This is a genomic window from Prolixibacter sp. SD074 (assembly GCF_009617895.1).
Lineage (GTDB): Bacteria > Bacteroidota > Bacteroidia > Bacteroidales > Prolixibacteraceae > Prolixibacter.
This window is the reverse complement of sequence record NZ_BLAW01000001.1, coordinates 3,748,300-3,805,970: the sequence shown is the minus strand read 5'-3', so window position 1 is coordinate 3,805,970 and position 57,671 is coordinate 3,748,300. Positions and strand designations below refer to the sequence as shown.

53 protein-coding genes, 1 tRNA gene and 1 riboswitch (2 of these 55 only partly in view) are annotated in these 57,671 nt (G+C 44.0%); of the genes, 24 read left to right on the top strand and 30 right to left on the bottom strand.

Translation table 11 applies throughout. The annotated features are described in order from the left end of the window. The 4 genes in view from GJU82_RS16355 to GJU82_RS16340 are tightly spaced (at most 42 nt apart) and all read left to right on the top strand, a layout consistent with a single transcriptional unit that may run on beyond the window. Positions 1 to 160, top strand: the 3' portion of a protein-coding gene (locus GJU82_RS16355) for a DUF2007 domain-containing protein (protein ID WP_106540358.1). 56 nt of this gene lie to the left of the window's left edge; 160 of the gene's 216 nt are visible here — the last part of the coding sequence; its start codon lies off the left edge, out of view; the stop codon is at positions 158 to 160. Beyond that, positions 157 to 981 carry a phosphatidate cytidylyltransferase gene (locus GJU82_RS16350; protein ID WP_106540359.1) on the top strand — a complete coding sequence of 275 codons (825 nt, stop codon included), beginning with the start codon at positions 157 to 159 and terminating at the stop codon, positions 979 to 981. The genes GJU82_RS16355 and GJU82_RS16350 overlap by 4 nt, the downstream gene beginning before the upstream one ends. A 42-nt stretch (positions 982 to 1,023) precedes the next feature. Then, the gene (locus tag GJU82_RS16345) at positions 1,024 to 1,677 is read left to right on the top strand and encodes a phosphatidylserine decarboxylase family protein (protein WP_106540360.1); all 654 of its coding nucleotides are present in this window, start codon (positions 1,024 to 1,026) and stop codon (positions 1,675 to 1,677) included. 23 nt (positions 1,678 to 1,700) lie between these two features. Further along, positions 1,701 to 2,435: a phosphatidylcholine/phosphatidylserine synthase gene (locus tag GJU82_RS16340; protein ID WP_106540361.1), complete on the top strand. Its 735-nt coding sequence runs from the start codon at positions 1,701 to 1,703 to the stop codon at positions 2,433 to 2,435. 325 nt (positions 2,436 to 2,760) lie between these two features. Here GJU82_RS16340 and GJU82_RS16335 read toward each other — a convergent pair whose 3' ends face one another. The 9 genes from GJU82_RS16335 to GJU82_RS16295 all read right to left on the bottom strand — a co-directional run bounded on the left by GJU82_RS16335 (position 2,761) and on the right by GJU82_RS16295 (position 13,920). Next, positions 2,761 to 3,885 (bottom strand): cytochrome d ubiquinol oxidase subunit II, encoded by a 1,125-nt coding sequence (locus GJU82_RS16335; protein WP_228488744.1) that lies wholly within the window; start codon positions 3,883 to 3,885, stop codon positions 2,761 to 2,763. 14 nt (positions 3,886 to 3,899) lie between these two features. Then, a complete protein-coding gene (locus tag GJU82_RS16330) occupies positions 3,900 to 5,465 on the bottom strand; it encodes a cytochrome ubiquinol oxidase subunit I (protein WP_153633128.1) in 1,566 nt (521 codons plus the stop codon). A gap of 25 nt (positions 5,466 to 5,490) precedes the next feature. Beyond that, entirely contained in the window at positions 5,491 to 5,703 is a 213-nt protein-coding gene (locus GJU82_RS16325; protein WP_106540364.1) for a DUF4492 domain-containing protein, read from the bottom strand. 523 nt (positions 5,704 to 6,226) lie between these two features. Continuing rightward, positions 6,227 to 7,339, bottom strand: a complete 1,113-nt coding sequence (locus GJU82_RS16320; RefSeq protein WP_153633127.1) for an AI-2E family transporter — start codon at positions 7,337 to 7,339, stop codon at positions 6,227 to 6,229. A gap of 199 nt (positions 7,340 to 7,538) precedes the next feature. Next, a complete protein-coding gene (gene lon / locus GJU82_RS16315) occupies positions 7,539 to 10,010 on the bottom strand; it encodes an endopeptidase La (RefSeq protein ID WP_228488743.1) in 2,472 nt (823 codons plus the stop codon). A gap of 153 nt (positions 10,011 to 10,163) precedes the next feature. Beyond that, positions 10,164 to 10,427: a type B 50S ribosomal protein L31 gene (locus tag GJU82_RS16310; protein ID WP_153633125.1), complete on the bottom strand. Its 264-nt coding sequence runs from the start codon at positions 10,425 to 10,427 to the stop codon at positions 10,164 to 10,166. Positions 10,428 to 10,561: 134 nt separating this feature from the next. Beyond that, positions 10,562 to 11,797, bottom strand: coding sequence for a GNAT family N-acetyltransferase (locus tag GJU82_RS16305; protein WP_153633124.1), 1,236 nt, complete (start codon positions 11,795 to 11,797; stop codon positions 10,562 to 10,564). Between the two features lie 97 nt (positions 11,798 to 11,894). After that, positions 11,895 to 12,605: a hypothetical protein gene (locus GJU82_RS16300; RefSeq protein ID WP_153633123.1), complete on the bottom strand. Its 711-nt coding sequence runs from the start codon at positions 12,603 to 12,605 to the stop codon at positions 11,895 to 11,897. 4 nt (positions 12,606 to 12,609) lie between these two features. Then, entirely contained in the window at positions 12,610 to 13,920 is a 1,311-nt protein-coding gene (locus tag GJU82_RS16295) for a polysaccharide biosynthesis C-terminal domain-containing protein (protein WP_153633122.1), read from the bottom strand. 237 nt (positions 13,921 to 14,157) lie between these two features. On the opposite strand from GJU82_RS16295, the gene GJU82_RS16290 reads away from it, so the two are divergent. The 14 genes from GJU82_RS16290 (at position 14,158) to GJU82_RS16225 (ending at position 29,577) form a co-directional block, all read left to right on the top strand. After that, positions 14,158 to 14,234, top strand: a tRNA-His gene (locus GJU82_RS16290). Between the two features lie 285 nt (positions 14,235 to 14,519). Further along, a complete protein-coding gene (locus GJU82_RS16285; protein ID WP_153633121.1) occupies positions 14,520 to 14,702 on the top strand; it encodes a hypothetical protein in 183 nt (60 codons plus the stop codon). Positions 14,703 to 14,959: 257 nt separating this feature from the next. Continuing rightward, complete coding sequence (locus tag GJU82_RS16280) at positions 14,960 to 15,874, top strand: DMT family transporter (protein WP_194831086.1); 915 nt, start codon at positions 14,960 to 14,962, stop codon at positions 15,872 to 15,874. Then, a complete protein-coding gene (locus GJU82_RS16275; RefSeq protein ID WP_153633119.1) occupies positions 15,861 to 16,013 on the top strand; it encodes a hypothetical protein in 153 nt (50 codons plus the stop codon). Before GJU82_RS16280 ends, GJU82_RS16275 begins: the two co-directional genes overlap by 14 nt. A 91-nt stretch (positions 16,014 to 16,104) precedes the next feature. Next, entirely contained in the window at positions 16,105 to 17,133 is a 1,029-nt protein-coding gene (gene porQ, locus GJU82_RS16270; RefSeq protein WP_153633118.1) for a type IX secretion system protein PorQ, read from the top strand. A gap of 67 nt (positions 17,134 to 17,200) precedes the next feature. Next, positions 17,201 to 17,908: a (d)CMP kinase gene (gene cmk / locus GJU82_RS16265; protein ID WP_153633117.1), complete on the top strand. Its 708-nt coding sequence runs from the start codon at positions 17,201 to 17,203 to the stop codon at positions 17,906 to 17,908. Continuing rightward, positions 17,898 to 18,752 carry a 4-hydroxy-3-methylbut-2-enyl diphosphate reductase gene (locus GJU82_RS16260; protein ID WP_153633116.1) on the top strand — a complete coding sequence of 285 codons (855 nt, stop codon included), beginning with the start codon at positions 17,898 to 17,900 and terminating at the stop codon, positions 18,750 to 18,752. Before cmk ends, GJU82_RS16260 begins: the two co-directional genes overlap by 11 nt. Positions 18,753 to 18,840: 88 nt before the next feature. Beyond that, positions 18,841 to 19,866, top strand: coding sequence for a 6-phosphofructokinase (gene pfkA / locus GJU82_RS16255; RefSeq protein WP_255474001.1), 1,026 nt, complete (start codon positions 18,841 to 18,843; stop codon positions 19,864 to 19,866). Positions 19,867 to 19,969: 103 nt separating this feature from the next. Continuing rightward, positions 19,970 to 22,462: a primosomal protein N' gene (priA, locus tag GJU82_RS16250; protein WP_153633115.1), complete on the top strand. Its 2,493-nt coding sequence runs from the start codon at positions 19,970 to 19,972 to the stop codon at positions 22,460 to 22,462. 269 nt (positions 22,463 to 22,731) lie between these two features. Next, a complete protein-coding gene (locus GJU82_RS16245) occupies positions 22,732 to 23,532 on the top strand; it encodes a ParA family protein (protein ID WP_153633114.1) in 801 nt (266 codons plus the stop codon). Between the two features lie 33 nt (positions 23,533 to 23,565). Further along, the gene (locus GJU82_RS16240; protein ID WP_153633113.1) at positions 23,566 to 24,441 is read left to right on the top strand and encodes a ParB/RepB/Spo0J family partition protein; all 876 of its coding nucleotides are present in this window, start codon (positions 23,566 to 23,568) and stop codon (positions 24,439 to 24,441) included. A gap of 28 nt (positions 24,442 to 24,469) precedes the next feature. Continuing rightward, positions 24,470 to 25,105: a DUF5683 domain-containing protein gene (locus tag GJU82_RS16235; protein WP_153633112.1), complete on the top strand. Its 636-nt coding sequence runs from the start codon at positions 24,470 to 24,472 to the stop codon at positions 25,103 to 25,105. Positions 25,106 to 25,113: 8 nt separating this feature from the next. Then, on the top strand, positions 25,114 to 26,748 hold the full coding sequence (locus tag GJU82_RS16230) for a lytic transglycosylase domain-containing protein (protein ID WP_153633111.1): 1,635 nt from the start codon (positions 25,114 to 25,116) through the stop codon (positions 26,746 to 26,748). A gap of 297 nt (positions 26,749 to 27,045) precedes the next feature. Beyond that, a riboswitch (TPP riboswitch) is annotated at positions 27,046 to 27,141 on the top strand. A 33-nt stretch (positions 27,142 to 27,174) separates the two neighbouring features. Then, entirely contained in the window at positions 27,175 to 29,577 is a 2,403-nt protein-coding gene (locus GJU82_RS16225; RefSeq protein WP_153633110.1) for a TonB-dependent receptor, read from the top strand. Positions 29,578 to 29,632: 55 nt separating this feature from the next. Here the strand turns inward: GJU82_RS16225 and GJU82_RS16220 are convergent, their stop codons facing one another. The 4 genes from GJU82_RS16220 to GJU82_RS16205 all read right to left on the bottom strand — a co-directional run bounded on the left by GJU82_RS16220 (position 29,633) and on the right by GJU82_RS16205 (position 33,756). Then, complete coding sequence (locus GJU82_RS16220; protein WP_153633109.1) at positions 29,633 to 30,160, bottom strand: hypothetical protein; 528 nt, start codon at positions 30,158 to 30,160, stop codon at positions 29,633 to 29,635. A gap of 265 nt (positions 30,161 to 30,425) precedes the next feature. Then, positions 30,426 to 30,629, bottom strand: coding sequence for an exodeoxyribonuclease VII small subunit (gene xseB, locus GJU82_RS16215; RefSeq protein ID WP_153633108.1), 204 nt, complete (start codon positions 30,627 to 30,629; stop codon positions 30,426 to 30,428). Further along, positions 30,626 to 32,101 (bottom strand): exodeoxyribonuclease VII large subunit, encoded by a 1,476-nt coding sequence (gene xseA / locus GJU82_RS16210; protein ID WP_153633107.1) that lies wholly within the window; start codon positions 32,099 to 32,101, stop codon positions 30,626 to 30,628. The genes xseB and xseA overlap by 4 nt, the downstream gene beginning before the upstream one ends. A gap of 8 nt (positions 32,102 to 32,109) precedes the next feature. Further along, on the bottom strand, positions 32,110 to 33,756 hold the full coding sequence (locus tag GJU82_RS16205; protein WP_153633106.1) for a S8 family serine peptidase: 1,647 nt from the start codon (positions 33,754 to 33,756) through the stop codon (positions 32,110 to 32,112). A gap of 146 nt (positions 33,757 to 33,902) precedes the next feature. Here GJU82_RS16205 and GJU82_RS16200 point away from each other — a divergent pair, with 146 nt between their 5' ends. Further along, on the top strand, positions 33,903 to 34,973 hold the full coding sequence (locus tag GJU82_RS16200) for a DUF3810 domain-containing protein (protein ID WP_194831085.1): 1,071 nt from the start codon (positions 33,903 to 33,905) through the stop codon (positions 34,971 to 34,973). Here the strand turns inward: GJU82_RS16200 and GJU82_RS16195 are convergent. From GJU82_RS16195 to GJU82_RS16165, 7 genes are all read right to left on the bottom strand, one after another. Beyond that, complete coding sequence (locus GJU82_RS16195; protein ID WP_194831084.1) at positions 34,970 to 35,767, bottom strand: toxin-antitoxin system YwqK family antitoxin; 798 nt, start codon at positions 35,765 to 35,767, stop codon at positions 34,970 to 34,972. The genes GJU82_RS16200 and GJU82_RS16195 overlap by 4 nt on opposite strands. 247 nt (positions 35,768 to 36,014) lie before the next feature. Continuing rightward, a complete protein-coding gene (nqrF, locus tag GJU82_RS16190) occupies positions 36,015 to 37,274 on the bottom strand; it encodes an NADH:ubiquinone reductase (Na(+)-transporting) subunit F (RefSeq protein WP_153633103.1) in 1,260 nt (419 codons plus the stop codon). A 43-nt stretch (positions 37,275 to 37,317) separates the two neighbouring features. Beyond that, positions 37,318 to 37,935, bottom strand: a complete 618-nt coding sequence (gene nqrE, locus GJU82_RS16185) for an NADH:ubiquinone reductase (Na(+)-transporting) subunit E (protein WP_153633102.1) — start codon at positions 37,933 to 37,935, stop codon at positions 37,318 to 37,320. 27 nt (positions 37,936 to 37,962) lie between these two features. Then, positions 37,963 to 38,613 (bottom strand): NADH:ubiquinone reductase (Na(+)-transporting) subunit D, encoded by a 651-nt coding sequence (locus tag GJU82_RS16180; RefSeq protein WP_153633101.1) that lies wholly within the window; start codon positions 38,611 to 38,613, stop codon positions 37,963 to 37,965. 1 nt (position 38,614) lies between these two features. Next, positions 38,615 to 39,319 carry an NADH:ubiquinone reductase (Na(+)-transporting) subunit C gene (gene nqrC / locus GJU82_RS16175; RefSeq protein WP_153633100.1) on the bottom strand — a complete coding sequence of 235 codons (705 nt, stop codon included), beginning with the start codon at positions 39,317 to 39,319 and terminating at the stop codon, positions 38,615 to 38,617. Positions 39,320 to 39,330: 11 nt separating this feature from the next. Beyond that, entirely contained in the window at positions 39,331 to 40,485 is a 1,155-nt protein-coding gene (locus GJU82_RS16170; RefSeq protein ID WP_153633099.1) for an NADH:ubiquinone reductase (Na(+)-transporting) subunit B, read from the bottom strand. 39 nt (positions 40,486 to 40,524) lie between these two features. Next, positions 40,525 to 41,877: a Na(+)-translocating NADH-quinone reductase subunit A gene (locus GJU82_RS16165; protein ID WP_153633098.1), complete on the bottom strand. Its 1,353-nt coding sequence runs from the start codon at positions 41,875 to 41,877 to the stop codon at positions 40,525 to 40,527. Between the two features lie 242 nt (positions 41,878 to 42,119). Between GJU82_RS16165 and GJU82_RS16160 the strand changes: the two genes are divergently transcribed. After that, complete coding sequence (locus GJU82_RS16160; protein WP_194831083.1) at positions 42,120 to 43,394, top strand: DUF5103 domain-containing protein; 1,275 nt, start codon at positions 42,120 to 42,122, stop codon at positions 43,392 to 43,394. Positions 43,395 to 43,421: 27 nt separating this feature from the next. Here the strand turns inward: GJU82_RS16160 and GJU82_RS16155 are convergent, their stop codons facing one another. Continuing rightward, positions 43,422 to 45,515, bottom strand: coding sequence for a PAS domain-containing sensor histidine kinase (locus GJU82_RS16155; RefSeq protein ID WP_153633096.1), 2,094 nt, complete (start codon positions 45,513 to 45,515; stop codon positions 43,422 to 43,424). A 228-nt stretch (positions 45,516 to 45,743) separates the two neighbouring features. Between GJU82_RS16155 and pruA the strand changes: the two genes are divergently transcribed. The 3 genes from pruA (at position 45,744) to GJU82_RS16140 (ending at position 48,504) form a co-directional block, all read left to right on the top strand. After that, positions 45,744 to 47,381, top strand: a complete 1,638-nt coding sequence (gene pruA / locus GJU82_RS16150) for an L-glutamate gamma-semialdehyde dehydrogenase (RefSeq protein ID WP_153633095.1) — start codon at positions 45,744 to 45,746, stop codon at positions 47,379 to 47,381. 103 nt (positions 47,382 to 47,484) lie between these two features. After that, positions 47,485 to 47,784, top strand: a complete 300-nt coding sequence (locus tag GJU82_RS16145) for a septum formation initiator family protein (protein ID WP_228488742.1) — start codon at positions 47,485 to 47,487, stop codon at positions 47,782 to 47,784. A gap of 141 nt (positions 47,785 to 47,925) precedes the next feature. Next, a complete protein-coding gene (locus GJU82_RS16140) occupies positions 47,926 to 48,504 on the top strand; it encodes a YqgE/AlgH family protein (protein ID WP_153633094.1) in 579 nt (192 codons plus the stop codon). A gap of 21 nt (positions 48,505 to 48,525) precedes the next feature. Here GJU82_RS16140 and GJU82_RS16135 read toward each other — a convergent pair whose 3' ends face one another. The 5 genes from GJU82_RS16135 to GJU82_RS16115 are packed head-to-tail and all read right to left on the bottom strand — an operon-like array spanning position 48,526 to position 52,311. After that, positions 48,526 to 49,383 (bottom strand): aminotransferase class IV, encoded by an 858-nt coding sequence (locus GJU82_RS16135; RefSeq protein ID WP_153633093.1) that lies wholly within the window; start codon positions 49,381 to 49,383, stop codon positions 48,526 to 48,528. A 30-nt stretch (positions 49,384 to 49,413) separates the two neighbouring features. Next, on the bottom strand, positions 49,414 to 49,923 hold the full coding sequence (locus tag GJU82_RS16130) for an HAD-IIIA family hydrolase (RefSeq protein WP_153633092.1): 510 nt from the start codon (positions 49,921 to 49,923) through the stop codon (positions 49,414 to 49,416). Then, positions 49,924 to 50,523 carry a rhomboid family intramembrane serine protease gene (locus GJU82_RS16125; protein ID WP_153633091.1) on the bottom strand — a complete coding sequence of 200 codons (600 nt, stop codon included), beginning with the start codon at positions 50,521 to 50,523 and terminating at the stop codon, positions 49,924 to 49,926. It abuts the gene before it with no gap. Positions 50,524 to 50,533: 10 nt separating this feature from the next. Then, entirely contained in the window at positions 50,534 to 51,535 is a 1,002-nt protein-coding gene (gene holA, locus GJU82_RS16120; protein ID WP_153633090.1) for a DNA polymerase III subunit delta, read from the bottom strand. A gap of 2 nt (positions 51,536 to 51,537) precedes the next feature. Next, a complete protein-coding gene (locus GJU82_RS16115) occupies positions 51,538 to 52,311 on the bottom strand; it encodes an AMP nucleosidase (protein WP_153633089.1) in 774 nt (257 codons plus the stop codon). Between the two features lie 96 nt (positions 52,312 to 52,407). On the opposite strand from GJU82_RS16115, the gene GJU82_RS16110 reads away from it, so the two are divergent. After that, positions 52,408 to 52,854: a type I restriction enzyme HsdR N-terminal domain-containing protein gene (locus GJU82_RS16110; protein ID WP_228488741.1), complete on the top strand. Its 447-nt coding sequence runs from the start codon at positions 52,408 to 52,410 to the stop codon at positions 52,852 to 52,854. Here the strand turns inward: GJU82_RS16110 and GJU82_RS16105 are convergent. The 4 genes from GJU82_RS16105 to GJU82_RS16090 all read right to left on the bottom strand — a co-directional run. Further along, positions 52,851 to 53,384, bottom strand: a complete 534-nt coding sequence (locus GJU82_RS16105; protein ID WP_153633087.1) for a GNAT family N-acetyltransferase — start codon at positions 53,382 to 53,384, stop codon at positions 52,851 to 52,853. The genes GJU82_RS16110 and GJU82_RS16105 overlap by 4 nt on opposite strands. After that, entirely contained in the window at positions 53,362 to 55,344 is a 1,983-nt protein-coding gene (locus tag GJU82_RS16100) for a glycosyltransferase (protein WP_153633086.1), read from the bottom strand. The genes GJU82_RS16105 and GJU82_RS16100 overlap by 23 nt, the downstream gene beginning before the upstream one ends. Positions 55,345 to 55,405: 61 nt before the next feature. After that, on the bottom strand, positions 55,406 to 56,032 hold the full coding sequence (gene recR / locus GJU82_RS16095) for a recombination mediator RecR (RefSeq protein WP_153633085.1): 627 nt from the start codon (positions 56,030 to 56,032) through the stop codon (positions 55,406 to 55,408). A 78-nt stretch (positions 56,033 to 56,110) separates the two neighbouring features. Continuing rightward, positions 56,111 to 57,671 carry the 3' portion of a pyruvate formate lyase family protein gene (locus tag GJU82_RS16090; protein ID WP_153633084.1) on the bottom strand. It continues 653 nt past the right edge of the window, so 1,561 of the gene's 2,214 nt are visible here — the last part of the coding sequence; its start codon lies beyond the right edge, outside the window — the gene reads right to left on this strand; the stop codon is at positions 56,111 to 56,113.

Here is a 57,671-nt window from a genome sequence, read left to right as displayed (position 1 = left end):
GGCCAAAGACCTGCTCGAAGAAAGCGGAATTGAAGCGCTTATCATGAATCATAAAGATTCAACTTTTACTACTTTTGGCGACATCGAAGTTTATGTCCGCGAAGAAGATGAAGAGCAAGCGCTGGACATCGTTAAAAATCTGAAAAGCGGGGAAAATTGAACGATCTTAAAGTCCGTACTCTTTGGGGAACTATGTTTGTAGCTGTGCTTATCGGGGCAACCTGGATAAGCCCCTATACCTTTTCCCTGTTATTTGTTTTCATTAGTAGTTTTACATTGAAAGAATTTTACGATTTGTTGGCCAAATCCGGTGCGGTCCCTCATCAGAAACTTGGAATATTTGCCGGCATTGTTCTTTTTTTGGTATCCTTTTTTGTCGCGCGGGGAGCCTTGTCGGAAGCATGGCTTTTAACGTTGATCCCTCTAATGCTTTCCCTGTTTATTGCCGAACTTTATCGCAATAAATCCATGGAAATGCCTTTCCGGAATATTGCCTATACGGCCATTGGGGTGATATACATTTCGGTTCCATTTGCCCTACTCAACTTCTTTGTATTTCCCAGAGGAATGGGTTACACCTATGAGCCTAAAATATTGCTCAGCCTTCTGTTTTTCATTTGGGCCAACGATTCAGGCGCCTACCTGATTGGTTCGCAATTTGGGAAACACCGGCTGTTCGAACGTATTTCTCCCAAAAAATCGTGGGAAGGTTTCTTCGGCGGACTGGCAGCCGCCATTATTGTGGCAGCTATGCTGGCTCAGTTCTGGGAACAGTATAGTTTCTTCCCGCTGGCCATTATTGCAGCTATTACCGTGGTGGCCGGTACCTTCGGCGACCTCATTGAATCCATGTTTAAAAGAAGCTTAGGGGTAAAAGATTCGGGAAGTTTTATGCCGGGACACGGTGGCCTGCTCGACCGTTTTGATAGCATTCTAACAGCTATTCCTATGGTATATTTTATTCTTGTATTTCTTCGCTGAACAATATTTACGTAAATTTGCCCAGCACGTTTAAGACCAACCATGAGAATACACAAAGAAGGCTATGCCATTATTGCAGTAGCAGTGCTGATTTGGGCGTTACTGAACGGCCTCGTATGGGAAAGTGGAGAACCTTATTTCTTCGCGTTTATGTTGTTGATTTCAACGTCGGTACTTGTATTTACCATTCGTTTTTTCCGATATCCCGACCGGGAAATTAATCGTGGGAACAAAACCATTCTGGCTCCGGCGGACGGACTGATTGTAGCCATTGAGGAAACCACTGAAACGGAATATTTTCAGGATCGGAGATTACAGGTTTCCGTTTTCATGTCACTGTTCAATGTGCATGCTAACTGGTTACCCGTTGCCGGGAAAATTAAATACGTAAAGCATCACAAAGGACGATACATGTCGGCATACCTGCCGAAATCATCAACCGATAATGAACGGACCACAACCGTTATTCAAATGGAAGATGGTACCGAAATTTTGGTCCGGCAAATTGCCGGCGCCATGGCCAAAAGGGTTGTTACCTACGCCAAAGAAGGTGACACGATGGATCAAGGAGGTGAACTCGGTTTCATTAAATTCGGTTCCCGAGTGGATCTGTTCCTACCTGTTGGCACTGAAATAACAGCCGACATGTGCGAAGCCGTTACCGGAAGTCAAACCGTTCTGGCTAAACTGAAATAACGCGTCAAAAAGCTCAGGTAATCATGCGAAAACACATTCCGAATTTTGTTACTTCGCTTAATATTGTCAGTGGTAGTCTTTCTGTTATGTTTGCCCTCGAAGGGCACATTAACCTGGCCGTGCTGACGATGTTTCTGGCCGCCGTATTTGACTTTTTCGACGGAATGAGCGCCCGCTTACTGAAAACATATTCTCCTATCGGGAAAGAGCTGGACTCACTGGCTGATATGATATCATTCGGACTGGCTCCCGGAATGATGGTGCTAACGTTACAGAAATACGCGCTATTTGGTAATGTATCTTCATTAGTGGGGACATCGGGTGGATGGCTGACCTGGGTATTCTTACTCAGCGCATTCTTTATACCGGTAATGTCAGGGTTGCGGCTGGCGAAATTCAATATCGATGACCGTCAAACAACCTCATTTATCGGGTTGCCAACACCTGCCAATGCTATCTTTTTTGCTTCGCTGGCGCTGATTGCCGAAAACGGAAACAGGCCTGTATTAGACGGGATACTGCTCTCGCCTTACAGTTTGTTTTTTTTCACGATAGTGATGTCGCTGTTGCTCGTTTCCGAAATACCCATGTTTTCACTGAAGATTAAGAACCTGAAATGGAGTGGTAACCAGGTACGCTACCTGTTCCTGCTAATGGTTCTTGTGCTTACCTATTTCTTCAGCTTCTATGGCATCACGCTTTCCATTTTATTGTATATCCTTATCTCTTTCACCCTTAGCCTGAAGAAGTCTGTTTGAGCTTCATTGCTGGTTTCTTTACCTGTAGGAAAGTTGTTTCATTCCCTTTTATGCCGAACAGTTATTTCCGTAAAATCTTTCCCCCGAAAGCAGGAATAAGCTACTTACCTATTGTTCCCTCATAAATAATTCTGCAAACTAAAAAGGGCCATCTTCGCAAAGACAGCCCTTGAATAATTTTATACAAACCGGATTATTCCTCCTCCAGTTTATGCTCATATTTTTTGAGCGCATACTGCACTGCTTTCAAGCTGATGTAGATAAGTATCGGCCAGCTTAACAACCATAATATCGATTCCAAATACATAAACTAAAATTTTTGGGTTTAATAAACATGACCTTCGCCCTCGCCGGTAATTTCCGATTCGGTGATTTTCTCGCGGTTAATGGCTTTCCAGGCATACCAAATATATGCCAGTACAAAAGGAAGCATCAACGAAACGTAACTCATCACTGTCAGGGTATATTTCGATGATGAACTATTTACAATGGTCAACGACGATTGCAAATCGAAATTCGACGGATAGCAGCAGGTGTTATTGTAACCGGCAACCAACATCAGGGCAAATATGGTGAGCACTGTTCCGATCCCGGCGTACCAGATTCCATTGGTTTTGTCTTTCAACAGCGAACTGATGATGCCCCAAAGCACCCCGACTACACCAACAAGGAAGATAATCAGTACTACCGGCATCTGCAGAAAGTTGTGCAGGTACTTGTATGGCTCCATCGATACCTCAAACGTTTTGGGGTCGTAAGCAAAACCTTTAATGAGAAGCAAACGAACCACGAAGTAGAGGAAGAATACCAAAAATGGAATGGTATTATACAGCAACTGTTTCTTGGCATTCCGAAAAATAGTTTCGTGGTCGATGCTGTTCATGAAATACAGAAGGGACAGAACTCTTGCCAGGAAAAATATTGCAAGTCCCAATGCCACGTTGCTGAATGTCAAAACAGCTTCCAGGCCGTGTGCCGGATTTTCCCATTGCGATAGGTTCATGTTGCTAACCGAGAAGTTGGCTCCGTTGAAGAATGTTCCAACTACCACGCCAAGGAGCACGGTTCCCAGCAATCCGTTAACAAACAGGAACACGTCGAAAGTGCGCTTGCCCAGGAAATTACTTGGCCGGCTCCGAAATTCATACGAAACAGCCTGAATGATAAAGGCAAATAACAAGGCCATCCAGGCCCAGTAGGCTCCGCCAAAGCTGGTAGAATAGAAAAGCGGGAACGAAGCGAAAAGTGCCCCGCCAAAAGTTACCAGCGTGGTAAACGTAAACTCCCACTTGCGACCAAGCGCGTTGACAATCATGGTACGCTCGTTGCTGGTTTTTCCCAGCCGGTAAATCAGCGTCTGGCCTCCCTGAACAAACATCAGGAAAACAAGTAACGCAGCTAAAAGTGATATGATGGCCCACCAATAGTGCTGGAGGGTTAAATAACTCATTGATTCAAACATGGTTAGTGTCCTCCGTCTTTAGGTCCGATTTTAATTTGTTTCGCCATAATTTTCACCTCGGCAATCAACAGCAGCGTGAATACAAAGGCAAACAGCCAGAAAGTTACCTGAACAGCGCTCGCATTGATATGCGACACAGCTGCCACCGTTGGCAACAGATCCTGAATTACCCAAGGCTGACGGCCAACCTCGGCCAATGTCCAACCTGACATCGAGGCTATGTAAGCCAGCGGCATGGTAATAATTGCCAACCGAAGGAACCATTTCTTCTTATCGAGTGTGCCTCTGGTAACCCATAGAAAGGCAAACAAGAAGAAGAAAACAAAATAAGTCCCCAACATTACCATGATGCGGAAACTATAGAATACCATAGGAATACTGGGAATCAAATCAGTTGGGCTCTTAAGATATCCATACCCGAAATATTTGAAGTAATTCTTCTGGAAATCGTCAGACATAAATTTTGCCCGTAACTGAGTAGCCTCATCAGCGTTCCCGTTGTCCAGAGCCATCTTATAATCCTTCAAAAGCTGGATGGCCTCCTTCCCCCGGACAATCTTTTCAGGGGCCGATAAAATATTGTGTTCACTATTTCCATTCAGTAAATCTTTAATTCCTGGCATAAACTGGGTGGTATTAAAATACGCGAGAAGAGAAAGGCCCCTGGGAATTTCGACCCTAAAAAGGAAATTCTTCAGTTGCTTATATTCAGGATCAGATTGTTTGGTAGAAAGTACTCCCATAGCAATCAGGCCGGGACCATTCTTACCTTGGTAAAGACCTTCCATGGCAGCCAGTTTCATAGGCTGGTGGTAGGCTACCTGCTGTGTTGAGAAATGACCGAAACCAATCACAAAAACGGAGCTGATCAGACCGAAAACAGCTGAAACCAGGATACTTTTCCGGGCAAAAATAACTTCTCTCTTTTTTAGAATGTACCAGGCAGAGATACCAATGACAAAAATGGATGCCAGTTCAAATCCGGAAAAGATGGTGTGCAAAAATTTGCTGGTCGCTACAGGGGAGAGAAACACATCCCAGAAATTGACCATTTCATTCCTGGCCGTATCCGGGTTAAACTGCATTCCTACCGGGAATTGCATCCAGCCATTGGCAACCAATATCCACAATGCCGAGAGATTGGCCCCTAATGCAGTTAGCCAGGTAGATACAAGGTGAAACCTTTTGCTCACCTTTTCCCAACCGAAAAACATCACAGCAATAAAGGTCGACTCCATAAAAAAGGCCATGATACCTTCGATGGCCAAAGGAGCGCCAAAGATGTCGCCTACAAACCAGGAGTAAGTTGACCAGTTGGTTCCAAATTCAAATTCCAAAATAATTCCGGTTGCCACACCAATGGCAAAATTAATCCCGAATACTTTCATCCAGAATTTGGTAATTTTTTTCCACTCAGGATTTCCGGTCTTTACATAGATAGTCTCCATGATCGCCAGAATAAACGTAATCCCGAGTGTCAGCGGCACGAACAACCAATGGTACATCGCCGTGAGGGCAAATTGGGCCCTCGACCAGTCAACCAAGGATAGATCAAGTAATTCATTCATGTTTTACGATTATTTGATTAATTGATTATTTGATATTGGTCAGATTCTCAATAACGTAATCTCCCCGTTCCTTATCCGTCTTAAAATTCTGCTTGAGCAAATCGGGGAAGAAAAACAGCTTGAGCACAAAAAACATCACAAAAAGTTTTATTAAAATGATTACCCAGAGACTTTTCCCCCATGTCATCTGCCTGAAGCCTTCATAATAAAAGTGGGCGATTTTCTTCAAAATTTTCATTGTGTGCAAACATTATGCGCGATAAACAACTAAACCACTTAACAAAAGAAATTGGGAGTTGTTTACTTGGTTTCATTCTGAATAAAGACATAACCAATGAAGATCCTCAACATTAAAATGTATTAGTTTTTCATACGTTTAAAATTTATAATTATGGTCCATCATTTAATTCTAAATTTGAGAACGTATGGAACCGCTTCGCTCTCACATGAACTTTTTTTAATCATTGCCTTTGGCGAACTTTTGATTAAATCAGTTCATGTCCGTTTCATTTAAAGAATCTGAATAGGGAATTTGAATATTATGTAACATTATATTCCGTTTAGGTACAGCAATGTCTGCCAACATTTGATTACCGGGGCTTAAGATAAAAGCATTGAAACAATATCCGCTCCCGGTCCATCATGTTTTACGACACCTTTTGATGGCACCAAAGAGGGTAATGAACTTTGTTACTGAAAGAAGCACATCTATCTTACAGATATAATAAACATGATAAAAATTAACTTTTATACCGAAAAGACTAATCATCTGTCATTTTAGAGGTAAGTTCGCGTACCAACCGGAACTGCGAAAGGAACTCGTGGGCAATAACGCGAAGAACGGTATAAACCGGGATAGCCAATATCATTCCGGCAATTCCTGCAAAACTTCCCGCCATCAGTATCACCAGGAAGATCTCCAGCGGATGTGCCCTGACACTGTTGGAATAGATAACCGGCTGAAATACCACGTTATCGATTACCTGAACAATAACCACCACCAACAGCACCAGCAATATCAGCGGTAAAGCCACATCCGGGAAACTGTCGTCGAGGTGTGTTGCAATAGCGACCAGGACACCGAAAGCTCCTCCAATCCATGGTCCAATATAGGGGATAACATTCATGACCCCGGCAAAAACGGCCACGACCAATCCGTGATTGAACCCCAGACCAATAATGGAAAATCCAATGGTGTCCAATGTCATAACGCCTAATACCTCGAAGATTATTCCAATAAAATATCGCTTCAGAAGATGATTAATGGAGGTCATGACATGCCTGGCTTTTCCCTCATATCTCAGCGGGACAAAAACAAGAATAATGTGGCTGAATAAGAGTTCTTCTTTTAAAAAGAAAAACAGAATAAAAGACACGGAAAAAAACATGAGAAACAGATTTCCTAATGTCCCGGCTACAGAGGAGAACAGGTTGGTCACCTGCCCGAAGTTCAGCATATTTGCCAGCTCTCCCTGAATATAATCCTGCATTCCTGAATCGGCGCCGCTGTATCTAATAAAATGTGGTATTTTATTAGACAAATGGGTGAAAGCCACATCTAGATAATCCATCACCGAGGTAATATCAATGGCAGATAAATCCTTTATTTCCATCGCTACCAGTGGAATTAATGCAGCTAAAAAACCAATGGTTACCGCCAACATAAGCAGTAGTGTAATCAGGGCACTGGAAATTTTCCCGAGATGCTTTTTCCCAAACGGAATGCGCTGGATTCCCTTCATTATTGGTCTTCCAATAAGCGAAAGCACCCCGGCAATGAGGATATAAGCTACAATATTTCTGAAATAAAATAACAGAAATATCAGGATACTAATCCCGACAAACAGGATGACATTGCGGGTGCGCTGGTTCATAAATTTAGCATTTCAGATAAACAAAAATACAAATTAGTTCCTCGTTTAACATCTGTTAGCGGATTTATCCTCTTCATTTGTATTTTGCCAGGGGAATTGCCTGGACCGCCTCATCAGGCATAAAAAAGGAACTGCCCGGTTGGTACAGTTCCTTTTCTGTTTTCAAACAAGAATAACAGGTGTCGATTTCCTGTTCTCACTATCTAATCCTTAATGGACTATTTACCTTTTGTTTCAGCAAGGCAATTTCCAGAACATCCATTACCGTTTCAACAAAATGAAATTTTAATCCCTTAATGTAAATGGGTTTAATCTCTTCCAGATCCTTTTCATTCTGCCGCGAAATAATAATCTCCTTTATACCCGCCCTTTTGGCCGCCAGTATTTTTTCCTTTATTCCTCCTACCGGCAATACTTTTCCCCGTAAGGTAATCTCTCCGGTCATCGCCAGGTTACGTTTTACTTTCCGTTGTGTAAATGCCGAAGCCAACGAAGTGGCCATGGTGATTCCGGCCGATGGCCCATCTTTAGGAATGGCGCCTTCCGGAACGTGAACATGGACATCCCATTTTTCAAATGACTGTGAAGTCAGGCCTAGATCCGGAGCGTGGGAACGAAGATATTCCAGCGCAATGGTAGCCGACTCCTTCATCACCTCACCGAGATTTCCGGTTAACGTGAAACGGCCTTTCCCTTTACTTAGACTGGTTTCAACATAGAGAATTTCTCCACCAACAGCGGTCCAGGCCAAACCAGTTACCACACCGGCAAACTCATTCCCTTCGTAAGTCTCACGGACATAAATCGGAACGCCCAGGTATTCCTTGACATCCTCAACTTTGAGTTTCTTGTTATATTTCTCGCCAAAAGCTATTTTCCGTGCTACACGACGAACCACCTTGGCCAATTGCTTATCGAGTTCACGAACGCCCGACTCGCGTGTATAATTCTCGATGATGCGGACCAAAACTTCTTTGGGGAAAGTCAGGCTTCCCTTGGCCATTCCATGATTCTTCAACTGACGGGGAACAAGGTGCCGCTTGGCAATTTCAGTCTTCTCCTCAACCAGGTAACCACTTACATCTATCAATTCCATCCGGTCGCGAAGTGCCGGTTGTATCGTGCTCAATGTATTCGCGGTAGCAATAAACATAACACGCGAAAGGTCGAAGTCGACATCCAGGTAGTTATCGTGAAATTCCGAATTCTGTTCGGGATCCAACACCTCCAGCAGTGCTGAAGCCGGATCGCCATGAAAATCCTGTGAGACCTTATCGATCTCGTCAAGGATAAAAACTGGATTGGCAGAACCCGCCCTTTTCAGATTCTGGATAATACGGCCTGGCATTGCGCCAATATACGTTTTTCGGTGTCCGCGAATCTCCGCCTCATCGTGCAGACCGCCCAGGCTCATCCGGATGTATTTTCTTCCCAGCGACCGGGCGATGGATTTACCCAGTGAAGTTTTACCCACTCCGGGAGGTCCGTACAAACAGAGAATGGGTGACTTCATATCGCCCTTTAACTTTAGTACCGCCAAATGCTCCAGGATACGCTCCTTCACTTTCTCCAAACCATAATGGTCATCATCCAGCACTTTTTCGGCATGATGCAAATCGAAATTATCTTCAGTGTATTCATTCCACGGAAGATCAAGCAAGGTTTCAAGATAGCCCACCTGGATGGAATATTCTCCGGCAGCGGGGTTCATCCGGGTCAGCTTTTCCACTTCCTTATTGAAAAAGCCTGCCATCTCTTCATCCCACTTCATTTCGGCGCCCCGTTTCTTCAGCTCCTCAATCTCCTTCTCAATGGGATTTCCGCCAAGTTCATCCTGAATAGTTTTTATTTGCTGGTTAAGAAGATATTCACGCTGCTGCTGATCCAAGTCGACCTTTACTTTGCGCTGGATATCTTTTTTCAACTCCATCACCTGGACCTCACGAACAAGAAATCCCATCAGCTGGCTTCCGCGGCTGCGAATATCGTTTTCTTCCAGCAACTCTTGTTTCTCGTGTGTTTCAAGCTCAACATTGTTACAAATGAAGTTGATGAGGAAAGTCGGACTCTCGATGTTCTTGATGGCAAACTGCGCTTCCGGCGGAACATTACCGGTATATTTCATCAACTTGAGTGACAAATCCTTTAATGATTCTATCACTACACTAAATTCTGAGCCTTCGCTGTTCTGCTCATATTCGTCGTAAGGGTGAACAAGCGCCTTCATGTAAGGCAGCTGTTCTGTTATTCCTGCAATCTTAATTCTCCGCTTTCCCTGAATAATCATGGAAGTCGTACCATCAGGCATTTCCAATATTTTCAGGATTTCGGCCATTGTTCCAACCGGGAAAAGATCTTCTGTCTGCGGCTCTTCAACTTTACCATCCTTCTGGGTAACCGTTCCCAGCAATTTATCACCGGCATACACATCGCGGATGAGCTTCAGCGATTTTTGTCGGCCCACGGTTATCGGCATCACCACACCGGGAAACAAAACAGCATTCCGAAGCGGCAATACTGGCAGACTTTCCGGCACTTCAACCGATTTAAAATCTGACTCGTCGCCATCAGCAATAATCGGAATAAATTCCCCGGGGTCCTCCATCAAACTGCTAAATACGAACTTATGTTTTTGATTATCTCGTTCCATGCATGTTCTCTCTAATGACATTTTGTCGTTGTTTTTCATTTCCACAACCTGTGGGTTAACAGGTCAATTCCTATGCCAAAATCACGTGTTTTAATTACTGCCGGCCCACCGAATGTCTAACACCAAAAAAGCCCCGTAATGATTACGGGGCTTCCTTCATATACTAAAAGTCGATTACTTTTTTCTATTGTCCATGTGTTTCTGGTAACGGTTCATGAACTTGTCAACACGGCCAGCTGTGTCAACCAATTTCATCTTACCAGTATAGAAAGGGTGAGAGGTACTTGAGATTTCCAGTTTAATCAGCGGATACTCAACACCATCAATTTCAACATTTTCCCGTGAAGGGGCAGCCGATTTGGTGATAAATGTATGTCCGTTGGACATATCCCTGAAGACCACCATTCGATAATTTTCCGGATGTATTCCCTTTTTCATTTTTTCCTCGTTTAATATCTTATTCTGAATTTCTTACTTTTCCAAACGGTTTGCAAAGATATATATACTTAAGAAATCTGCAAAAGAATTCAACAAAAGATTTGTCTAAATAATATCCTGAAACTGAACTGAAATCAACCTTTTTTCTTGGGTCCAGTTGCTTCGTTTTTCTCTTTGTTTTTGCGTTCTTCGCGTAAAAGACGTACATCTTTCATCAATTTGGGTGCACGCTCAAACGGCTGGTCCGGGTCGAACAGGTAACGCATCGTATAATGCGTTTTGGCATGAACACCACCAACCGATTTATACATGGCCACCATTTTCGGATTGAAATCGCCGACCCACGACATTTCAATTTCATTGTACCAATACTTCCGCTTCATCACTTTGTCGAGGTGCCAGAAGATGGCTGACTCCAAACCGGAACCCTGGAACTTCGGAACAACGCCCATGATAAGAATCCGGGTACGGGTTATCGTTCTCTTCTTTTTATAGTACCAGAATTTCAGCACATTTTTCAAATTGACTTTGCCGTCGAGCTTGATGAGAACCTGGTTCCAATCAGGAATCATCCCGAAGAAAGCTACCGGCTCATCGTTGTGATAGGCAAACCAAAGAAATTCTTCATCAGCAATAAATTTAGCCAGACGAACCATTCCCCGGACATCATCCAAATCAACCGATTGATGATTATCGTGGTGCGCCCACGCCTGATCATAGATCTTGGTAAAATCCTGAATATATTTTTCAATATTGCTAAACCGAACATGTTCGAAGTGATAATTGGGCTTTTGCGCTACCCAACCAGCAATTTTCCAAAATCGTTCGGGAAAAGGCTTTTTATGATCGAGATGGTAACTGTATTGCTCAAAATAAACTTTAAATCCGTATGCATCAAAAAGATCGCGGTAGTAAGGCCTGTGATAGGGCATTCCAAAAGCCTGCGGCACAAAACCGTCAACCAACAACCCCCAGTTTAACAGGTTCTCACCAAAATTGACTGGCCCGTCCATTGCTTCCATACCGCGTTCCTTGAGCCAGTTTTTTGCCGTGTCGAACAATAAAAACGCAGCTTCCTGATTCTCCACACACTCGAAATATCCCATTCCTCCTGTTGGCTGCTGAAAAGTATAGGCTTTGTTTCCATTGATGAAAGCCCCTACCCTCCCCAGCAATCTACCATCGTCATCCGTCAAAACCCATCGGGTACCATCGCCGTTTTTGTAGAAAACGTTTTTCTGCGGATCGAACGTATTGTCAATCATAGCTTCCAACGGAGGCGTCCAATTTGTGTCGCCACGATACACCTCGTGCGCTACCTTGTGAAAAAGCTTGCGTGTTTGTTTATCGTTTACTTCCCTGATTTGCATATTTCTTGACTTGGTATTTTATCTGCTAAATTAGAGTAAAAATTGAAATTGTCAGTTTCAATATTTTGATTTTACCTGAACCAACTCCCTGAATCGTTCACGCTTTTTCGTCCAGCATTTCCCGGATATAATCGGATTCCAGTTCTTCAATAATCTCTCCGGCCACCATTTGCGACACCGGCGAACCGATGGTTTGTAATGTACGCGCAAACATGATAGCCAGTTTGTTCAAACTGATATTTCTGCGACCGATATGTGTAAACGACCGGATAAAAATGCTGGACAATTCCGGGTCTTTGGAGAGCGGTGGCAATACTTCAAAAAATGACTCGAAAGCTTCGTCTCCCGTGGTTTTATCCATCAGCGCCAGACGCCCCATCATTAACAAACCTGTCATTTTTACCAGGTTCTTTTTCTCCAGACACCACTCCCTCGCTTTTTGAAAAGCGAAAGGAGTAAATACGAACAGATTCATAGAAGCTTGCTCCGCCATTTCGATGGTTGGAAGACTTTTTACCCAGTAATCAATTTGTTCTTCGGTAACCTGAGAAGGTTCGTCCAGCATGGTAGCCAGAATCATGGTCTCCCGCCACTGCTTGTTCCATAACTTCAGGGCCAGCAAATGATTTTTGGAGTAATTCTCCGCCAACAGCCGCAATGAAACAATCGAAGCGCCGAGATTGACCTTGTATTCCAGTCCTCTTTTGGTCATCATTTCGGCAACCGCGCCATTCTTAATTGGCCATATCCTCCGGATAATTTCCTGGTAGGTATTTTCGATTTGTCGATTATCAAGCAGGTATTCCATTTTTTCAATTTATGACAATTTCAATCATAAGGAACAAAGTTAATATTCCTGCCGAAAACAGCAGGTGTCTCTTCCAGTCGTTATAAGCTGTCACCGTTATTCCTTCGAGACGGTACAGCCAGTAAGCAAGATAGCATTTTTCGAAGAGATATGCGATGACCGTGGCCAAGGCAACCCCTTCCAATCCAAAAGGAAATGACAATAAAATGCTCAACCCTACATTGATAAGAATTTCATACACAGCTGCCCTACTGATGATTGTCGTTTTCCCAATTCCGTTCAGGATGGTTTGTGGAAAAACTAATCGTGGAATAATCAGCAACAGGTAAATATTGAAAATAGAAGCCGATTCGGCGAAAGCCGGATTAAAAATAAGTGGAAAAATCCAGGGCGAAAGTATCATTAACAAAGCCGACAGTGGAAACATCCAGTTCATCATCTTTGCCGAACGCACTTTGATTTCATCAAGATGCAATGACAAGCCAGCTGGCTTGCCCAATTTGGGCAACATCGCATTGCTAAAGGCATTGGCGATAAGCACAACCAACGGAAGTTCGCGTGCACCAAAACGGAAAATGGCGAATGTAGCCGAACCAAAACGAAGGGTCACCAGCCAACCATCGATATATTGTGCCGAACCGCTTAGTAACGTAGCTAAAATGAGTGGCCATGAACGGATCAAAAGTTTTCGGGCAAGCTCTCTTGAGAATATAACGGACGAATAACGAAGAACCAATCTGACCAGCCACGAGAACTGAAGCAATGCAACCAGGGCAAGTATCTTCAATATTATTTCAATACCTTCTCCCGATACTAAAGCGATCAAAATTAACATAAGCTGTAGCCCGAAAATACCGAATCCGTATCGCAGCATTCCACCCGGACGGTTATCGAGCAAATAGATATAAACGGTCAGGTTTGCCGGTATCCCGAAGACAACAAAAAGAAGAAACCAATACAAGGCATGACCACGTAAAAATGAAAGAAGGCCGGCTTGGTACAATACTGTAAACATAAGAGCGGTAAAAGTCGAGAATACCAAAAGGACAAAGAACACGGTAAAAAGGAATGGAGATTTTTGCCTTCCGACTGCCTCCTTTTCTTCTGATCCGGCCATCGGTAGCGCTCCCTGTATTAACCCGTTTAACCAGAAAAAACTGGCCATCCCTGCCCAAAAGAGGAACGATTCGTATTGCCCGATTTCCGATACACTCAGCTTCGAATGTGTCAACAAAATCCCGATCAGAACCAACATTCCGAAACGGAGCAATTGAAAAACCTGCAACGATTTTTCGCTATCCCAATTCTCTTTCAAAGTCAAAATCTAAATTCTTATTGCTTACCTGAAAGATCAAACTTAATGATTCTCTGCCGGATGAAAAATTGACTTTATCAACAAACCACTTTCGCTTACTAGAAACATTCTGCCGGCCTTGGTTTATTTGATAAAGCAATGAAATGGAAAGTTTGATTTTCCCCAATATTTTTTTTCTGATGATTTGCAGCAATCAAAAAACATTATCTATATTTGCATCCGCAATCGCGAAAAATGGTGGATGTAGCTCAGTTGGTTAGAGCACTGGATTGTGGTTCCAGGGGTCGTGGGTTCAAGTCCCATCTTCCACCCCACTCAAACCGGCTTCTGAATATTCGGAAGCCGGTTTTTTATATTTCATTCTCCCATAATTTCCTCATCCGTTTTACTTGAAATTTCACCCTCAATTTAACAATTTTCCCGTATTGTACTTTCAACAATAACCATGTGCCAATTTTCCATTCGCCACACGAAATTGAACATTCACCACTAAAAATCGACCGTTCGTCAAAAAAAGTTGGCCATTTCAATGCAATACTTTTAATTTATCACAGCGAGTCATCCAAAACGATTAATTAACCGCCCAAAACCGTTCGCTCATGAAAGTCAAAATGCTTAACATCGATGGCGAAGTTCTATTCCTGAAAAAGATTTCCACAAGAAATTTGGAACGGGGCCACGCTCCGGAAGAGAATAAAATGAAAAACCTCAAAAAAGGCATCTATTTTCTTCATTTCGACTTTGAGACCAGCCACTTTACCAACAAAGTCGTAATTAGATAGAGCTTTCCACCAAAACCGGGCAAAAGCCCGGTTTTTTTATCCCCTTTCTTGAAGCTGTACTTTTTTCTTTCGTGGATTTCCCCTGAAAATGCTTTTATCACTTAAAAGAACCCACTAAGCAAGATTCCTGAATTCGGCTGGTTTTAAAAAAATTTCCCCCCTGAGTCACTGCCAATTTTCAGTTATCAATAAACTGATTACTATCTTGGATCGCTTGTAAAAATATGGATACATTTGCGGTTCAAAATGCAAAAACTGTGAAAAACAAGATAGTTGTCTATCTGGCCGTTACTATGGCAATGGCTTTCTGGGCCATTTCCTTTGTGTGGGTAAAAATTGTTTACCAGGCATATGGCCCGCTGACCACCGTATTTTTCAGATTGGTAATTGCCACTGTGCTTTTGTTTGCCTATACCAAACTAACAGGCAGGTTAATGAAACCTGAACGGAAAGACTGGAAAGCATTTATCCTGCTCGCCTTTTTCGAACCCTTCCTCTATTTCATGGGCGAAAGTTTTAGCCTGAAATATGCTGCCAGTACCGTTGCAGCTGTCATTGTAGCGACCATTCCCCTGTTTTCACCACTGGCTGCATTCCGTTTTCACGGAGAAAAAATATCGGTCCGCGCCTTTTTCGGAATCATCCTTTCCTTTGCCGGGGTAACCGTGGTTGTTCTCGACACTTCCGAAAATCTATCGGCTTCAATATTGGGAATTGCACTGGAGTTTGTTGCTGTGGCGGCCACCATCGGCTATACTGTTGTTCTGAAAGGACTGACAAAAAAATATAACACGACCAGCATTGTAACGTACCAAAGCTTTATTGGTATTTTCTACTTTCTGCCTTTTTGGTTGACATTCGAAATGAAGAGTTTCATACATACGCCGGCCAATGTCGATTCGCTTATCGCGATACTGAAACTTGCTATTTTTGCTTCGGGTTTTGCTTTCCTGTTTTTCACCTACAGTGTGGGAAAATTAGGAATCAACAAAGCCAATATTTTTATGAATAGCATTCCGGTATTTACGGCAATTTTTGCCTGGCTGATTCTGGGAGAAACACTCTCGCTCCAAAAAATGACCGGAATTTCGATTGTGATTGCCGGCTTATTCCTGGCACAAATGAAGATCAGAAAAAAAGCGTATAAGAATATTCAGGATGAAGTACATTGAAGTAAACGCGAAGAGTGCCCGGAAACTGTCCCGGCGCAATGAGGTGCAGACCCGCAAGTTTTTCGCCCAGATGAGAAAAAAGAAACCCAAACAGCTCGATAGTGTCGTAGCTCGTTTGCACGACGAGGCATTCCAGTAATTCGACTGCCTCAAAAAACATATCTTAGCATAATCATTGTGGTTTCCCGGAAGGGAACGACTGCTAACAGACACGAATAATTCAGGCTTACGTGAAAACCAGACTACTAATTGTATTATTACTTCTTGCATCCCGGATGGCACATGGCCAGGTAGGCGGTGAAGGAACATATCGTTTTCTGGACTTGACAACATCTGCCCGATCTGCGGCTCTTGGGGGCTATCAGGTAGCATTGGACGATAATGATTTAGACCTGGTTTTTCATAATCCGGCATTGTTGCGAGACACGATGCGCAATCAACTTGTCCTGAATTATGTGGATTATTTTTCGGACATCAAGTTCGGTTATGCATCCTATGCCTGGCACCTCAACAAAATCGGGACAGTAGCTACCGGCATCCATTTCATCGACTACGGAAAATTCATCGAAGCCCGCGAAGACGGCGCCATTACCGGAACCTTCCGGGCAGCCGAGTACGCTTTGAACATTTACTGGGCAAAACAGATAACGCCCCGCTTGCGCGGAGGAATCAACATCAAACCTATTTATTCGGTTCTCGAAACGTATCATTCATTTGGATTAGCGGTGGATGCCGGGCTTATCCTTTCCGGACGGGATAATCAATCCACCATTGCATTGGTGGCCAAAAATATCGGCACACAAATCACAACGTATTACCAGGATGGGAATTACGAAAAACTCCCATTCGACTTGCAGTTTGGATTTTCAAAACGACTGGAACATGCACCGTTCCGGCTCATGGTTACGGCGCATCATCTTACCAACTGGAATTTAACCTACAATGAAACGACTTCAGGAACGACAACCTCGCCATTAACGGGTACAACTTCCGAGAGTGGTATTTCCAAAGTGATGCGGCACCTCATCTTTGGTGCAGAATTGCTGCCCAGTAAAAATTTCACGATTCGCCTTGGCTACAACCACCAACGGAGAAAAGAACTGTCGGTCGAGTCTCGCCCGGGAATGGTTGGCTTTTCTGCCGGATTTGGCGTTCGCGTTTCTAAATTTAACCTGGGCTACGGACTTGCCTCGTATCACATTGCCGGTGCGTCACATCATTTCTCCATCAGTACCAACCTTTCCCAATTCCTCCCTTGATTCAGCAGATATTCCATTCCGTTTCTTCATCAAGAAACTTATCTTTGCCCTGCAAACCGAGAACAACATGCCTGAAAATAAGAAAATAGTCATCGCTGTCGATGGCCACTCCTCCTGCGGTAAAAGCACGCTGGCCAAAGCGCTGGCATCACGATTGAATTATGCTTACATCGATACAGGTGCCATGTACCGTGCTGTTACCCTTTACGGCCTTCGCAACAATTTAATTGCCAACGGCAAAGTAGATGAAGCCGAACTAACAGCACAACTCCATCAGATTAAAATTACTTTTCGATATAATAAAGTTACCGGGGAAAGCGAAACTTACCTCAACGGCGAAAACGTAGAAGAAGAAATCAGACAGTTGCCGGTTTCCCGGAATGTCAGCCCGGTTGCTACCATTAGCGAAGTGCGAAAACATTTAGTGGCCCTGCAACAGGGAATGGGCATGGAGAAAGGGATCGTCATGGATGGCCGTGACATCGGAACAGTGGTTTTCCCTGATGCCGAACTGAAGATTTACATGACGGCATCACCGGAAGTGAGGGCCCAACGCCGTTACCACGAGCTAAAAGCCAAAGGCGAAGACATTTCATTTGGAGAGATAAAAGCCAATGTAATTGAGCGCGACTACATTGATGAGAACCGGGAAGAGAGTCCACTCAGAAAAGCGGACGATGCTATAGTTCTAGACAACAGCTATGTTACACCAGATGAACAACTGGACTGGGCATATGAGAAAGTAATGGAAAGATTGAACCGCAATGGAAATTGAGATTGACAGCAAATCGGGATTTTGCTTTGGCGTGGTGAACGCGGTTCAGAAAGCAGAAAAAACACTGGAAACCCAGGAAAGTCTGTATTGCCTTGGAGATATCGTTCACAATAATGCAGAAGTGGAACGCCTTTCCCGGAAGGGCTTAATTACCATTGATCACGGCCAGTTTTTTCAGTTAAAAGACTGTACTGTGCTGCTTCGCGCCCACGGTGAACCACCTTCCACTTATGAACATGCCCGTAAAAACAACATCACCCTGTTAGACGCCACCTGCCCCGTCGTATTGAAACTACAGGACAGAGTCAGAAAAGGCCAGACTGAACAGGAAGCACGTAGCGGACAAGTAGTCATTTACGGACGGAAAGGACATGCTGAAGTAAATGGTTTGGTAGGCCAAACGAATAATAAAGCAGTTGTCATCGAATCCGCCGATGATTTAGACAGCATTGACTTCAATCGCCCGGTAGAGCTTTTCTCCCAAACCACGAAAGACATGGATGGCTTTTACAAACTGGCTGAAGAGATTAAACAGCGGGGTACCGACGTCATCATTCACGATACGCTTTGTCGGCAGGTTTCCAACCGTGTTCCCGGTATCAGGGAATTTGCCCGCCGTTTTGATTTAATCCTGTTTGTCAGCGGACGAAAAAGCTCTAACGGAAAAATGTTGTACAGAATCAGCAAGGAAACCAATCCAAATTCAAAATTCATTTCGTCTCCGGAAGAACTGGAAGCGGAATGGTTTCAAAATATCGAAAAAGTTGGTATCTGCGGAGCCACTTCCACCCCCTGGCATTTGATGGAAGATGTGGCTGAGAGGGCCAGGACACTCACGAAATAGTGATTTTATTTATAATAAATTAAACATAGGGTGTTGGTGTGAAGTCGTCATAAACGTTACTTTTGGCTCAAATTCAAATTTCTACAAAATGAAGGAGAATATTCTCAGCATGCCTGCCCCCGATATGTACAACGACTGTCGCATTAAAAAAATAGCCGTTTTAACATCGGGCGGTGACGCTCCCGGAATGAATGCCGCCATTCGTGCGGTAACCCGAAGCGCCATTTATTTTGGCCGCGAAATAGTCGGAATTTACTATGGCTATAAGGGAATGATCAACAAGAATTTTCAGACCATGAAATCCGGTGATGTGAGCAACATCATTCAGTTGGGCGGTACTATTTTAAAATCGGCCCGGAGTAAGGAGTTCATGACCAAAGAAGGACGCGAAAAGGCTTATCAAAACCTGAAGGAAGAAAACATCGATGCCCTGGTGGCTATCGGTGGTGACGGAACCTTTACTGGCGCCCGTATCTTCGCCCAGGAATTCAATTTCCCCATCATCGGTGTACCCGGAACCATCGACAACGACCTGTTCGGAACTGATTTCACCATCGGTTACGATACGGCACTTAACACCATCGTTCAGGCAGTCGATAAAATTCGTGATACGGCAACTGCTCACGAACGTCTTTTCTTCATCGAAGTAATGGGCCGCGATGCCGGTTTCCTGGCCTTGAATGGTGGAATTGCCGCCGGTTCAGAGGCTGTTCTGATTCCCGAGTTTGATACTGACATTGGAACGCTGGAAACCTACATCGAAACAGGATACCATAAAAATAAAAAGTCATCCATCGTTTTAGTGGCTGAAGGCGATAAAGCTGGCGGTGCTTTTAGTATCGCTTCAAAAATTGAAAGGAAATATCCGCAATACGATGTTCGTGTAACCGTTTTAGGCCACGTACAGCGCGGTGGTTCGCCAACCGCTTCCGATCGTATCCTGGCCAGCCGGCTGGGCGTTGCTGCAATTGAAGCGCTTCTCGACGATCAGAAAAGTGTGATGGTGGGTATTGAATTCGATGAAATTGTTCATGTACCTTTCAATAAAGCCATCAAAAACGAAAAATCGATCAACCAACACCTGCTAAGAGTACTGCGAATGCTCTCTATTTAATTTTGTCACATCTGAAAATATATACACATCAGCCGGAGTTTTCTCCGGCTTTTTTGTTCTTTAGGGAAATCAATTAGTTTTGCTTCAAACTGTTTTTGCATCAATGGTACACCACCCTCAACACTTTGTCGATGTTATCCTCCCACTTCCGTTACCGGGGAAATTTACCTATTCGGTTCCGGAAGGGATGAATGGTAAGCTACAGCCGGGGGTGCGCGTCATTGTTCAGTTTGGAAAGAAAAAGTTCTATTCCGCATTGGTTCACCGAATCCACAACGAAGAACCATCGGGCTATGAGATCAAATCCATTGAAACAGTGCTGGACAAACAACCAGTCATTCATCCGGAATTGTTCGAATTTTGGGAATGGATTGCCTCTTACTATCACTGTTCGTTGGGCGAAGTAATGAAAGCAGCTCTTCCGTCCGGATTAAAACTGGAAAGTGAAACAAGGGTTATTTTCAATCCGGAATTTGAGGAAGATAAAAACAACTTGTCTTCCCGGGAGCGTCTTATTTTAACCTTCCTCCGTAACCGGAAAATATCGTCAGTTTCGGACCTGAACCGTACTGACCAAAAAGGCAATGCTTATTCGGTCATCAAGTCACTATTAAACCGTGGCGCTATCTCAGTAGAAGAGTCGCTACGTTCCAGCTACAAACCCAGGACAGAGACCTATATTCGACTGGCAGAAGAGTATTCCGGCAAAAGCCGGTTGACAGAACTGGTTGATGATTTGTCCCGTGCGCCCAAACAGCAGGAATTGCTGATGCGGTTCCTGGAATACACCCGGTTCGGAAATGAAGAGGCTATTCGGGAATACAGCAAAAAAAATCTGCTGGCAAAAGTAGGAACAACTACCGCTACGCTGAATACACTTATAAAAAAGGGAGTATTTGAACTTACTGAAAGACGGATCGACCGCCTCAGCCAATACGCCGGAAACATCCGGGAAGGATTTGAATTAAGCCAGGCACAAGAAAAGGCATACGCCGAAATTGAGCAAAACCTGGAGGAGAAACAGGTTACGTTACTGCATGGAGTGACTTCCAGCGGAAAGACAGAGATATACATCCGACTAATCGAAAAATACATACGGGAGAACAAACAGGTTTTATACCTCCTCCCCGAAATTGCGCTGACGACTCAAATTGTACAGCGGCTGAAACAGGTTTTTGGCGATAAAGCCGGAATTTACCACAGCCGTTTCAACGATGCCGAACGGGTGGAAATCTGGAACAAAGTGCTCAATTTCGATCCGGAATCCGACGAGAACCAATACCAGGTTATTATCGGTGCCCGTTCTTCCGTCTTTCTTCCATACCGGTCCCCCGGATTAATCATTGTGGATGAGGAGCACGAAAATTCCTATAAGCAGTTCGATCCGGCCCCGCGTTACCATGCTCGGGATGCGGCTATCGTCTTAAGCCATCTGACAGGTGCCCGTGTTTTATTGGGTACTGCCACACCCGCTATCGAATCGTACTTCAATGCCCTTTCGGGAAAATATGGATTGGTAGAACTGTCGGAACGTTTTCAGCAAATTGAATTGCCAAAAATTCTTACGGCCGATCTCAGGGATGCCTACAAGCGAAAGCAGATGCGGGGACACTTTACTCCATTGCTTTTCGAAGAGATTGAAAAAGCCCTGGAAGCAAATGAGCAGGTTATTTTGTTCCAGAATCGTCGTGGTTTTGCTCCGTTCATCGAATGTAAAACATGTGGCTGGGTTCCCAAATGCAAACATTGCGATGTTAGCCTGACCTACCACAAACACAACAATTCGCTGGTTTGTCATTATTGTGGGTATACCATTCATCACCCAACCAATTGCCAGGCCTGCGGTAGCAATGAAATTAACACCAAAGGGTTCGGGACCGAAAAGATTGAAGACGAAGTCTCCCTTATTTTCCCGGAAGCCCGGGTCACCCGCATGGATTTAGATACAACCCGGGCACGAAAATCATTTGAGAAGATTATTCACGATTATGATTCAGGGAAAATCGATATCCTGATTGGCACACAAATGGTTACCAAAGGACTCGATTTTCAGAACGTTAGTGTAGTCGGAATTCTAAATGCCGACAACCTGCTCAATTACCCTGATTTCAGAGCTTACGAACGCAGTTACCAACTAATGGCGCAAGTGAGCGGTCGTGCAGGCCGGAAATATCGTCAGGGAAAAGTAATTATTCAGACATCTGAACCAGACCATCACATCATTCAGCAAGTTATCGAAAATGATTATCAAGGAATGTATAAAGGACAGCTGGCCGAGCGAAAGCATTTCAAATATCCCCCTTACTACCGTTTGATCGGCCTGGCGCTGAAACATCGCGACAAGCGCGAAGTGGAACGAATTGCCAATCAACTGGCGACCAGGCTGAAACGTTCTTTCCGTAGTCGTGTCTTGGGACCGGAGGATCCGGTAATTAACCGAATACAAAACTGGTATATCAAACAATTCTGGCTAAAAATTGAACGTGAAATTTCCATCGTCAGTGCCAAGAAAAAACTGCAGGAAATCCTGGAGGAAGTCAAAACCCAACCGGGAAATTCCGGAGTCCAAATCAACACCGATGTAGATCCGATGTAGGCCTTCCTTTTAAAAGTTAGGATAATGAATATCACATCAACGGCACTGATGTTCCACACAGAAAATTTATCAACGTTCCACGCGCAAAATTGAATTGTTTATTCGCTGTATAACTGAATATTATCAAGACCACCATTCCCCTCCTCTCAAAAAATTGTTAATAAAGAGGGCGTTATTAACAATCAACCACCGGCAATTCCGTTCTTCATTTATCTGTTTACATGTAAATTTTTAAATTTGACGAACATTCTTAATCCAAAACAAACGTAATGGGAAAGATTATTGCATTAGCGAACCAAAAGGGGGGCGTGGGTAAAACAACTACGGCTATCAACCTTGCGGCAAGCCTTGCTGTACTGGAGCAGAAGGTACTGATTATCGATGCCGACCCCCAGGCAAACGCGACATCTGGTGTAGGATTCGACGTTCGCAACGTAACCACAAGCATTTACGAATGTATTGTGGACGACGTCGATCCGCACAAGACAATTCTGAAGACAGAAACAGAAAATCTTGAACTTCTTCCGTCACACATCGATTTGGTTGGAGCAGAAATTGAGATGCTTAACCGACCAAACAGAGAGATGGTGATGAAACATGTTTTGGAGAAAGTCCGCGATGATTACGATTTTATTTTGATTGACTGTTCTCCTTCTCTCGGATTGATTACGGTGAACGCATTAACAGCTGCCGATTCAGTAATCATCCCGGTTCAGTGTGAGTACTTTGCGCTGGAAGGATTGGGGAAACTGCTCAATACCATTAAAATCATTCAAAACCGGTTAAATCAACAACTCGAAATTGAAGGATTCCTTCTTACAATGTACGATGCCCGTCTCAATCTGTCGAACCAGGTTTATGAAGAGGTAAAACGGCATTTTCAGGATATGGTTTTCGAAACCATTATTGCACGGAACATTAAGTTGTCGGAAGCTCCTAGTTATGGTGTGCCGGCGATTTCATACGACGCCAGTTCGAAAGGTGCTGTCAGCTACCTGAACCTGGCCCGTGAATTATTGCAAAACAACGAAATCACAAAACTCAACAGTAAACAAGCTGTCGAACAATAAAATCAACACTAATCATTATTTAATTTCTGAATTATGGCCAAACGAAATGCTCTGGGAAGAGGACTGGGTGCTTTGATTGATGATGCCGACCAGGTAAAGGAAGTAATCTCAGTATCGAATGAAGTTGAATTATCAAAAATTCAGGCGAATCCGTTTCAGCCCAGGACTAATTTTGACCAGGACGCACTCGAAGAACTGGCAAGTTCTATTCGCGAAATTGGAATTATTCAGCCATTAACACTTCGGAAATTAAACGATGACCAGTACCAAATCATCGCCGGAGAACGGAGATTCAGGGCAGCGAAGCTTGCTGGTTTGGACAAGGTTCCTGCCTTTGTCCGGGAAGCCGGTGATGAAGAGATGCTGGAGTTGGCTTTGGTCGAAAACATTCAGCGTGAAGACCTTGATGCAATTGAGGTAGCCCTCAGTTATCAGCGACTTATTGAAGAGTGCCAGCTTACACAGGAAAGTCTGAGCGGGCGTGTTGGGAAAAAGCGTTCCACTGTATCAAATTATCTGCGCTTGTTGCGTCTGCCCGCTCTTATCCAAAAAGGTATTCGTGAGCAGGAAATCAGCATGGGACATGCCCGTGCTTTAGTAAACATTGCCGAACCGGAAACGCAGGTAATGATTTTCAAGCAAATCGTTAAGTATGATTTTTCGGTACGCAAAGTGGAAGAAATCGTTCGGAAAATCAATTCAGACGACGGTGAAGGAAACGCTAAACCCAAGAAAGTGCAAAGTTTCCCTGAAGAATATGGTGAATTGAAAACACACCTGGAAAAATACTTCAATACCAGTGTCGATTTTAAAATAAATGACAAAGGAAAAGGCAAAATTGTTATCCCTTTTTCCGATCCAAAGGAATTAGAGCGGATCATTGGCATTTTTGACAGACTGAATTCCTAAATTTGTGTCGGAAAAAAGAATCGACATTTTGAAAAAATTTTTATCGGGGCTACTTATTATTATATGCCTGTTAGGGGGTAGTTTAGCAAGCCAGGCACAGGTGCGGAAAACGGTGAATGACAGCGTAAAGATATCGGAGAGCCTTTACAAGAAAAAACATTCACCGAAAAAAGCATCCATCTATTCAGCCCTGTTTCCAGGTCTTGGGCAGATATATAATGGCAAATACTGGAAACTTCCGATTATTTACGGAGGTTTCGCAGGTTTGATATACGGTTTCAGTTGGAACAATAATCTGTACAACGACTATTTCGATGCCTACCGTACTATATCACAGTATAGTAGTCCAAGCCAATTGTCAGATAAAGACAAGGCATACCTTGATAAATTCATCAATAATCCCTCTATCGATCTGACCAACCCTACTCATTTTACTTATGTAACCAAGCAGCTGCAAAGCGGCAAAGATTTTTATCGGAGAAACAGGGATTTAACAATTATTGGTATGTTTGCACTGCATGTGTTGAATATCATTGATGCAAGCGTTGACGCTAACTTTTTTGATTATGACATCAGTGATGATTTAAGTATGAGGGTAGAACCTCTACCTATGAACTTCTATGGCAGGCAAACAGTTGGCGTAAAGGTCAACATCAAATTTTAGAGAATGATATGATGGGAAAGTGGAAAAAAATTACCTTACTCGTGGCGTTTGCGGGATTGCTCCCGGCAACATTGATTGCTAAGGACGATTCCAAAACCAGCCGCGATTACGATTTAAAGAAGGCAAAATTTATTGCTGTTACCAAACTCGACACGGTCGATAATGGTTACGACAAAACCTATACCCTTCCGGACGAAGATTTAAGTGAGCTGGAAGCCCAAAAACTCGATTCGATGGTCAATACCTGGTATGTCCAGAATGCCTTCGAATTCGATAGTCTCAGCTATAATACCCTACCTGATTCACTGAGAAAAGCACTTCCGGACTCTGTTTACATTAACCGGCTTCAGAATATTGATTCGTACATTGATCTCTCTTTCAACAATACAGTCAAGAATTTCATCACTCTTTATACCATTAAACGGCGCGACCAGGTCCAGGTCATGTTGGGGCTGGCTAATTATTACTTCCCGATGTTCGAGCAAATCCTCGACAAGTATAATTTGCCGCTTGAGCTGAAATATATGGCCATCATCGAGTCGGCATTAAACCCAAAAGCCTTCTCCCGCGCCGGAGCTTGCGGTTTGTGGCAGTTTATGTATGGAACAGGTAAAATGTATGGACTGGAGATCAATTCATATGTTGACGAACGTCGCGACCCGGTTAATTCGACCGAAGCGGCAGCCAAGTTCCTGCAGGATCTGTACAATATTTATGGCGACTGGCATTTGGTGATTGCAGCGTATAACTGTGGCCCCGGAAATGTAAATAAAGCAATTCGCCGTTCGGGTGGAGCACGGGATTACTGGAAAATTTATTATCATCTTCCACGCGAAACCCGTGGTTATGTGCCTGCATTTATTGCCGCTGCATATGTCATGAATTATGCAAAAGAGCATCATTTGGCTCCCACCGGGCCTTCATTCGATATTGTCACCGACACCATTCAGGTTCACAATTACCTTGCTTTTGAGCAGGTTTCTACTGTACTGAATATTCCGGTAGACGAGCTTCGCGATTTAAACCCACAATATCGCAGGGATATTATTCCGGCAAAACCGGATAAGCCTTACACGCTGAAGATTCCGGCCAATAAAATTTCTGATTTTATCGACAAAGAATCGTTTGTTTTCGCGTATAACCGCGATAAGTTTTTCCCCAACAACAAAATCGTTGTTCCCAGCAGGCATTATTCATATTTCACCCCAGGTGACGTCGCAGGCAAAGACAAAGTTTACTACACCGTAAAAAGAGGCGATAATGTGGGATTTATTGCTGAATGGTTCCATGTAAGAGCGTCCGAGCTCAGGTATTGGAATAACATTCGCCGCAACCTGATTCGCGTTGGACAAAAATTGGTTATTTACGTACCAAAAGGTAAAGGAGCGCATTACAAACAGTACAACTCCATGACCCTTGCGCAAAAACAGTCAGGTAAAGTTCCTCAAAACAACACCGTTTCTTCAACGGTAGATGTAAACGGACCATATACCATTTACACGGTACGCAGAGGCGACAATCTCTGGACGATTGCACGGAAATTTCCCGGGATTTCCAATTTCGATATCATGAAAATGAATAACATCAGTAATGCCAAGAGCCTACGTCCCGGACAGAAACTGAAAATTCCAAGTAACGCATAAGGGAAACGTGACATAAAAGAAAAAAGGGCTGGCAAAAAACCAGCCCTTTTTTCTTTTTTACTTCAATTTTGCACCGGAGCAATTTTGGAGCGCTCAAACTCCGGCTAAGTAAAAAGGAATATGCGCAATATTCCTAATTCAGGTATGAAGTATCCATCCCTTATCGGTATTTACGATTTATTTACGTACCCCTATTGCGTTGATTTTATGGAATCCCCGACTTTTGTTATGACGCAACCTATTAGTTCCCGTTTCGTATTCATACAGATTCTAAATATTTCAATACCTTTGTATTGCTTTCAAACAATGGGGTGCCTTAAATTTCAGGCTGAGAACATACCCTTTGAACCTGTCCGGGTAATTCCGGAAAGGGAACATGTGTACTCTACTCCCATTGGTTTTTATTCATCTAAAAACCGATTTAAAATGAAAAAATTTCTTTTTTTATGGATGCTGCTGCTGGTTTTCTTTTCAGCGAATGCACAGAACACACTGAATGGACGTGTGGAAAATGAAAAGGGCCAACCGCTCATTGGGGCCAATGTTGTTATTGAGAACACATTTGCCGGGATGCCGACAGACCAAAACGGAAAATTCCGTTTTGACGGATTAAAACCGGGGAATTATGAGCTTCAGGTTTCCTACCTGGGCTACCAACCAGTTTCCAGTAAAATTACATTCCCGGAAAAAGATTTAGTCACCATTACCATGAAGCCTTCGGCTGTGCTGGCCGATGAGGTTATCGTTTCGGCAACGCGGGCAGGCAACAAAACGCCGATCGCCTATTCTGATGTAACGAAAAAAAGCATTGAAGAGCAGAACATGGGACAGGATATTCCCTATTTGCTGAGCATGACACCTTCGTTGGTGACAACATCCGACGCCGGGACTGGAATTGGCTATACCGGTTTCCGGATACGGGGAACCGATGCCAATCGTATCAACGTAACGGTGAATGGAATTCCGGTAAACGATGCCGAATCGCATGGAGTGTACTGGGTAGATTTGCCCGACCTGGCTTCGTCACTCCAAAATGTGCAGGTTCAGCGTGGTGTGGGGACATCAACCAATGGCGCCGGAGCTTTTGGTGCAACCATCAACATGCAAACCAACAACCTAAATAAAGATGCTTACGCAGAAGTCAATTCTTCTGCCGGTTCTTTCAACACCTTCAAAAACACAGTATCGGCCGGAACCGGTTTGTTAAATGGTAAATTCTCGTTCGATGCCCGGCTTTCTAAGATCACTTCTGACGGCTATATCGACCGGGGATGGTCTGATTTAAAATCATATTATGTCTCAGGTGGGTATTACACCGCCAACTCAATCCTGAAGGCCAACATCTTCTCAGGTGTAGAAAAAACATACCAGGCATGGTATGGAATACCATCGGATATACTGGCTACAAACCGCAGATATAATCCGGCCGGCGAGTATACCGACTCCCGGGGGAAGGTGCATTACTACAATAACGAAACCGACAATTACTGGCAGGATAATTATCAATTGCTCTACTCTCATCGTTTTAACGAGTATCTTAACCTGAACGCCGCACTGCACTATACATACGGCCGTGGCTATTACGAAGAATACAAGCCGGATCAAAGCTTTTCGGATTACCTGATGACGCCTCCGGCCAGCGGTGGCACCCAGGTACAATCCACTGATTTAGTTCGCCGGAAGTGGTTGGACAATGACTTTTACGGAACCACCTTTTCACTAAATTACGACAAGGCCAAAAACAACTGGACATTGGGTGGTGCATGGAACCAATACGATGGCCGACACTTCGGTAAAGTAATCTGGGCTCAATATTACGGCGAAAATCCAATTAACCACCAATGGTACTATTCCACGGGACTTAAGACGGATTATAACGTATATGGCAAGTTGAACCATCAATTCTCGTCAAAACTGAATGCCTATATTGATATGCAGTACCGGCATATCAGCTATAAAATTGATGGCAATGACGATAATCTGCGCAACTTAACCCAAAATCACTACTTCGATTTCTTTAATCCGAAAATAGGGCTATATTTCACGCCCAACGACCGGAATAAAATGTATGTTTCCTTTGCTGAGGCGCATCGTGAACCCAACCGTGACAACTATAAAGACGCTAATCCAAACGGGCCCTTACCTACTTCGGAAACGCTGAACGATTATGAGGCGGGTTATAATTTTCGGTCGACGGACTTCGCTTTTGGTGTCAATCTCTACTTCATGGATTATGTGAATCAGCTTATCCTGACAGGGGAAATCAACGATGTTGGTTCTGCGATCATGACCAATAGCCCCGACAGTTACCGCGCGGGAATCGAGTTAACGGCAGGTTGGAAAATTGGCAAAACACTGCGATGGGATGCCAATGCAACCTTTAGTAGAAATAAGATTAAAAATTTCACCGAATATGTTGACGATTGGGATAACTGGGGGCAGCAGGTTTCCAATTACCTTGGAAACACGGATATTGCCTTTTCACCAGATGTGGTAGCAGGAAGTAAATTAAGCTGGAAACCAGCTGACGCATTTTCTGTTAACCTGTCTGCTCATTACGTTGGAAAACAATACATCGACAATACTTCGTCGGGCCAACGAAAACTGAATGCCTACTTTTTCAGTAACCTGAAAGCCGATTTTCACATACCCACCAATCTATTCAAGGAATTAACCCTTTCTGTTATGGTAAACAACATCTTTAATGCCATGTACGAAAGCAATGCGTGGGTTTACTCCTATTACGAAAATGGTGTGAGGAAAAAGATGGATGGATATTATCCGCAGGCGGGTATCAATTACCTGGCCGGGATTCGAGCCAGATTTTAAAACAGAGTTGAAAAAATACATAAGAAAACCCGCTTGATGCGGGTTTTCTTAATCTTTAAACTTGATTGGCATCGCCAATAATGGCCTGGATACCTTCGTTTGTCAATACAAACTCTTTATCTTCCTTAATGCAGAAACCTTTCTTCACATTCTTGTTCAGACAGTCGCTGGCATTTGAAAGCTTTGGAATTCCGGCAGCCTTCAATTTCTTTGAAATCATCGGTGTTGAGAATTTCTGAGCTCCCTGTGAGTGCAGATAAACTGCGGTAGCCAAAAATTTCCGTACCTGATTGTTATCAGCTTTTTTCTCTTTAAGGTAATCCAACAACGGATCACCCGATACAGGTTTTTTCACCTTAACTTCCCGTGGTTTACGACCACGGCGTGTTACCGGACGGGCTTCTTCGGTTGATACTTCTGCAACTTCTTCCCCTGCTGAAGTTGTTGCTACCTCGCTCCCTAAACTTAACAGAGCAGGAGCACGGTCAAGAACCAGTCCTAACTGTACTTCTACCCATTCCTTTTCGCCCTCGCACGAGAAACGAAATGAACCTAACGATAATTCAATTTTTGAGTCGGCCATTTTTTAGAATTTTAAATATGCTGCTATCAGAAATGTGAAGTATTTGGAATACTATCGAGCCAAAATTACAACACTTATAGCTATGTTGCAAGCATTTTATTTTCAATATTCATTTATAATAGCATTTATAACATATTTTAAAGCATGCCGGTTCAATCAAATACAAGATTGTAGGTAAACAACAAATGCGCAATGCAATATTTTCGCTAGTTTTGATTTTACGCTCAATAGCCTCGAAAAGCTTCTATTCCCAATAACCCAGACATTAATTATCATCCATTTGATCGAGGATATTCTCAACTTCCTCTTCCGTTTGGTGTAACCGGTCTTTGCATACTTTAATCAGATAGGATACTCTTTTCACTTTGTCAGAAAGTTGATCCACATCAAGTTCTTCACTTTCCATCTGCTCCAGTATCTCTTCTATTTCATTAACCGCTTCTTTGTATGAAATTTTCTTCTTTGTCATGACTTATTTTTTTTGATTCCTTCTTTTCTCCCTAACACAGTACTCGTGAACGTACCTTCAGACAGCATCGTCCGAACTTCATCGCCTTCCTGTAGCTGGGCAATTTCTTTTAATGCTTTTCCATTATGATAAGTAACTGAATAACCCCGCTTCAGAATCTTTAGCGGATTCAACAGCTCATTTCTTTTTTCGGCAAGTAATAATTGGTTTCGCTCTGTGGAAAAGCAACTTTTCGATTGTCTTTTAAGCTTTTCCAACAATGCATCCATCCGTAACTTTCCTTCTTCGAGCTGTTGAACCGAAGCCCGACTAATAAAATGACGATATCCATCAAGCTTGTACCGCTTGTCATGAATTAGTCGCCCGGACAATTCCCTTATCTCGTCCTTCTTCCGGGATAACCGGTATTTATTGTTTCGCAATATCTCAATGACCGAACTTTCCATCTGCCATACATATCGGCCCAACTTCTTTTGCCGGTTAAAAAGCAGTTGCTGAACGACCGGTTTCAAGGTTTTAACCGCATTATCGAGTCGTTGTCGCGATTCCGTCATAATTTCTTCCACCGAATTGACAAACTCCTGCTGCAGTTCATCGAGGTGTACTTCGAACTGCATGACACCGGCCACCAGGAATTCGGCTACGGCCGTCGGCGTCTTCATTCGCGTATGCGCCACCATGTCGCTGATGGTATCATCTTTTTCGTGCCCTATACCGGTTATCACCGGAAGAGGAAACTGTGTAATATGAAAGGCCAGTTCATAGTCATCGAAACAGCTTAGGTCGAGCTGAGAACCTCCACCGCGAATGATTACTACCACATCGAAGAAATCTTCGTACAGGTAAATATGTTCCAGCGCTGCAATAATTGATTCACTGGCTTGATTTCCCTGCATCAGCGCCGGAAAAAGATGCGTATAAAACCGGTAACCGTAAGCGTTGTTATTTAGTTGATTTTGAAAATCCTGATAACCAGCTGCCGTAGATGAAGAAATAACCGCAACTTTTTGTGGAACCATGGGTAATTCCAGGTCCTTATTCATTTCGAATATGCCCTCTCCTTTCAACCGGTTGATTATCTCAAGCCTTTTTCGCGCCATATCACCCAATGTGTAAGTTGGGTCGATATCGCGGATATTCAGGCTAAAACCATATAACGGATGAAACTCAACTGAAGCATTCACCAACACCTTCATCCCCTCAGAAAGAGCCCGCCCGGCAGTCGTCTCGAAAAATGGCCGAAGCATTCGAAAAGTGTACGACCAAATGGTCCCACGCGCCTGTGCCCGGATTTCATCTGAATCTTCATCCTTTTCCACCAGTACCAGGTAACAATGCCCGCTTCGGTTTACCTTCATCTCGGATATTTCGGCAATTACCCAGACAGTAGTTGGAAAAGCCTCCTGGAGAACACCCTTAATTCGGTTATTTAATTCGGATAGTCGTAGTTTATTTTCCAATGATGAAGCCATATATGGTGTTACCGTTTAATGAGTTTATGGTTTTCTGTTAGTCCATTGGCAATTATCTGCAGAAAGTATAAACCTGACGGCAATACTCCAAGATTATTTACCAATTTGACTCTGCCTGACAAACGTTCTTCCTTTAAAATTGTTCCCGTGCTGCTAATCAATATGCAGGTAGCTGAAGCATCATCCAATAATCCTTTTCCCTGGTATTCAAGTCGAATTTTTTCATCAAACGGATTAGGCGATACGTTCCATTGCTTTTCCGAATCTCCATCGACCTGTGTCTTCTGTAAAAGTAATGATGCCTTCCCGAAATCGGGAATTCCATATCCCAGGTAATTATCTGGAGAAGTATACTGACTGGCACTTTGGATAATTGCATCAACTATTTCCGCAGGACTTTTATCAGGATATTCCTGCCACAGGCACGCCGTCAATCCGGCGACCAGGGGAGAAGAAAAAGAAGTTCCGCTCGAAACGCCAATTGCGTCCGGATATTTTTGAAGCCAGGTGTCCCATCCACAAGCTGCCACTTCCGGTTTGATGCGGCCGTCGGCAGAAGGACCGATAGAGCTGAACCTCGCCCTCTCACCTGCCGCATTTACAGCAGCCATACTTAAAATCCCTTTGGCATCGGCCGGGGCAATGATGTACCGCCACGCACTTTCTCCTTCATTACCGGCGCTAACGCAGACAATCATTCCTTTTTGTTCCGCCGTTTCCACCGCTTGCGTAATCATCAGCGTTTTTCCATCAAGCTCATCATAATTGAGATTTTCAGCAGGATCGTCAAAATAAAAGTAACCCAGCGAAGCATTAATGACATCGGCGCCAACGCTATCAGCCAGCTCCAAACCCGCAATAAAGTTATCCATCTCAACCGGATATTCGGAATTTTCATCTTCCGTCCGGATGAGAAAATAGGATGCATCATTGGCCGTACCAACTAATTTACCAGGAGTATTTGCCCCCATCAGTGACAACACATTCATACCGTGCTGATATTCCTCAAAAACATTGGATTCGGGATTCACAAAATCACGTGTTCCCAACATCCTGTTCTGCAGAAAAAGCGAATCGAACACGGCCAATTGATTGGCTGCCCTGAACCCGGCATCAAGAATCGCTATCAACATGCCTTGTCCCTTAAAACCATTCTCATGCAATATTTTCCCATTCAACTGAGCAATTTGCCCACTCGAATAACCATAGCTGTCATCAGGTTCAGTTTGAATACTTTTTGTTGAAGGTGTTTTAATCTCAGCCCACTTTTTTATAACATTTTTCAGCATATTTTCCGGCCTGGTTAGTTTTATCGAACGAACAAAATTCCACCTCGAAACTCCGGCAGTATCTCCGGGAGAAACAACAGCAACTGTCGCAAAATTAAACCACCCCGAGGTATACAGTACTTTAAATCCATGCGTCTTCAAACTATCGAGATATACACCGGAAACGGGCAAATCTTTTTCATCAACCGGAATGTGGTACCGTTCACGACGACGCAGGGCGCGCTGGGATAAAAATGTTTCCGGATGAGCTAAATCGTATTGGGTCCCTGCCTTGTCGGTAAACTCAACCCGGTAACGGGCGCCATCACTTTGCGCATGGGCAAGTAAGGGAATGCAAAACAATATCCATAACCAGGTTAGTTTCATCCGGAAGCTTTTCAGTAAAATTAATTTTTCCGGCGATGAAAGAGAACTTTCGTTGCATTCTTATTCTAAACAGGCAGTAAATCATCTGCCTTCGATCAGATTTACCAATGCTCATTTTTATATTTTTGAAAAAAAAAGTATTGAGAATGGGTTACTGGCGAAAAGTGCGCGGATTTCTGTTTTCTACCCGTTATTTACCGTTTTGGGTGGCAGCTGTTGTTTTCCTGATAACACGGTTGGCTATTCGCTTTCCGCAACGGACCGATGAGTGGTATTCACATGGGGCTTATCCTGTTATTGCGACGATACTCTCATTTTTCAGCCAGTTTATACCATTTTCACTGTGGGATGTTTTCTGGACCGGGTTTGTGTTCGCTGCCATTATTGTTATTCTGTTGCTGATAATCCGGAAAATCAGGTTCACTCCCACATTATTGAAAACCTTACAATTTTTGGCAATTCTTTACAGTTACTTCTATCTGGTTTGGGGATTCAATTACTTTCGCCCGTCCATCGACAATCGTCTTCACTTTACTGAAGCTAAGCTACCCGACAGTCTTTTCGTGGAAACACTCGACAACTTGATTGCGCAAACCAACGCATCATGGATGGAAATGGACAGCATGAAAAAGAAGAATGTTAACAGGGCGGTTGAAGCTTCGTACAAGGCCAATTCTGCATTTTTACAAATAGACTGTCCCAACGGTTACCGACGTCCCAAAACAATGCTTTATTCAGGCCTGTTTGCCAAGTCTGGCGTGAGTGGCTATTTCGGGCCGTTTTTCAACGAAATACAAATCAACGGGAAATTGTTGCCTACCGAATATCCATTTGTGCTGGCGCACGAAAAGGCGCATCAATTCGGCATGGCAAGGGAGTCGGAAGCCAATTTTTGTGCCTACGTGGTTTGCAGTACTTCTGAAAACCCGTATTTGCGTTATTCGGCCAATTTTAACCTGATCCAATATTTTCTGGTGGATGCACTTCCACTGAAAAACTACCGTGATTACGTGAAGAAATTAAGGCCCGAGGTGATTGCTGACATCAGGGCGGAACAAAAATACTGGCGGGCCATGCGTAATGAAAAGCTTGACCGTATTCAAACGGCGGCCAACGATGCCTACCTGAAAAGCAATAACATCAAACAGGGGACCTTCAACTACAACCAGGTAGTGGACCTTATTCTTCGCTGGTACGCCCAAAAAGAAAAACGTTAAGGACGGGGCGCCATATAACCGGACGGATCGTTGCGGTATTTTTCCGGATCTTTCAGTACCTCGCGATTTTTCTCCATTTCATTGAACTCTTTCTGCTGAGCTTTATCCAATGCATCGCTGTTCAGCAGAACGCCTTTATCATATTTCAGGGTATATTTTAAACTTCCGCCCTCGTTGTAAAAATCCCAATTGCCGGTACGTAGGTTGTTGATATAATTTCCTTCTATTTCCAGGGTACCATTTTCATAATAGGCCATTGTCAAGCCGTCGCGTTTGCCATCGGCATAATGCATTTTGAACTTGGTTTTGCCATTGGGGTATAATTCCCGCATCACGCCATTCATCCGGCCGGTTTTCCACTCGCTTGTACGTGCCGGGGTTCCGTTCTTAAAGTAGATGGTATCGGTTCCCACATGTAAGCCATCCTGATAATGTTCGCAGGAAACAACGCGACCACTGTCGAAATAGGTCCATCTCCCCGATTTCTTCTTTCCCAGGAAAACACCCCTGGCTGTTCGTTTGCCTTCATCATTATAAATTTCAGCAATAATACTGTCCGAACCGGGCACATAATGCATCTGTGCCTGTAATTGTCCGTTAGGATAATATCGTGTCATTTGTCCCACCGGCCGGCCATCAATAAAGGTCCCTTCGTACTTGATTTTCCCATCGGGGTACCGACCAATCCACTGTCCCTGTTTCATTCCGTGAGAATCAGTATGATTAAACGGATCCTGCGCAAAACAAATGCTCACAACACCAGCGAGCATGACCAACATGACGAATATTTTCACACGCATAATTTTCATATTACCTAGTAACGATTCCCGGTAGGAAAACACAACAACAGAGTTTTGCCCGGGGTGGGTTTTCATGCTTTCCCGGGACGGGAAACCTTCCCGTCAAAGTTTTTTGTCCATCAAACAAAGAGGCTGTCTCAAGCCCCTCTTCAGATAAACCGGCCGACAATTAATGGAAGTTAGCCGGCGCTGAAACGAGATTTTGAAACAGCCTCTTCTGTTTGAATTTCCGAAGTGAAAATTAGCCGAAATCGTCGAACAATACGTTCTCATCCGGAACGCCTAGTTCGTACAGCATTTTGGTCGCTGCTGAGTTCATCATTGGAGGACCGCAGAGATAGTAATCGATCTCTTCCGGTTCTTCGTGTTTACTCAGGTAATTGTCATAAATCACCTGGTGTATGAAACCTACCGGCCCGTCCCAGTTATCTTCGGGCTGCGGCTCCGACAATGCCAGATGGAACTCGAAATTCGGGAAGTTCTTTTCGATATCGCGGAACTGCTCGTAGTAGAAAACTTCTTTCCATGAGCGTGCACCGTACCAAAAGGTCACTTTCTTTTTCTTTTCTTTCACTGTGTGGAACAAGTGGAACAAGTGCGAACGCATCGGCGCCATTCCGGCCCCACCCCCGATAAACATCATCTCGTTATCATTATCCTTCAGGAAGAATTCACCGTAAGGCCCTGAAATCGTTACCTTATCACCCTGCTTCAGCGAGTAGATGTAAGACGAACAGATTCCCGGATTTACTTTCTGGAATCCACCATTTACCCGGTCGAAAGGAGGTGTTGCAATACGGATGTTCAGCATTACAATGTTACCTTCTGCCGGATGGTTGGCCATCGAGTAAGCGCGGTAAGTCGGTTCCGGATTTTTCATCTTCAGATCGAACATACCTAATTTCTCCCAATCGCCCCGGAATTTCTCATCAATGTCAAAATTTTTAAAGTCCACTTCAACTTTCGGAACATCAATCTGTATATAACCACCTGATTTGAAGTCGAGATTTTCGCCTTCGGGCAGTTTTACTACAAATTCCTTGATGAAGGTAGCCACGTTCCTGTTCGAAACAACTGTACACTCCCATTTCTTGATACCCATCACTTCCTGCGGAACGCGCATTTCGATGTCTTCTTTCACTTTCACCTGGCAAGCAAGACGCCAGTTGTTCTGTTGCTCCTTCCGGGTGAAGAATCCGGTTTCAGTCGGAAGAATACTTCCGGCCCCCGAATCAACCTGGCAACGGCACATACCACAAGTACCCCCACCTCCGCACGCCGACGGCAGAAAGATTTTATTATTCCCAAGTGTTGAAAGCAACGAAGAACCGGGTTCCGTTTCAATCGTTTTTTCGCCATCGTTGATGTTTACAACGACAGACCCCGATGGGGTTAACTTCGTTTTCGCATACAGCAAAATACCAACCAGCAGCAGGATGACCAGAAGGAATACCGCAACACTGGTGACAATAACCGCTGTTTGTGATGCCAGAATTATCATGATTTCAATTGATTTTATCATTTCGCTCTTATCCCTTCGCTGATTACAACTTAATACCTATAAAGCCCATAAATGCAATCCCCATCAGACCAGTGATGATGAAGGTGATGCCCAAGCCGCGAAGCGGGGCCGGTACATTGGAGTACTGGATCTTTTCGCGGATAGCCGCAATAGCCACAATCGCCAGGAACCAACCCACGCCGGACCCCAGACCGTAAGACGTTGCCTCGCCGATGTTAACAAACTGACGCTGTTGCATGAAGAGCGATCCTCCCAGAATCGCACAGTTTACCGCAATCAGGGGAAGAAAAATTCCCAGACTAGTGTACAGGGCAGGTGCATATTTTTCAACGACCATCTCAACCAATTGCACCATTGAGGCGATAACCGCGATGAACATGATGAAGCTGAGGAAGTCCAAATCAACGTTGGCAAAGTCCTTGCTCAGCCACGTTAATGCACCTTCTTTTAATACATAGTTTTCAAGCAGGTAATCGACCGGTACGGTGATTCCCAAAACAAATATGACTGCAAGCCCAAGTCCCGTAGCGGTTTTGACCGATTTTGATACCGCCAGAAAGGAACACATTCCCAGGAAGTAGGCAAATACCATGTTGTCCACAAAGATGGATCTGACAAACAGGTTTATATAATTTTCCATATCGCTTGTTCTTTTTTCAGTTTCTGATTAGTCCTCGATCAAATCGCGGTTTTTACTGCGCTGTACCCAGATGATAACGCCTACAGTAACCAAGGCCATTGGAGGCAGAATCATCATACCGTTGTTCGAGTACCATCCTCCGTTGTCGATGTACCAGCTGGCCGGGATTACATGATATCCCCAGATGCTTCCCGAACCGAGCAGCTCCCGAAAGAAAGCAACGATAACCAGGATTAGTCCGTAACCCGCACCATTACCAATACCATCGAGGAAGGCAGGGATTGGCTTGTTCCCAAGGGCAAAAGCTTCCAAACGTCCCATGATGATACAGTTTGTTATAATCAGGCCGACGAACACAGAGAGCTGCTTACTTACATCGTAAACATAGGCTTTCAGCAGCTGGTCGACCAAAATTACCAATGACGCGATCACAACCAACTGAACGATGATTCGGATACGATTAGGAATACCGTTCCGAAGCAGTGAAATCGTAAAATTGGAAAATGCCGTAACCACAATTACAGCCAGCGACATTACCACTGCCGGTTTCAACTGAGCGGTAACTGCCAATGCTGAACAAATACCCAAAACCTGAACGGTAATCGGATTTTTGCTGTTCAGCGGATCAGTTAGCAAGCTCAGGTTCTTTTTAGAGAATAAAGGTTCCTTGTCGCTCATTTTATCTTAATTTTTTAAAGAATTCGGTGTATTTGCTCAAGTCATCCTGAAGCATTTTTTGCAATCCTTTACTGGTAATTGTCCCGCCAGAGATGGCATCAACACTATGCTTGGGATTCGCTTTCCCTTTTTCACTCGCCTTGGCCACGAAGATGGAAACAAATTTACCTTCGGAATTGAAGATGGATTTGCCTGCAAATTGCTTCTGAAATCCTTCGGTCGAAATCTGCGCACCAAGTCCGGGAGTTTCGCCTTCATTATCGAAGGTTGCTCCGTAGATGGTACTCAGGTCGCTATCGAAGGCCAGATATCCCCAAATAGGTCCCCACAAACCGGTTCCCCTTACGGGTATAATGTATTTCTTACCCTGATCGCCCAAATCGGCAACGTAAACAGGCAATTTCTGCTCGTCAACCGGCTTGGCATGCTCCTCTTTCAGGTTAACGGTAAAGGCATCGCCATTTACCTTGTCACCTTTTGTATTAACAATGTACGAGTCGGTAATTGTCTTTTTGTAGACCTGCTCTGCCTTATCCGCGCCGACTACAATATTTAACGACTTGAGTATACTTTGTTGTTTTTCTATCTCCACATTTCTATCCTGCGGTGTTTTCAGTTTCATGGCAGCAAACGACAGAACCGCAGCTACCAGAACAACCATTACCGAGGCATATATGAATGTGTAAGCGTTTCCGTTCTTATCCATTTCTTAATTATTTAGGCTTTAACAGTTGCGCGTTTCATTCTCCGTTTAATATTGCCCTCTACCACATAGTGGTCAATCAGCGGGGCAAATACGTTCATCAGCAGGATGGCAAGCATCATACCTTCAGGATAAGCCGGATTGACAACCCGGATAAGGATGGCCAGGAATCCGATAAGGAAACCGTAAATCCATTTTCCTTTTGGCGTTTGTGCAGCAGACACCGGGTCGGTGGCCATAAATACCACACCAAAGGCAAAACCACCCATGATGAAATGTTCCCAAAACGGAACGGCCATATAATCATTCACAGCAAAAATATTCAGCAGAAGCCCCATAACGGTTCCACCCACTACAGCTGAGAGCATGATTTTCCAGCTTCCAACTCCGGTCCAAAGCAAAATAGCAGCGCCAATCAGAATGGCGAGTGTTGACGTTTCACCAATGGAACCGGGTATAAAACCGAAGAACATATCGGAAACTGAATAAGTGATGGGGTGTCCCTGAGCTGCCTGTGCCATTGCGGTAGCACCGGAAAAACCATCGACCGCATGATTGCCGGCCCCGATTCGGGTCCAGACTGAATCACCAGACATAAAGGACGGATAGGCAAAGAAGAGGAATGCACGTGCTGTAAGTGCCGGGTTCAGGATATTCATACCTGTTCCCCCAAATACCTCTTTACCGAAGACGACGGCAAAAGCTGTAGCAACAGCAATCATCCACAGTGGCGTGTTGATTGGCATTACCAGCGGAATCAGCATACCTGATACCAGGAATCCTTCGTTAATCTCGTGCCCGCGCATCTGCGCCGTGGCAAACTCAATTCCTAATCCGGTTACGTACGAAACGACTATTATTGGTAAAACACGAATAAAACCATAAAAGAAGGCCTGCCAGAAATCAGCAGTTTCTCCTACAGCCAGATTGTGTTGATAACCTATGTTATACATGCCGAAAAGCAAAGCGGGAATCAGGGCAACAACAACAATCACCATGGTCCTCTTCAGGTCAACATAATCACGGATGTGTGTTCCGTTCTTATTCGTATGGTTCGGGACAAACAAAAATGTCTCGAATCCACCAAAGACCGATTTGAACATGTGAAATTTACCACCCTTTTCAAAATGGGGCTTTGCTTTATCGAACAAATTTCTAATTGCTTTCATCGATATATTTGAATTATTTTCAACTAAAAAGACAGTCCGTTAGCCTAACTCTTTGATCATGGAGTCAATACCTTTTTTCAAGATACTCTGCACCTGAATTTTCGAGGTACATATATACTCGCAAAGCGCCATATCTTCTTCCACAACATCATAGATACCCAGTTTCTCCATCTTGTCGATATCGTTGGCCAAAATGGCTTTCAACAAGTATACAGGAAGAATATCCATCGGTAATACTTTTTCGTATTCACCCGAAATAACAAATGCACGTTCTTCTCCGTGTTTATTGGTATCCAGACGATATTTCTTCTTCTTCGAACCTAACCATGTGAAGAAGGTATGAGACGGACTAAACTTATTAAATCCGGGAAGGGCCCAGCCAAAGGCTTCGTAATAGTCGCCTTCGGGGATAACCGTAACCATCGAATCGTAAAATCCTAAAAATCCGTCCGGTTCAATTCGGGTACCGGTCAGCACGTTGCCGCTAATATAACGAACATGCTCATTGGTCAACCGGCCTTCGAACAAGCCGGCCAGATTGGCTCCAACCCACGTTCGGTAATAGCGTGGTTCTTTCACCTCAGAGCCCACAAAAGCAAGGATACGGGACGGGTCGTAAATGCCTTTTTCAAACAGCTTACCAATGGCAACAACATCCTGTGGCAGTATGGTCCACACCACATCGCCCTTAGCAAGCGGCGCTACATGATACAACTGGATACCGACGTTTCCGGCAGGATGTGGCCCCTGGAAACGGTTGATTTCAACACCTTTTGAATTGGCGAAAACCTTGTTGGCACCTTCAGCCGGCAAACCGAGATAGATCTTACCATCGGTCAACTTGCCCAGTGCATCAAGACCAGTCTGCCAGGCGTTTTCTTCACCGCTTAGGACATAATCATAATCGGGGGCCAGAGGGGCACTGTCGAAACACGAAATGAAGATATCCCTGGGATTCTCACCCGGTTGGGCCACTATGCCATAAGGCCGTTTCCGGATTGTTGGCCATAAACCTGACCGGAGCAATTCCTCACGAACCTCGTCGCGGCTTAAATCAGCCGGGTTGGCCTTCCTGAATTCCTCAGACTGGTTTTCACCATCTGCCTTCACAACCACCTCTAAAATCTTGCGACGCTCACCCCTGTTTATGGCAACCACCTCGCCACTTACCGGAGAAACATACTTGACATCCGGCTGATACTTGTCGAAAAACAGCGGAGAACCGGCTTTCACCTTATCTCCCTCTTTTGCTGCAAGTTTCGGGGTAAGCCCATGAAAGTCGGTAGGTTTAATGGCGAAAGTATCGGGACGATTCATTTGTTCCAGGATCTGCCCGGCCCTACCCTTCAGCTGAATATCTAAACCTCTCTTGAGCTTTATAACGTTTGACATTGTAGTGATTTGAATGATTAATTTGATGCACAAAAGTAAATATTTAGGTACTTTTTCACAATCTTTGCCCTAATTTAAAAGCCCATTCTAGAATATTCATTCCCAACAAAATTCAAATTAACAGGGAAATTCTTGCAAATGTCTGTATATATGAATGTTTTAACAAGTGTAAACGTTATTTAGTTTTTCGTTAATTTTACCATATGTATCGCCATTCCACCATACATCTTATTTTCATCCTCATGGCCCCTCTCTTCTGTTGGCCAACCGCTTCAGCAAAAAACGCACAGGGAAACGATAATCCCGACGACGAAAACCTCCTGAGCAATCATGTATACAACGATAATATACATACTGTTCAGTTATACAGAGAAGGATGGGAATTTTCGCAGCCCGTGCTCATTTTGGGTTCCGGCCAACATCTGGTCCTCAAATTCGATGATCTTTCCAGCGAAGCCCATACGTACAGTTACACCATCAAACATTGTACGACCGACTGGACTCCTTCCAATCTGATTGAATCGGAATACCTCGATGGCTTTTTTGAGAATTCCATCGATGATTATGAATATTCGGTCAATACCACGATCCCATATGTCAACTATCTGCTTCGTATTCCGAACGACGATGTCAAGCTAAAGCTTTCCGGGAATTATGTTCTAACTGTTTGGCGCGACTACAGTCATACCAAGCCGCTACTCTCCCGGCGCTTTTTCGTTGTAGGCCAGAAAGTAAGTGTGACAGGAAGAGTAAAAGCGGCCACTTACGATAGTTATAAAGGCCCGAATCAGGAAGTAGATTTTGAAATACAGCATCCCGATTTTTCCATTCAAAATCCACGAAACGAAGTCAAAGTGTTGCTGATGCAAAACGGACGATGGGACAATGCCAAAACGGATTTACTTCCTCAGTTTATCCGTGAAAATTCATTGACATATGACTACAGCGGGGAGAATGTATTCCCGGGAGGAAATGAATTCAGGAACTTCGACATGAAGAGCCTAAGAGTGAATGGCAAAGGGATAGCCGGCATCCAATATTTATCGCCGTTATATCATGTTACTTTGTACGCCGATAAAGACCGGCACGGACAGGATTACCATTTCGAAAACGATTTGAATGGACATTACCTGGTCAAAAGGGATAATGTAACCGACAGTAATGTGGAATCCGATTATGCAATGGTTCACTTTTCACTTGATATACAGGCGCCACTCACCGAAGGAAATATTTATGTCTTTGGGGAATTATCTGATTGGCAGTGTTCTCCGTCCAATCAGATGGTTTACAGCATCGAGCGCAAGCAATATGAGCTGGCGCTTTTGCTGAAACAGGGTTTCTATGACTATGAATACGCCTATGTCCGTAATGATGACGGGAAAATCAATACCTCGCTGTTGGAGGGAAGCCATGTAGAAACCGAAAACAACTACCAGATTTTTGTGTATTACCGGGGTATCAGTTCACGCTACGACCAATTAATCGGATACCAGGTTATCAATTCTGCAAACGAATAAAAACGGGTAAAAACAACTACGAAAGGCCTATACGACTCTCAGAAATCCGTTACCGGCTTCAACTGGTATCACAAAGAAAAATCGGGCACCTTTTCCTGATTCGGAAGTGACTTGTAAACGAGAACCCAGTTTATCGACAAAATCCTGAGCAACGGACAAGCCAATCCCTGTTCCACCATACTCACGCGTCAGGCTACTGTCAAGCTGATAAAAACGCCGGAAAATGTCCTTGTGCATATCTACCGGAATTCCAATACCGGTATCGCGTACAAAAAATTCAATATTGTTCTCCTCCAGCATGCGATATCCAAATTCAATTTCCCCTTCATGGGTAAATTTCACTGCGTTATCCAACAAATTTTCCATGATATCCCTGATTTTATTGCCATCGGAATAGATGGAAAATTGTGGATTATCATTGCCCGTAGAGATATTAAGCCGCAGATGCTTTCTTCCACGTTGCTCTTTTTCGTAAATAAACTGACGGTGCAAATCCACCATCAGGTTATTGACGGAAAAGAATTGCTTTTTAACTTCAATCTGACCGCTTTCAATCTGGGCCAGCTTAATCATGTCGTTTATCAGGTGCAGCAGCGTTTGTCCGTTTTTGGTTATCAACTGAAGATACTTATCACGTTCTGCTTTTGGCACTTCCTCAGCAATCAACATATTGGAGAAACCAAGAATAGCATTCATCGGCGTACGCACTTCATGCGAAATATTCTGCAGGAAAGCTGACTTCAACCGATCGGCTTCTTCTGCCTTTTTCCTCGCTTCCTCGATCCGTTGCTCGGCAATTTTCCTTTTGGTGATATCACGCGACACAGCCATCACAGCCACGTCAGATAATTTCACCATACGCATTTCAAACAAGCAAGTTCCCCTACCGGGAATATCGAGTGCATACTCAATGGTTTCAATCGCATCGAATTTGATAACCGTCTGGATAGAATGGAAAACCTGCCGTACCATGCGTTCCGAAAATCCCACTTCGAAAATAGAACTTCCAATAATATCGTCAGGCGCAATATCGATTCCTTCCTCTTCTTTCGCTACATAATCGATGTAGGTCCCGTCCTTATCGATAACAAAGAAAATATCGGGAATGGTTTCCAATAGCAACTTATACCGATGACGACTGGAAGACAAATCATCCAGCGCTTTTTTCGCTGCTGTCACATCACGAAACACACCAATCAATTCTTCCGTGCCTAGATGAAGAAGATAAATTTCATACCACTTCTCCATGTGCGGCACATAAATTTCGTGTTTACTTTTTCTCCCGGTTAGAAAAATTTTCTGCCAGTCGACTTTATCCCTAAAAATCTTCTGAAAAATGGACGATGCAGGACGGCCACGAACCTCGCTGTTTTTTATTCCAAACATTTCCTCGAATGCAGGATTAATGTGCAACATAAGTAGTTCTGTCTTCTGTCCCTGCTCGTCACGGATGTAGGACATATGCAAAATTCCGTCCGGAATTTGAAGCAAAATACCGCCAACTCTGCGTTGCTGAAAAACGAGCCGATCGGATGATTCCTCCAATGCCCGCCGGTTAAATGAAAAAATGACATACGAGAGCAACCAAACGACCAGATAAATAAACAGCGGATTAATATAAGGATTATGGTCGGGCCAGAAAAAAGACAAAATATATCCGTGATCTTTTACCCACCAGGTATGAAGAAACAACGTGGTAAATGAAATCACAAAATAGATGGTAAACTGGACCTGTTGTTTGGCAAAAATGAGCAAAAAGAATAACCCAAAAATCAACACACTTAATGTAAGCGGAATTGATTGTTCGGGTGGCAGCATCGCATATTCCGAAGAAATGAAAAGAAAATAGATTGGAAATGGCAAAAGATGAATGAGCCCAACAGCTGCACTTCGCTGCCCTTTAATAACAAAGTAATAGCCAAGAATGGCCATTCCAAAAAGACTTAACTCTCCCTGATAGTTATTACGCGTTGGAAAATTGAATGAATCAAATATAATCCACCACGATGTAAGAATGATGGCGGCAAGATAAAAGAAGAAAAGCGTCCGGATTTTCCTCAGGTCTCCGTGAGTTGCTGAAGGATACGCTTTTCCAATAAAATTTAGTAATTTTTCAAACATCTAATCCCCAGGGTTAGTTTGCAATTTTAAGCAATTAAAATTAGTAATTTTTCTTCCTCTGCCAATTTCTGCTTTTTTCATTTTCTTCCCTATTCCGCAAGAATAAAAGGCCAGCTTTAAAGCTGATTTTTATTAGCAAATCTCTACATCTAAATCCATAAATTTGTTGCAAAAGGATCGAATTAGAAAATCCTGATATTATATAATAACGCAAAAATCCATAAAATCATGCCCAAAGGATTCTTTAATATTCCTGAAGTAAAAAATGAACCGGTATTGAGCTACGCTCCAGGTACACCGGAACGTAAGGAATTACAGGAAAAAATCAAAGAACTGCGCGCAATGACAGTTAGCCTCCCAATGATTATCGGAGGAAAAGAAGTGACAACGGACAAGAAGATTGAGATGCGTCCTCCGCACGATCTGGATCACCTGCTGGGGCACTATTACCAGGGTGATGCTTCGCATGTCAGCCAGGCAATCGACGCTGCCCTTGAGGCCCGTGAAAAGTGGTCCAGGATATCATGGCAACACCGCGCATCCATTTTCCTGAAAGCAGCCGATTTGTTGACCGGGCCGTATCGCTCGAAAATCAATGCTGCTACCATGCTGGGACAGTCGAAAAATGCGTTCCAGTCTGAAATTGACGCAGCTTGCGAATTGGCCGACTTCTACCGCTACGGGGTGAAGTGCATGGTTGACATCTACGAAATGCAACCAGAATCATCCAAAGGGACCTGGAACTATGCGGCTTACCGTCCGCTTGAAGGTTTCGTCTTTGCACTAACCCCTTTCAACTTCACGTCAATCGCTGGTAACCTTCCGGTTGCTCCTGCCCTGATGGGGAATACCGTTGTTTGGAAACCATCGAAAACCGCTGTATATTCTGCAGCCGTTATCATGGAAGTACTGCGCGAAGCAGGTGTACCGGACGGGGTAATTAACCTGGTCCATGTTTCAGGACCAACCGCAGCCGATGTGGTATTTAATCACCCAGACTTTGCCGGAATCCACTTCACCGGTTCAACCGAAGTCTTCCAGAACATCTGGAAAACCATTGGTGAGAATATTCACAAATACAAAACATATCCGCGTATTGTTGGCGAAACCGGTGGAAAAGACTTCATCTTTGCTGACAATACCGCTGACATTCGGGCATTGGCTACCGCCTTTGTTCGTGGGGCGTTCGAATACCAGGGGCAAAAATGTTCTGCAGCTTCCCGCGTATACATTCCGAAGAGCATTTGGCCAAAAACATGGGAAGCTATCGAAGCCCAGCTTAAGACCGTTAAAATGGGTGGCCCGGAAGACTTTACCAACTTCGTTAACGCGGTTATCGACGAATCTTCTTTCGATAAACTGAAAGGTTTCATCGACAACGCACAAAAAGATGCAGACGCTGAAGTAATCTCCGGGGGAAAATGCGACAAGAGCAAAGGTTACTTTATCGAGCCTACAGTTATCCTGGCAAAGAAACCTGATTATATCACCATGCAGGAAGAACTGTTTGGACCTGTAGTAACTGTTTACGTTTACGAAGACGACAAGCTTGACGAAACGCTGTCCATTCTGGATAATACCTCAATGTACGCATTGACAGGAGCTGTTTTCTCCCAGGACCGCTACAGCATTGAGAAGATTATGGACCGACTGGAAAATGCAGCCGGGAACTTCTACATCAACGATAAGCCGACCGGAGCCGTTGTTGGTCAGCAACCATTCGGCGGTGCCCGTGGCTCGGGAACCAACGACAAAGCCGGTTCAGTTTTCAATTTTATTCGTTGGGTATCGATGCGGGCAGTTAAAGAGAACTTTGTTCCGCCGCACAACTACATGTATCCAAATTTCCTCCCCGATAAGAAGTAAGATAGTTAAGCATTCTTTCATATTAAAGAGGAACCTTTTGCCGGGTTCCTCTTTTTCTTTTGAAAAGGATTGTTTTAATTTGAATAAAAATCCGGAGGTTGACATGCTGAAAATCCCACGAGTACTGCTAAGAATTGTTGCCAATAAATATTTACTGGCCTTTGTAGTATTCTTTGTATGGATGACTTTCCTGGATGATCACAATTTTATTTCTCTCTTTCAGGATCAACAAAAGCTCCATAAGCTGAATGCTGAAAAAGCTTACTACGAGAATAAAATTGAATCGGACCGAAGAAAATTAAAAGAGTTACAGACAGATTCCCGAAACCTTGAGAAGTTTGCCCGAGAGCAATACCTGATGAAAAAGAAGGACGAAGATATCTTCATTATTGAAGAAAAATAATAATTCGGTTTTTAATAGGGCATCGTTTTTGTTGTCACGTATTTGCACGGCAGAGTTGCACCGAATCGTGCCCGGCAGCCGGCTTTAGGTATTTGAAAAATCAGGATTAATTTCTAATTTACTAAGAAGAATAAACCGATTATGCAATTCGATTTCTTTAAAATAGAAAGTAAGATTGCTCCGAAACAAGGTCGAATTATTATTTCGGAACCTTTCCTGCCGGGAAATTATTTCAACAGGTCGTCAGTTCTTCTTGTTGAACATTCCGGTGAAGGAGCGGTTGGGTTCATCCTTAACAAACCGGTAGATTTTCCGGTACACAAATTTATGAATGAGCTCACCAGTTTCAATACACAGGTTTTCATTGGCGGGCCGGTAAGCACCAATATGATCTACTTCATCCACACGTTGGGTGACTTAGTTCCCGGAAGCGTTAAGGTGATGGATGGCCTTTACTGGGGCGGCGATTTTGATCACCTGAAGATGTTAATTACCTCAGGTGTGGTAAATCCGGAACAAGTGCGTTTTTTCCTCGGTTATTCAGGGTGGAGTGAAGGACAACTAGAGGCCGAAATCAAGGAAAATTCATGGCTCGTTGCCGAAACCAACGTGAAAAGTATCATGACGAGCGATCAGAATTTCTGGATGGAAAGTGTCAAACAAGTGGGAGGACGCTATACGATGTGGCAAAATTTCCCGGAAGACCCGAACTGGAATTAAAATAGGCCATTACATATGAAATCAGCCTTTTGCATTGCTAAAGGCTTTTTTATTTTGTGCCATCAGTTGCAGTTTCTTTACTATTTCAAATGTTTTGGTACTGTAGTAACGTCGGTTGCCAATTCCCAAAACCCACTGAATGCCCAATGCATTGTCAATCAGGAAAACTTCTTCGGCCTGCTCCAAATCGGATGTAGAGATTTCGTCCTTTTCTGCTGCCAGAAAACCGGCCTGCCTGGCTGCCTCCCGGACCATTTCGGTAAGTACAACCCTGTAACCTTCACTTTTTTCTGAAGGTATATACAACACATTTTCATGAATATATCCGAACGAGGTACCAATTCCTTCACAGCAAAAACCCGCATGATTCTTTAAAATCATATTCTGCCGGTTTAACGACTGCGCCTTGGCTGCGGCAATCATCCACAAAAACCGGCTACCTGTTTCATAGGGGTTCATCACCGTATCCGATTTTCTGCCCTCGTTGAAAATATCAATTAGCAGGCCGTTTTCATTCATCGGAAAGAAACCGCGGGGAATTTCCTCTGCGGTTAGCAGCACATCAGTTCCGTTGACACCTGGGAAAAGATACGCCACTACCCGACCAGCCAGGTAGAATTTATTCTTGTTGAGTAACCGGGAAACATCGCGCCGCAAACGTGCTCCGCCCAAATCAAAATCTTCGGGCAGGATCAGATTGATTGCCCTGGTGGCAGCACACAAATAGGCATAATTTTGTCCGTGGAACAAGATTTCGTTATCCTCTGTGCGAAACCAGACTTTGATACCTGCTTCGAGACGGAATAACTCATCTCCTGAAAACAATTTCTCGTCGGCACGAAAAAATTTGCCGTTATATAAAACAAAACCGCCTTTCACTGATTTATTGTATTCTTTAAAACAATGCTGCTATGGTTTGTATACATCATCGAGAATGGGCTGAATGGCATCACCCCAGGGCTTGTTGGTTTCAACCCGAATCTTCCTCAATCCGGCCCGCTTAGCTGCTTCCATGTCCACATCCGAATCACCAATAAACCACGAACGTTCCCGATCGATTTCATACATTTCAATCGCTTCCTCAATCAATAAGGTTCCCGGTTTACGACATTCGCATTCCTGAACATCGGCATGGTGCGGACAGTAAAAAACGTCTGTCAGTTGTACACCTTCTGATTCAAGCAATTCACGCATATACCGATGCACCCGGGCTACATCCTTGTGGGTGTACTCTCCTTTGTCTATGCCTCCCTGGTTCGTAATCACTATAAGCAGGTAACCCGCATCCTGCAACTTTTTCAGATTGGCGCCCACACCTTCAACTAACTTGAAATTGGCTGTGGTGTAAATGTAATATGCCGGCGTTTTATCGTTAATCGTTCCGTCACGATCGACAAAAACCGCTTGATTGTGTCCCATTTAAAACAGGTTATTGATGAACTCGAGAAATAATGACGGTCGGATAATAATGGGCAATATAAATCCAAATATCGCGCCCAGGAAATGAGCATCATGTCCCACATTATCCACATTCCGTTTGCTCATCTGGTATGAATAAACCAGGTACAGGACTGCGAATACAACTCCCGGAATGGGCAGCAGTCCGAAGAAGTAGATTTTATTCCACGGAGCAAAAAAGATGGCGGAAAAAACAACGGCTGAAACCGCTCCCGACGCTCCGACGGCGTTATAGTAATAATTGTTCTTTTGTTTGATCAGGGCCCCCAGACTCGAGAAAAGAATGGCTCCAAAATAAAGCAAAAAGTACAGATACGTTCCCCGCGAACCAAAATTCAGGTAGTAGTAATGTTCCACCGCAGTTCCAAACGACCAGAGTACAATCATATTGATCAGCAGGTGCTCCCAGTTCGCATGCAAAAATGCATGGGTGAAAATCCGGAAATATTCCTTCCGGTGAACAACCTGGTAGGCGTTAAACTGCAACCTTCCCATCACATCCTGTTGCGAAAAAGCCAGAATTGAAACAAGTGAGGTGATAATGATGATAATAATTGTCATGTCTGAGTTCTTAATGTAGAATTTTATAAATCAACTCACGGAGCAATTCTCCACTATCAGTCGAACCTCCACGCGCCCCCTTCGAACGCATATCGTATTCGCGCAAAAGCGAAACAGCCTTAACCGATCTCCTGATGTTATAATTCCGGGCTGCATCAACGTAATCGCTGATGAAGTAAGGACTTACCCCAATTGCCCCAGCCACAGCATTCCGGTTGGTTTTATTTTCCAGGAAATGATAGGCCAGAATTTTTCGAAAGTAAGAATGCAAAATCCCGATAACAACCGGGAACGGATGCATCTTCTGATTATCACCGAAATAGTTGACGATACGATTTGCCTTCAATACATCCCTTTTACCTATGGCCTTTTGTAACTCAAAGGTATTGTAATCCTTACTGATACCGATATTGTGTTCAACCTCAACCGGCGTAACACTCATCCCCGGCGGCAGGGAAATAATGACCTTTTCCAGTTCACCCACTATCCGCTTTAAATCATTCCCGACATGATCGGTGATTAACTGGGCCGCGCGAGGCTCAATTCCGTAACCTTTTGCACGCAGGTACTTCGTGATCCATGCAGGGATTTTACTTTCGTAAATGCGTTTTGCTTCAAAATAAACTCCATTTTTTTGCAGCGCTTTATAAAGTCGCTTGCGCTTATCAATATTTTTGTATTTGTAGCTGATCACCAACAATGTCGAAGGCTGCGGATGCTCAATATAGGAAGCCAGGTCCTCGATATTTTTAATATTTTGGGCTTCCCGTACCGCCACAACCTGGTGCGATGTCATCATCGGAAAACGGCGGGCTGCTGTAATGATGGTGTCTACATCGGTGTCTTTACCGTAAAGGATCGTTTGATTGAATCCCTTTTCGGCTTCAGTCAACACATTGCCGGTTATCTCTTCACTGATTCGGTCAATAAAGTAGGCCTCCTCCCCTTCCAAAAAATAAACAGGTTGGTAATGCTTGTTTTCTATATCTGATAAGATAGCATTAAAATCCATAATTAGTCGAATCTCAAGTGTTTTATAGATCTACCATTATTATTCAGTTCAAGCAACGATTCGATACCAATCTGCAAATGTTCATCTACATACTTCTGTGTCACTTCCCTGTCGCTTGCTTCAGTCTTTACGCCTGTTGAAATCATGGGTTGATCGGAAACCAGCAATAAAGCGCCACTCGGAATTTGATTATAAAAACCTACCGTGAAAATGGTCGCCGTTTCCATATCAACAGCCATGGCACGGGTTTTATGCAGATATCGTTTGAAACGCTCATCGTATTCCCATACCCTTTTGTTGGTAGTAAACACCGTGCCGGTCCAGTAATCGCGTTTGTGATCGCGGATGGTCGATGAAATGGCACGCTGCAGGCTAAATGCCGGAAGTGCCGGAACTTCGGGTGGTAAATAGTCGTTAGAGGTACCATCACTACGAATGGCCGCAATCGGCAGAATCAAATCACCCAGCTCGTTCTTTTTCTTTATTCCACCACATTTGCCAAGGAACAGCACTCCATGCGGAACAATCGCGCTCAACAAATCCATTATCAGTGCTGCATTCGGACTTCCAATGCCAAAATTGATGATGGTAATACCGTTGGCACTGGCGTTGGGCATAGCCTTGTCATTCCCTACAACGGGTACATTAAACTTCTCGGCAAACATGTCGACATATTTCTGAAAATTTACCAACAGGATGTAATTTCCAAAGTCATCCAACTTTCTGCCAGTATAACGTGGTAACCAGTTTTTTACAATTTCTTCTTTTGTTTTCATCTGTCAATTTTTGCAAAATTATCAGCTTTTTCCTTTTCGGGGAGCTCACCAATCATAAATTAAACAATTAGTTTTGCCTTCGCAGAATATTATTTGATGAACTTAAATTTACCGAAATACAACCTTCGTGTCCGCCTGGCTAACGGGAAAAAAAGTGTCTTCGATCCCTGCCGTAAAAAATGGGTCCCGCTAACTCCGGAAGAAAAGGTCAGGCAATTGTTTATCCGTTATCTGAACGAAGAAAAGCAGTATCCACTCTCATTAATTGCTGTGGAAATGTCTTTACGCATTAACCGCAATGCATTTCGCAGCGATATTGTTATTTTCGGCTCACAAGGCACACCTTTGCTAGCGGTAGAATGCAAGGCCCCCCAAATAAAAATTACCCAGGATACCTTTGACCAGATCGCGCGATACAATATGCAGCTAAAAGTCAGATACCTTGTGGTGACCAATGGGATACAGCATTATTGCTGTCGATTCTCGACCGAAGCAAACAGCTACGAATTTTTACCCCTCATCCCGGATTTTCAATCCCTCTAATCCTCAGGATTTATCAACTGGAACAGATGCTCATCCGTCCATCCCCCGGCGTTACGGATCCAGTCTTTCCGCGTTCCGGCCAACTCGAATCCGAATTTCTTAAATAACCCGATACTGGCTTCATTGTTCGCATCGATGTTGGCATAAACCACATGCAGGTTTAACCGCTTGAAACAGTATTCCAAAACAAGTTCCAGCGCTTCAGTGGCATAACCGTTCTTTCGATCTTCTGTTTCACCAATCAAAATTCCGATGCCGGCACGTGAATGGTGCGGTTCAAAATCAAACAGGTCAATCGCGCCTACTGCCCGGCCTTCGCTGTTTTCAACCATCAACCGAAGTTGTTTACTCTCGTAAATATCTTTGTCCGAGTTCTTGATGTAAAGCGCCAGCAAATATTTCGAAAACGGGGCCAGCGTATCGCTGACTTCCCAAACTTCGCTGTTGTTTTCCCAGTGGTACAGCAGTTCAATATCTTCAGGCTCGAGCGCCCTCAATGTGATTTTTTCACTCTTCAGGTATTGTGTCATCCGATGTAGTATTTCCCAGTTTGGATATATTTCGACGAATTATTTCCAGATCATTCCAAATCCGGTAATCTTTAGCATACAATGTATTAATTTTTTTCACATCCCCCAGGTCTTTCAATTCCGTTGTTCTGTCGGCACATGACAATACGCCGGGAAGCAAAACCGGCAATTCAATATCTGTTTCAGCTTCTTCCGCTGAGTAACCTACCCATGTTCTATTTCCCTTCAGTACGTTGAATATATTAGATAAGTAGTTTTTTTTCGACTTAATGAAAGGAAAAAGAAAAGGCGACAGAATAAATCCCAACGCCGAGATACTCACATCGAGCGTTCTTTTACGCCTCCTGTTTTCGGGCAAACTAATCGCATTAATATCGAATAAAATTAAATCGCCGGCATCGTTGGCCGAATGGCTGGCAATAAAAAAACCTTCCCTGGAATTATATATCCTGAAGCGGATCGATTGGCTGCTAACCCGTGCCATCGAGCGAATCATTTCTCCTGTAGGAACATCTTCGGCACAATAAACGACCTCATCTACCCCGTTGATGCGGACAATTTCAGGTAACTGCGCCAGCGTGCCCAACGTATCTCCGGTTTCATCCTCTTCATTTAAAACAACGCTACCCAACCATTGACTGCGGGTTCCTTGCTGAACTAAAATCTCCCTTACTTTTTGGTTTTGGTTGCGGGAACCAACGGATACAATGCGCCTGCTTTTTTCCTTTCCGGCAGGATAATTCATCCAACCCAATTTCGCCATCAAAAGCCTTGCTGACAACAACGTGAGCAATCCCCAACCCGCGCCCATGAGAATAATGGCTCGCGAAAACCGCATGTTTTCACTCATCAGCGAATAAGCGACCAGCAAAACCAAAACAGCAGTAAACCAGCTTCGAAAAAAACCGTGAACGCGCCAACGACGATGATATGCGCCGGAAAGCGCGAGTGCAAAGACAAATAAAAGCACATAAAAAGGAATAACCGTCTGTAGCAAGTCTTCCGGATAATAGCCCGGCCCATGTGCTATTTTACCCCAAACCGGCACCAGCCAACTGAAGCCGGCAAACATCAGCAGGGCATCAACCAGGGGCTTCCAAAGCCACGCCAGTCCTCTTTTCAGCAAGCTGAGAAAAGCCCTGAAAAATATGGCCAAACGAACCAGGAGGCTAAAAAGTCTTGCACCGGACGTCAGGTAATGCTTCCGCACGAAAATGAGCATGGCTTTGTAAAACAAGCGTACGTAATTGAAGCTTCCTTTGCGCGTACTCTCTCCTTTGTAGTGGATGATGGTTGTTTCGGGGAAGTAGTAATTCTCATATCCGGCGTGCTGAATCCGGTACGAAAGATCGATGTCTTCCCCATACATAAAAAAAGTTTCATCCAGCAGCCCGGTTTGTTCCAGTGTTTCCTTCCGAAGCAGCATAAAGGCGCCAGCCAGCACATCAATGCGGTTGGTTTCATCTTCCGGAAGGTGTCCGAGATAATAGCGGGAAAAAACACGAGAACGTGGGAAAAGCCTGGTAAAACCGAAAATCTTGTAAAACGAAGCCAAAGGTGTTGGAAAACCACGTTTTGACTCGGGCAGAAAATTTCCCCCACCATCGATCATCCTAACACCTAGTCCGCCAGCTTTCGGATGTCCGTCCATAAAAGCAATCACCTTGCTGAAGGTATCTTCCTGAACAATTGTATCGGGATTCAGCAAAAGAATATATTCCCCTTTTACCTTTCGGATAGCCTGGTTATTTGCTTTGGAGAAACCAACGTTTTCGTGATTCGCGATTAAGTTTATCCATGGAAAGGAGTCCCTCAACATGGCATAGGAACCATCGGTCGAATTATTATCAACGACAAAAACTTCCACCTCCAGTCCCTCGGATGCTTTTTGCACCGATGCCAAACATTGGGACAGGAAGAACCTGACGTTATAGTTGACAATAACGACCGATAATTTCATTGATGGACAGGTTTATATCTTTAAGTCAGGATACAATTTCATCGGGTTATGGAAATTTAAATCATTGCCCGAGGGACTGCTCAAACAACTGGCGGTTGACAAGCGAACGGCCCAGCGTAACTTCATCAATATACTCCAGCTCATCGCCGATGGAAACGCCCCGCGCCAGCATGGAAATTTTCACTCCAGAATCTTTTAATTTCTTAAATATATAGAAGTTTGTGCTATCCCCTTCCATCGTGGTACTCAATGCCAAAATAATCTCCTTTACATCGCCCCCGTTGACCCTTTTTATCAATGAATCAACCTCGATATCAGCAGGCCCGACTCCATCCATTGGCGAGATAATGCCACCCAATACATGAAAAACACCGTGATACTGCTGTGTATTTTCGATGGACATCACATCTCGTATGTTCTCCACTACACAAATGGTTGCATGGTCGCGCGAATTATTGCTGCAAATATTGCAAACTTCGGTATCCGAAATATTCCGGCAAATTTTACAATGCCTGATTTCATCACGTAAGCGGGTAATGGAACTGCTGAAACGATGCACTTCCTCCTTTTCCTGCTTAAGCAAATGAAGGACCAACCGTAGTGCTGTTTTTTTTCCAATACCCGGAAGCTTGGCAAATTCCATTACCGCATTTTCAAGTAATTTGGATGGGAAAGTATCCTGGGTCATGTTTCACAACTTCAGTGTGCCCAAAGATAAGAAGCATGCCTGAAAAAAGAAAACGTTTACCGGAAACCTAAAACCGCCTCAGTCATCGAGCTGGATAATAATTTGCTCCTGCGTATCGGCATCAAGTTCCACAAAACGGACAGTCCCCGACCCCAGACGTACCATAACGTTACGATAGTTCTCCGGATCACGGCGAGCGGCCTCCAATGTGTCACGATCCAACACGCTTACCACCATTTGCCCAACTCCCAGCTGCCTTAATGCCTCAATAATGGTAAGTTGTTGCCCCACGTCCAGCATTTTACTTACCTGAAAAAGATGCATTCCATTTCGTTGAAGAATTTCCGTATCGGGAAAAGTAATTTTTTCAGGGTGAGTTTGTAGAATGATACGATGGCTCAGCGAACAATCCAGCAAAGCCATCCCTTTTCGCCCATCGGCACTGGCAGCTGTTTTTCGGCCAAAAGTCATATTTATTTTTCCGTTTGCCGGACAATGGGCAAAGTAATGCATGCCTGATTTATTTGCATACCCGAAGCCTATATTCGACAATAGCTGATCTATCCTCCGGATAAAATCATCGGATTTATTCCGGATATCCCGCCGATAAAGTGACTTCAACAGCAGTTCCCTTTCACTTTCAAAGCCCTCATAATTTTCGCCAATGATGTAACTCAACTTAACCGGATAAATTAATTTATCCTGGAAAACCACTGAATCAATTGCTGCCAGACTGTCACCAACATTTTTTGCGCCGGCCACTTCTACCCTACTTCCTAAAAGGGGGATCTCACCATCAAAAATGGAATGTCCATCAGATATACATTGGTCATGCAGGAGGGAAGCATAAATAAAGGATGCCTCCCGGTTGATAACAGTGAATAATATTTCCTCCTGGATGACCAGGGCTTCTACAAAATATTCCACCTCCCGGGAAAAGGCATCCCATATGTCATCCAAGTTATGAAATTCGGCGAATTTTCCAAAGTCGGGCCCCACTTCAGTCCCGGAAATAAAATCACGTCCGCTGTTTATCGAAAGCTCAAGTACTTTTAACAGGTTAATAGCACCGGCAGGCCCGCCAATACTTCGGTGCCAAAGCACAAATCCACCATTCCCATCGGGAATATATTGTTCAGCGTCTTCTTCCGAAACAGCATAATTCTGTTCAATGTATGGCAGCAACGTGGAGTCGCTGAAAAGCAGCGGATTAATATTTCCTTCCGACAATAAACCTGCAGCCTGTGTAAAAAGCGTCTCATCCTGTCCGTCATAATACCGAAGACAGATTTGTGGCGACACCTCTTTAACCAAGGCGCTCGTTTGTAGCGCGAGTTGAGCAAACTTGTCGGCTGCTTCTTCGTTAGGGCGCCCTTTCCCGCCAACCACCATTCTTCCTTCAACACCTAATTGCCGCGCATTAATCAGCATCCAGAACGATTCCATCATTTGATGTGCCCGCTCTTCTGTCAGCTCTCCGTCTTCTAAATCGCATACCAGAAAATCGCCAAGACAAACATCAAGGCGGCCATAATTTCCGGTCCCCGACAACAGGGCAAACAAATGCACCAACTGAACAGCTTCGCGGAATGTGGTTGGCTTCGAATCGGATATGGTTTCTAATGCCGTTGCCATGTGC

Bases quoted from the DNA above. Each gene is read 5' to 3' on its own strand.
- lon (WP_228488743.1), bottom strand. From the start codon at position 10,010: ATGTCATTAGAGAGAACATGCATGGAACGAGATAATCAAAAACATAAG.
- GJU82_RS16225 (WP_153633110.1), top strand. From the start codon at position 27,175: ATGAAAAAATTTCTTTTTTTATGGATGCTGCTGCTGGTTTTCTTTTCA.
- GJU82_RS16275 (WP_153633119.1), top strand. From the start codon at position 15,861: ATGAAGTACATTGAAGTAAACGCGAAGAGTGCCCGGAAACTGTCCCGG.
- nqrC (WP_153633100.1), bottom strand. From the start codon at position 39,319: ATGGATAAGAACGGAAACGCTTACACATTCATATATGCCTCGGTAATG.
- nqrE (WP_153633102.1), bottom strand. From the start codon at position 37,935: ATGGAAAATTATATAAACCTGTTTGTCAGATCCATCTTTGTGGACAAC.
- GJU82_RS16145 (WP_228488742.1), top strand. From the start codon at position 47,485: ATGCTGAAAATCCCACGAGTACTGCTAAGAATTGTTGCCAATAAATAT.
- GJU82_RS16115 (WP_153633089.1), bottom strand. From the start codon at position 52,311: ATGAAAACAAAAGAAGAAATTGTAAAAAACTGGTTACCACGTTATACT.
- GJU82_RS16180 (WP_153633101.1), bottom strand. From the start codon at position 38,613: ATGAGCGACAAGGAACCTTTATTCTCTAAAAAGAACCTGAGCTTGCTA.
- recR (WP_153633085.1), bottom strand. From the start codon at position 56,032: ATGACCCAGGATACTTTCCCATCCAAATTACTTGAAAATGCGGTAATG.
- GJU82_RS16305 (WP_153633124.1), bottom strand. From the start codon at position 11,797: ATGCAAATCAGGGAAGTAAACGATAAACAAACACGCAAGCTTTTTCAC.
- GJU82_RS16320 (WP_153633127.1), bottom strand. From the start codon at position 7,339: ATGAACCAGCGCACCCGCAATGTCATCCTGTTTGTCGGGATTAGTATC.
- GJU82_RS16260 (WP_153633116.1), top strand. From the start codon at position 17,898: ATGGAAATTGAGATTGACAGCAAATCGGGATTTTGCTTTGGCGTGGTG.
- pfkA (WP_255474001.1), top strand. From the start codon at position 18,841: ATGAAGGAGAATATTCTCAGCATGCCTGCCCCCGATATGTACAACGAC.
- holA (WP_153633090.1), bottom strand. From the start codon at position 51,535: ATGGATTTTAATGCTATCTTATCAGATATAGAAAACAAGCATTACCAA.
- xseA (WP_153633107.1), bottom strand. From the start codon at position 32,101: ATGGCTTCATCATTGGAAAATAAACTACGACTATCCGAATTAAATAAC.
- GJU82_RS16300 (WP_153633123.1), bottom strand. From the start codon at position 12,605: ATGGAATACCTGCTTGATAATCGACAAATCGAAAATACCTACCAGGAA.
- GJU82_RS16165 (WP_153633098.1), bottom strand. From the start codon at position 41,877: ATGTCAAACGTTATAAAGCTCAAGAGAGGTTTAGATATTCAGCTGAAG.
- GJU82_RS16230 (WP_153633111.1), top strand. From the start codon at position 25,114: ATGATGGGAAAGTGGAAAAAAATTACCTTACTCGTGGCGTTTGCGGGA.
- pruA (WP_153633095.1), top strand. From the start codon at position 45,744: ATGCCCAAAGGATTCTTTAATATTCCTGAAGTAAAAAATGAACCGGTA.
- GJU82_RS16200 (WP_194831085.1), top strand. From the start codon at position 33,903: ATGGGTTACTGGCGAAAAGTGCGCGGATTTCTGTTTTCTACCCGTTAT.
- GJU82_RS16105 (WP_153633087.1), bottom strand. From the start codon at position 53,384: ATGACACAATACCTGAAGAGTGAAAAAATCACATTGAGGGCGCTCGAG.
- GJU82_RS16130 (WP_153633092.1), bottom strand. From the start codon at position 49,923: ATGGGACACAATCAAGCGGTTTTTGTCGATCGTGACGGAACGATTAAC.
- priA (WP_153633115.1), top strand. From the start codon at position 19,970: ATGGTACACCACCCTCAACACTTTGTCGATGTTATCCTCCCACTTCCG.
- GJU82_RS16340 (WP_106540361.1), top strand. From the start codon at position 1,701: ATGCGAAAACACATTCCGAATTTTGTTACTTCGCTTAATATTGTCAGT.
- GJU82_RS16100 (WP_153633086.1), bottom strand. From the start codon at position 55,344: ATGAAATTATCGGTCGTTATTGTCAACTATAACGTCAGGTTCTTCCTG.
- GJU82_RS16345 (WP_106540360.1), top strand. From the start codon at position 1,024: ATGAGAATACACAAAGAAGGCTATGCCATTATTGCAGTAGCAGTGCTG.
- GJU82_RS16140 (WP_153633094.1), top strand. From the start codon at position 47,926: ATGCAATTCGATTTCTTTAAAATAGAAAGTAAGATTGCTCCGAAACAA.
- xseB (WP_153633108.1), bottom strand. From the start codon at position 30,629: ATGACAAAGAAGAAAATTTCATACAAAGAAGCGGTTAATGAAATAGAA.
- GJU82_RS16330 (WP_153633128.1), bottom strand. From the start codon at position 5,465: ATGAATGAATTACTTGATCTATCCTTGGTTGACTGGTCGAGGGCCCAA.
- GJU82_RS16155 (WP_153633096.1), bottom strand. From the start codon at position 45,515: ATGTTTGAAAAATTACTAAATTTTATTGGAAAAGCGTATCCTTCAGCA.
- GJU82_RS16310 (WP_153633125.1), bottom strand. From the start codon at position 10,427: ATGAAAAAGGGAATACATCCGGAAAATTATCGAATGGTGGTCTTCAGG.
- GJU82_RS16285 (WP_153633121.1), top strand. From the start codon at position 14,520: ATGAAAGTCAAAATGCTTAACATCGATGGCGAAGTTCTATTCCTGAAA.
- GJU82_RS16205 (WP_153633106.1), bottom strand. From the start codon at position 33,756: ATGAAACTAACCTGGTTATGGATATTGTTTTGCATTCCCTTACTTGCC.
- GJU82_RS16325 (WP_106540364.1), bottom strand. From the start codon at position 5,703: ATGAAAATTTTGAAGAAAATCGCCCACTTTTATTATGAAGGCTTCAGG.
- GJU82_RS16240 (WP_153633113.1), top strand. From the start codon at position 23,566: ATGGCCAAACGAAATGCTCTGGGAAGAGGACTGGGTGCTTTGATTGAT.
- GJU82_RS16160 (WP_194831083.1), top strand. From the start codon at position 42,120: ATGGCCCCTCTCTTCTGTTGGCCAACCGCTTCAGCAAAAAACGCACAG.
- cmk (WP_153633117.1), top strand. From the start codon at position 17,201: ATGCCTGAAAATAAGAAAATAGTCATCGCTGTCGATGGCCACTCCTCC.
- GJU82_RS16170 (WP_153633099.1), bottom strand. From the start codon at position 40,485: ATGAAAGCAATTAGAAATTTGTTCGATAAAGCAAAGCCCCATTTTGAA.
- GJU82_RS16245 (WP_153633114.1), top strand. From the start codon at position 22,732: ATGGGAAAGATTATTGCATTAGCGAACCAAAAGGGGGGCGTGGGTAAA.
- GJU82_RS16220 (WP_153633109.1), bottom strand. From the start codon at position 30,160: ATGGCCGACTCAAAAATTGAATTATCGTTAGGTTCATTTCGTTTCTCG.
- GJU82_RS16125 (WP_153633091.1), bottom strand. From the start codon at position 50,523: ATGACAATTATTATCATCATTATCACCTCACTTGTTTCAATTCTGGCT.
- nqrF (WP_153633103.1), bottom strand. From the start codon at position 37,274: ATGATAATTCTGGCATCACAAACAGCGGTTATTGTCACCAGTGTTGCG.
- GJU82_RS16110 (WP_228488741.1), top strand. From the start codon at position 52,408: ATGAACTTAAATTTACCGAAATACAACCTTCGTGTCCGCCTGGCTAAC.
- GJU82_RS16335 (WP_228488744.1), bottom strand. From the start codon at position 3,885: ATGAGTTATTTAACCCTCCAGCACTATTGGTGGGCCATCATATCACTT.